This is a genomic window from Mesorhizobium sp. M0496, from assembly GCF_040321205.1.
In the GTDB taxonomy this organism is placed as follows: domain Bacteria; phylum Pseudomonadota; class Alphaproteobacteria; order Rhizobiales; family Rhizobiaceae; genus Mesorhizobium.
Genome location: NZ_JAMYRC010000020.1, coordinates 1 through 56205 on the forward strand (window position 1 = coordinate 1; position 56205 = coordinate 56205).

The 56205-nt window shown below is 62.5% G+C and carries 55 protein-coding genes, 1 tRNA gene and 2 pseudogenes (1 of these 58 only partly in view); 45 read left to right on the forward strand and 13 right to left on the reverse strand.

Annotated elements, in window-relative coordinates; all coding sequences use genetic code 11:
• Both NKI73_RS17755 and NKI73_RS17760 read left to right on the forward strand, forming a co-directional pair.
• On the forward strand, positions 1–327 hold a 327-nt coding region (locus tag NKI73_RS17755; protein WP_352631867.1), incomplete at its 5' end, for a hypothetical protein.
• Positions 328–508: 181 nt separating this feature from the next.
• Positions 509–1036, forward strand: coding sequence for a hypothetical protein (locus NKI73_RS17760; protein ID WP_352631869.1), 528 nt, complete (start codon positions 509–511; stop codon positions 1034–1036).
• Here the strand turns inward: NKI73_RS17760 and NKI73_RS17765 are convergent, their stop codons facing one another.
• Entirely contained in the window at positions 1037–1618 is a 582-nt protein-coding gene (locus tag NKI73_RS17765) for a TetR/AcrR family transcriptional regulator (protein ID WP_352631871.1), read from the reverse strand. It lies immediately after the preceding gene.
• A gap of 212 nt (positions 1619–1830) precedes the next feature.
• On the opposite strand from NKI73_RS17765, the gene NKI73_RS17770 reads away from it, so the two are divergent.
• The 4 genes and pseudogenes from NKI73_RS17770 to NKI73_RS17785 all read left to right on the forward strand — a co-directional run bounded on the left by NKI73_RS17770 (position 1831) and on the right by NKI73_RS17785 (position 5625).
• Positions 1831–2655, forward strand: coding sequence for a class I SAM-dependent methyltransferase (locus tag NKI73_RS17770; protein WP_352631873.1), 825 nt, complete (start codon positions 1831–1833; stop codon positions 2653–2655).
• Positions 2656–2770: 115 nt separating this feature from the next.
• The gene (locus tag NKI73_RS17775) at positions 2771–3415 is read left to right on the forward strand and encodes a DUF1007 family protein (protein ID WP_352631875.1); all 645 of its coding nucleotides are present in this window, start codon (positions 2771–2773) and stop codon (positions 3413–3415) included.
• 21 nt (positions 3416–3436) lie between these two features.
• Positions 3437–4150 (forward strand): HoxN/HupN/NixA family nickel/cobalt transporter, encoded by a 714-nt coding sequence (locus tag NKI73_RS17780; RefSeq protein WP_352632063.1) that lies wholly within the window; start codon positions 3437–3439, stop codon positions 4148–4150.
• Between the two features lie 129 nt (positions 4151–4279).
• A pseudogene (locus tag NKI73_RS17785) lies at positions 4280–5625 on the forward strand (hemolysin family protein).
• A 91-nt stretch (positions 5626–5716) separates the two neighbouring features.
• Here the strand turns inward: NKI73_RS17785 and NKI73_RS17790 are convergent.
• The 3 genes and pseudogenes from NKI73_RS17790 to NKI73_RS17800 all read right to left on the reverse strand — a co-directional run.
• Positions 5717–6073 (reverse strand): annotated as a pseudogene (locus NKI73_RS17790) (amino acid ABC transporter ATP-binding protein); the annotation flags it as partial.
• A gap of 17 nt (positions 6074–6090) precedes the next feature.
• Positions 6091–6441: a type 2 periplasmic-binding domain-containing protein gene (locus NKI73_RS17795; RefSeq protein ID WP_352631877.1), complete on the reverse strand. Its 351-nt coding sequence runs from the start codon at positions 6439–6441 to the stop codon at positions 6091–6093.
• Entirely contained in the window at positions 6416–7624 is a 1209-nt protein-coding gene (locus tag NKI73_RS17800) for a trans-sulfuration enzyme family protein (protein ID WP_352631879.1), read from the reverse strand. The genes NKI73_RS17795 and NKI73_RS17800 overlap by 26 nt, the downstream gene beginning before the upstream one ends.
• 79 nt (positions 7625–7703) lie before the next feature.
• Between NKI73_RS17800 and NKI73_RS17805 the strand changes: the two genes are divergently transcribed.
• The 4 genes from NKI73_RS17805 to NKI73_RS17820 all read left to right on the forward strand — a co-directional run bounded on the left by NKI73_RS17805 (position 7704) and on the right by NKI73_RS17820 (position 11629).
• Positions 7704–8600, forward strand: coding sequence for a LysR family transcriptional regulator (locus NKI73_RS17805; protein ID WP_352631880.1), 897 nt, complete (start codon positions 7704–7706; stop codon positions 8598–8600).
• Positions 8601–9357: 757 nt separating this feature from the next.
• Positions 9358–10395 (forward strand): hypothetical protein, encoded by a 1038-nt coding sequence (locus NKI73_RS17810; protein ID WP_352631882.1) that lies wholly within the window; start codon positions 9358–9360, stop codon positions 10393–10395.
• 163 nt (positions 10396–10558) lie between these two features.
• A complete protein-coding gene (locus NKI73_RS17815) occupies positions 10559–10831 on the forward strand; it encodes a hypothetical protein (protein WP_352631884.1) in 273 nt (90 codons plus the stop codon).
• A gap of 507 nt (positions 10832–11338) precedes the next feature.
• The gene (locus NKI73_RS17820; protein ID WP_352631886.1) at positions 11339–11629 is read left to right on the forward strand and encodes a hypothetical protein; all 291 of its coding nucleotides are present in this window, start codon (positions 11339–11341) and stop codon (positions 11627–11629) included.
• A 292-nt stretch (positions 11630–11921) separates the two neighbouring features.
• On the opposite strand, the gene NKI73_RS17825 is transcribed toward NKI73_RS17820, so the two are convergent.
• Positions 11922–12185 (reverse strand): hypothetical protein, encoded by a 264-nt coding sequence (locus tag NKI73_RS17825; RefSeq protein WP_352631888.1) that lies wholly within the window; start codon positions 12183–12185, stop codon positions 11922–11924.
• Here NKI73_RS17825 and NKI73_RS17830 point away from each other — a divergent pair.
• Both NKI73_RS17830 and NKI73_RS17835 read left to right on the forward strand, forming a co-directional pair.
• Entirely contained in the window at positions 12184–13122 is a 939-nt protein-coding gene (locus NKI73_RS17830; protein WP_352631890.1) for a hypothetical protein, read from the forward strand. The two genes, NKI73_RS17825 and NKI73_RS17830, sit on opposite strands and share 2 nt — an antisense overlap.
• A gap of 467 nt (positions 13123–13589) precedes the next feature.
• Positions 13590–13922, forward strand: coding sequence for a hypothetical protein (locus NKI73_RS17835; protein WP_352631892.1), 333 nt, complete (start codon positions 13590–13592; stop codon positions 13920–13922).
• Here NKI73_RS17835 and NKI73_RS17840 read toward each other — a convergent pair.
• A complete protein-coding gene (locus NKI73_RS17840; protein WP_352631893.1) occupies positions 13916–14716 on the reverse strand; it encodes a hypothetical protein in 801 nt (266 codons plus the stop codon). The genes NKI73_RS17835 and NKI73_RS17840 overlap by 7 nt on opposite strands.
• A gap of 87 nt (positions 14717–14803) precedes the next feature.
• Between NKI73_RS17840 and NKI73_RS17845 the strand changes: the two genes are divergently transcribed.
• From NKI73_RS17845 to NKI73_RS17855, 3 genes are all read left to right on the forward strand, one after another.
• A complete protein-coding gene (locus NKI73_RS17845; RefSeq protein ID WP_352631895.1) occupies positions 14804–15940 on the forward strand; it encodes an AAA family ATPase in 1137 nt (378 codons plus the stop codon).
• Positions 15937–16713, forward strand: a complete 777-nt coding sequence (locus NKI73_RS17850; RefSeq protein ID WP_352631897.1) for an ATP-dependent metallopeptidase FtsH/Yme1/Tma family protein — start codon at positions 15937–15939, stop codon at positions 16711–16713. The genes NKI73_RS17845 and NKI73_RS17850 overlap by 4 nt, the downstream gene beginning before the upstream one ends.
• Positions 16714–17213: 500 nt before the next feature.
• On the forward strand, positions 17214–17546 hold the full coding sequence (locus NKI73_RS17855) for a hypothetical protein (protein ID WP_352631899.1): 333 nt from the start codon (positions 17214–17216) through the stop codon (positions 17544–17546).
• A 100-nt stretch (positions 17547–17646) separates the two neighbouring features.
• Here the strand turns inward: NKI73_RS17855 and NKI73_RS17860 are convergent, their stop codons facing one another.
• The 3 genes from NKI73_RS17860 to NKI73_RS17870 form a co-directional block, all read right to left on the reverse strand.
• Positions 17647–18294 carry a site-specific integrase gene (locus NKI73_RS17860; protein ID WP_352631901.1) on the reverse strand — a complete coding sequence of 216 codons (648 nt, stop codon included), beginning with the start codon at positions 18292–18294 and terminating at the stop codon, positions 17647–17649.
• A gap of 113 nt (positions 18295–18407) precedes the next feature.
• On the reverse strand, positions 18408–19394 hold the full coding sequence (locus tag NKI73_RS17865) for a hypothetical protein (protein WP_352631903.1): 987 nt from the start codon (positions 19392–19394) through the stop codon (positions 18408–18410).
• Between the two features lie 292 nt (positions 19395–19686).
• Positions 19687–19776: transfer RNA gene (locus NKI73_RS17870), tRNA-Ser, on the reverse strand.
• A gap of 402 nt (positions 19777–20178) precedes the next feature.
• Between NKI73_RS17870 and NKI73_RS17875 the strand changes: the two genes are divergently transcribed.
• The 4 genes from NKI73_RS17875 to NKI73_RS17890 all read left to right on the forward strand — a co-directional run bounded on the left by NKI73_RS17875 (position 20179) and on the right by NKI73_RS17890 (position 22488).
• Positions 20179–20862, forward strand: a complete 684-nt coding sequence (locus tag NKI73_RS17875; RefSeq protein ID WP_352631905.1) for a 50S ribosomal protein L21 — start codon at positions 20179–20181, stop codon at positions 20860–20862.
• 98 nt (positions 20863–20960) lie between these two features.
• Positions 20961–21230 carry a 50S ribosomal protein L27 gene (rpmA, locus tag NKI73_RS17880; RefSeq protein ID WP_015315190.1) on the forward strand — a complete coding sequence of 90 codons (270 nt, stop codon included), beginning with the start codon at positions 20961–20963 and terminating at the stop codon, positions 21228–21230.
• 118 nt (positions 21231–21348) lie between these two features.
• The gene (locus NKI73_RS17885) at positions 21349–21936 is read left to right on the forward strand and encodes a GNAT family N-acetyltransferase (protein ID WP_352631907.1); all 588 of its coding nucleotides are present in this window, start codon (positions 21349–21351) and stop codon (positions 21934–21936) included.
• A gap of 21 nt (positions 21937–21957) precedes the next feature.
• On the forward strand, positions 21958–22488 hold the full coding sequence (locus NKI73_RS17890; RefSeq protein ID WP_352631909.1) for a GNAT family N-acetyltransferase: 531 nt from the start codon (positions 21958–21960) through the stop codon (positions 22486–22488).
• A 7-nt stretch (positions 22489–22495) separates the two neighbouring features.
• Here the strand turns inward: NKI73_RS17890 and NKI73_RS17895 are convergent, their stop codons facing one another.
• Positions 22496–23365, reverse strand: a complete 870-nt coding sequence (locus tag NKI73_RS17895) for an endonuclease/exonuclease/phosphatase family protein (protein WP_352631911.1) — start codon at positions 23363–23365, stop codon at positions 22496–22498.
• Positions 23366–23498: 133 nt separating this feature from the next.
• Between NKI73_RS17895 and obgE the strand changes: the two genes are divergently transcribed.
• From obgE to NKI73_RS17920, 5 genes are all read left to right on the forward strand, one after another.
• The gene (gene obgE / locus NKI73_RS17900) at positions 23499–24530 is read left to right on the forward strand and encodes a GTPase ObgE (RefSeq protein WP_352631913.1); all 1032 of its coding nucleotides are present in this window, start codon (positions 23499–23501) and stop codon (positions 24528–24530) included.
• A 3-nt stretch (positions 24531–24533) separates the two neighbouring features.
• Complete coding sequence (gene proB, locus NKI73_RS17905; RefSeq protein ID WP_352631915.1) at positions 24534–25706, forward strand: glutamate 5-kinase; 1173 nt, start codon at positions 24534–24536, stop codon at positions 25704–25706.
• Positions 25707–25709: 3 nt separating this feature from the next.
• A complete protein-coding gene (locus NKI73_RS17910; RefSeq protein ID WP_352631918.1) occupies positions 25710–26996 on the forward strand; it encodes a glutamate-5-semialdehyde dehydrogenase in 1287 nt (428 codons plus the stop codon).
• A gap of 250 nt (positions 26997–27246) precedes the next feature.
• A complete protein-coding gene (locus tag NKI73_RS17915) occupies positions 27247–27834 on the forward strand; it encodes a nicotinate-nucleotide adenylyltransferase (protein ID WP_352632065.1) in 588 nt (195 codons plus the stop codon).
• A 68-nt stretch (positions 27835–27902) separates the two neighbouring features.
• Positions 27903–29192 (forward strand): MFS transporter, encoded by a 1290-nt coding sequence (locus NKI73_RS17920; RefSeq protein WP_352631920.1) that lies wholly within the window; start codon positions 27903–27905, stop codon positions 29190–29192.
• 4 nt (positions 29193–29196) lie between these two features.
• On the opposite strand, the gene NKI73_RS17925 is transcribed toward NKI73_RS17920, so the two are convergent.
• Complete coding sequence (locus NKI73_RS17925) at positions 29197–30048, reverse strand: mechanosensitive ion channel family protein (RefSeq protein ID WP_352631922.1); 852 nt, start codon at positions 30046–30048, stop codon at positions 29197–29199.
• Positions 30049–30289: 241 nt separating this feature from the next.
• Here NKI73_RS17925 and rsfS point away from each other — a divergent pair, with 241 nt between their 5' ends.
• The 8 genes from rsfS (at position 30290) to NKI73_RS17965 (ending at position 38559) form a co-directional block, all read left to right on the forward strand.
• Positions 30290–30667 carry a ribosome silencing factor gene (gene rsfS, locus NKI73_RS17930; RefSeq protein ID WP_352631923.1) on the forward strand — a complete coding sequence of 126 codons (378 nt, stop codon included), beginning with the start codon at positions 30290–30292 and terminating at the stop codon, positions 30665–30667.
• Between the two features lie 56 nt (positions 30668–30723).
• The gene (gene rlmH, locus NKI73_RS17935; RefSeq protein ID WP_352631925.1) at positions 30724–31206 is read left to right on the forward strand and encodes a 23S rRNA (pseudouridine(1915)-N(3))-methyltransferase RlmH; all 483 of its coding nucleotides are present in this window, start codon (positions 30724–30726) and stop codon (positions 31204–31206) included.
• A 180-nt stretch (positions 31207–31386) separates the two neighbouring features.
• On the forward strand, positions 31387–32724 hold the full coding sequence (locus NKI73_RS17940; RefSeq protein WP_352631927.1) for a murein hydrolase activator EnvC family protein: 1338 nt from the start codon (positions 31387–31389) through the stop codon (positions 32722–32724).
• Positions 32725–34056 (forward strand): S41 family peptidase, encoded by a 1332-nt coding sequence (locus tag NKI73_RS17945; RefSeq protein WP_352632067.1) that lies wholly within the window; start codon positions 32725–32727, stop codon positions 34054–34056.
• A gap of 198 nt (positions 34057–34254) precedes the next feature.
• Positions 34255–35436, forward strand: a complete 1182-nt coding sequence (locus NKI73_RS17950) for a divergent polysaccharide deacetylase family protein (RefSeq protein ID WP_352631928.1) — start codon at positions 34255–34257, stop codon at positions 35434–35436.
• Positions 35437–35474: 38 nt separating this feature from the next.
• Positions 35475–35996, forward strand: a complete 522-nt coding sequence (locus tag NKI73_RS17955) for an RNA pyrophosphohydrolase (RefSeq protein WP_352631930.1) — start codon at positions 35475–35477, stop codon at positions 35994–35996.
• Positions 35997–36073: 77 nt separating this feature from the next.
• On the forward strand, positions 36074–37213 hold the full coding sequence (gene alr, locus NKI73_RS17960) for an alanine racemase (protein ID WP_352631932.1): 1140 nt from the start codon (positions 36074–36076) through the stop codon (positions 37211–37213).
• Between the two features lie 89 nt (positions 37214–37302).
• Positions 37303–38559 carry a D-amino acid dehydrogenase gene (locus NKI73_RS17965; protein WP_352631934.1) on the forward strand — a complete coding sequence of 419 codons (1257 nt, stop codon included), beginning with the start codon at positions 37303–37305 and terminating at the stop codon, positions 38557–38559.
• A 130-nt stretch (positions 38560–38689) separates the two neighbouring features.
• Here NKI73_RS17965 and NKI73_RS17970 read toward each other — a convergent pair whose 3' ends face one another.
• Positions 38690–39571, reverse strand: coding sequence for a LysR family transcriptional regulator (locus tag NKI73_RS17970; protein ID WP_352631936.1), 882 nt, complete (start codon positions 39569–39571; stop codon positions 38690–38692).
• Between the two features lie 367 nt (positions 39572–39938).
• Between NKI73_RS17970 and NKI73_RS17975 the strand changes: the two genes are divergently transcribed.
• Together NKI73_RS17975 and NKI73_RS17980 are read left to right on the forward strand one after the other, a co-directional pair.
• On the forward strand, positions 39939–41435 hold the full coding sequence (locus NKI73_RS17975) for a CoA-acylating methylmalonate-semialdehyde dehydrogenase (protein WP_352631938.1): 1497 nt from the start codon (positions 39939–39941) through the stop codon (positions 41433–41435).
• A 312-nt stretch (positions 41436–41747) separates the two neighbouring features.
• Complete coding sequence (locus tag NKI73_RS17980) at positions 41748–41951, forward strand: hypothetical protein (protein ID WP_352631940.1); 204 nt, start codon at positions 41748–41750, stop codon at positions 41949–41951.
• Between the two features lie 52 nt (positions 41952–42003).
• Here the strand turns inward: NKI73_RS17980 and NKI73_RS17985 are convergent, their stop codons facing one another.
• Positions 42004–42654 (reverse strand): GntR family transcriptional regulator, encoded by a 651-nt coding sequence (locus NKI73_RS17985; RefSeq protein ID WP_352632069.1) that lies wholly within the window; start codon positions 42652–42654, stop codon positions 42004–42006.
• A gap of 111 nt (positions 42655–42765) precedes the next feature.
• On the opposite strand from NKI73_RS17985, the gene NKI73_RS17990 reads away from it, so the two are divergent.
• The 11 genes from NKI73_RS17990 to pyc form a co-directional block, all read left to right on the forward strand.
• Positions 42766–43659, forward strand: coding sequence for a dihydrodipicolinate synthase family protein (locus NKI73_RS17990; RefSeq protein ID WP_352631942.1), 894 nt, complete (start codon positions 42766–42768; stop codon positions 43657–43659).
• Between the two features lie 10 nt (positions 43660–43669).
• Positions 43670–44119, forward strand: a complete 450-nt coding sequence (locus tag NKI73_RS17995) for a GNAT family N-acetyltransferase (protein WP_352631944.1) — start codon at positions 43670–43672, stop codon at positions 44117–44119.
• Positions 44116–45369 carry an NAD(P)/FAD-dependent oxidoreductase gene (locus tag NKI73_RS18000; protein WP_352631946.1) on the forward strand — a complete coding sequence of 418 codons (1254 nt, stop codon included), beginning with the start codon at positions 44116–44118 and terminating at the stop codon, positions 45367–45369. Before NKI73_RS17995 ends, NKI73_RS18000 begins: the two co-directional genes overlap by 4 nt.
• Positions 45370–45401: 32 nt before the next feature.
• Positions 45402–46403 (forward strand): 4-hydroxyproline epimerase, encoded by a 1002-nt coding sequence (locus NKI73_RS18005; RefSeq protein ID WP_352631948.1) that lies wholly within the window; start codon positions 45402–45404, stop codon positions 46401–46403.
• Between the two features lie 334 nt (positions 46404–46737).
• On the forward strand, positions 46738–47640 hold the full coding sequence (locus tag NKI73_RS18010; RefSeq protein ID WP_352631950.1) for a branched-chain amino acid ABC transporter permease: 903 nt from the start codon (positions 46738–46740) through the stop codon (positions 47638–47640).
• Between the two features lie 4 nt (positions 47641–47644).
• Positions 47645–49240 (forward strand): high-affinity branched-chain amino acid ABC transporter permease LivM, encoded by a 1596-nt coding sequence (gene livM, locus NKI73_RS18015; protein ID WP_352631952.1) that lies wholly within the window; start codon positions 47645–47647, stop codon positions 49238–49240.
• On the forward strand, positions 49240–50802 hold the full coding sequence (locus tag NKI73_RS18020) for an ATP-binding cassette domain-containing protein (RefSeq protein ID WP_352631954.1): 1563 nt from the start codon (positions 49240–49242) through the stop codon (positions 50800–50802). The genes livM and NKI73_RS18020 overlap by 1 nt, the downstream gene beginning before the upstream one ends.
• Positions 50802–51530, forward strand: a complete 729-nt coding sequence (locus tag NKI73_RS18025) for an ABC transporter ATP-binding protein (protein ID WP_352631956.1) — start codon at positions 50802–50804, stop codon at positions 51528–51530. Before NKI73_RS18020 ends, NKI73_RS18025 begins: the two co-directional genes overlap by 1 nt.
• A gap of 112 nt (positions 51531–51642) precedes the next feature.
• Positions 51643–51990, forward strand: coding sequence for a DUF6867 family protein (locus NKI73_RS18030; protein ID WP_352631958.1), 348 nt, complete (start codon positions 51643–51645; stop codon positions 51988–51990).
• A 137-nt stretch (positions 51991–52127) separates the two neighbouring features.
• Positions 52128–53246 (forward strand): branched-chain amino acid ABC transporter substrate-binding protein, encoded by a 1119-nt coding sequence (locus NKI73_RS18035; protein WP_352631960.1) that lies wholly within the window; start codon positions 52128–52130, stop codon positions 53244–53246.
• 300 nt (positions 53247–53546) lie between these two features.
• On the forward strand, positions 53547–56205 hold the 5' portion of the coding sequence (pyc, locus tag NKI73_RS18040; RefSeq protein ID WP_352631962.1) for a pyruvate carboxylase. The gene runs 800 nt beyond the window's last position; 2659 of the gene's 3459 nt are visible here — the first part of the coding sequence; its start codon is at positions 53547–53549; its stop codon lies off the right edge, out of view.

The following is a 56205-nucleotide window of genomic DNA, read 5'->3' on the forward strand; positions in this document are numbered from 1 at the left end:
TTGGCGCTGCGACGAACCTATCATAAGGGGGAAAACTGTTACCTATGTATCCGGTTCAAAGTGTTACCCATCTATCGGCTGGACAACGGTAGCGACCACGGGCGGGCTTTAAATGGGAGCGGCTACATTCCTGAGAAATCGACCGCTATGGCCATAATGCATGACCAGTGGAACGGTTCCAGACGATTTTTAACCATTGGGCATGCGGTCAAATCGGGACAAATGCCTTTTTCGCACAAGGTTCTCGAACTCTTTCGAAAACGCAAGGTCAGGCGCGTGAAACGACGGTTGCCCGTGCGCATCTTGAGGATTATTCGCTCAGTATGACGTGCTGACGTGCGCTATATCGGGCGCCTTTGATACGGCACTTCTTGACGCCGAGGGCAATCGGCAGGCCTGTAGCGCCCCTTGGCGCGATCCGGCGAGGCGCCGTAAATCTTGACCAGCGTGCCAACGGCTCCATCTTATTCGTACCGGTGCTCGCTCTTCAGCGCGAGGTGTAACGGATATGTCGAGAGTTCTCGTCGCTTTTGCGCTCGCAGGCGTCTGCCTGACATCGACACCGGTGTATGCCGACAATGTCGATCTCGGGCTAGAAACTTTTCACCAAACCTGTCTTGCCCATGGCCCCGACTTCGAGCGAACCGTCGCTGTGGCGAAGACGCGTGGATGGACACCGCTATCCGGTGACGCAGCGCTTGCTCCAGTCGATGACGTGGAGGCCTTTCAGGGGTGGGCCGTGACTGGCAACGATCTACCTGCCGGGACCATAATCGCGGTGACCAAAGCTACCTTGAACGGCAAGGCCATGCAGACCTGTTCCATCAGACTGTTCGACGTCGACCGCGCGACATTCGAGCAGCGCTTCTTCGCCCGTACGGACGCCGAAAAAATCAGCGAGGACCGGAATGGAGATCAGGTCTCCAAACTTTACATATTGATTGCAGGCAATCGAAAACAGCTCGTCCATTTAACATCGCCGGTCGACACGGAGCGAGCGAATTCGATCATTGCAAGCTCGATAGCCGACGACTAATCAGGCGCCGACGCCTTTTTCCGCCATCCTCTGGAACAGCTCGTCTGCCTGTGCCGGTGAAAGGTTCATGTCGGTGGCGACCCACCAGGCGAGGACCGCAAGAAATGCGCCGGCGATGAACTGAATGGCGAATTCGGCAGGCATGCCGCGATCGCCGATCCGTTTCTCGACGAGTTCTTCCCGGACGGCTCGCCGGATACGCTCACGCAATTCGTCGTGGATCGTATCGCCGCTGCTTGCAAGCAATGCGTGGTGAAGCGGTCGGAATACATGGGCGTGCTCGAACATGGGCAGGCTGAACTCAAACAGGCGGCTACCTGTTTCTTGACTTGCCGCCTCGCGCCTGCGGCCGATCGACCGCAGATGCGCCTCGATGGTCGCGCTGCGCAGAGCATCCTTGTCGGCATAGTGGGTATAGAAGGTAGACCTGCCGACATTGGCCCGCTGGCAAATGTCATCGACGGTGATGGCGGCATATCCCTGCTCCGGGATCAGGGCGATGAGCGCGTCCTGCAGCAGGCCGCGCGTCCGCGCAACGCGTCGATCGATCGTGTTTCGCTCGCCCGCACGTTCGATTTTCATGGCCATGGCCCCCTGCAGTGCCCGGTTTCGGACATTCGGCGGTCCGATGTCCGACAACAGCATTTCCAGACATTGTGTCCATTATGATACGCCAAGTCCAGGAGCTCAAATCGGGTTTGGGCACGCCGCAATGAAGCTGAAGGTCGCCAGACATGCACTCATCTGATCATCCCGCCGGTAACGGACCGCATTCGCGCAAGAGGATGATAGCGTTGGCCCTGCTTGCCAAGCTGTCGCTGGTCGCCGGCTTCCTCGTCCTCGCCAAATTGGGCATGGGCTACATTCAGGCCGGCGCCTGGACGGCGGCATTCCACGGCCTCGTCCTTGCGGTGATCGCGGGACTGGCGCTGTGGGGCAGCCTGCGTCACAGGGGGCTCGTTGGCAACGGTGCGCAGATCGCGAGCGACCGGGGCATTGGCATCGTCCTGCACCGGGCGGTGGCCTATGACTTGCTTGCGCGCGTTCTGACCTTCGGGCACGAGGGCCGGTTTCGCGAGTTCATGCTTCGCCCGGCAAAACTCCAGCCCGGCGAAGCGATGCTCGATGTCGCCTGCGGGACGGGAACCCTTGCCATTGCCGCGAAGCGGCTGGTCGGTTCGGACGGACGCGTCACCGGCGTCGATGCGTCGGCCGAAATGATCGAGAGGGCGCGCGCCAAGGCTGAGCGGTCCGGTCTCGATCTGACTTTCGTCAATGGGACGGCGCAGGAGCTTCCCTTCAGGGACGCGCAGTTCGACATCGTCGTCGGCACGCTGATGCTGCATCACTTGTCGAAGCCCGTTCGATCGGCCTTCATCCGCGAGGCGGCACGCGTCTTGAAGCCAGCAGGCCGGCTGTTGATCATCGATTTTGGCAGGCCGGTGCGCAAGTCCAGATTGCCCAGGCTCCACAAGCATGGTCATGTCGACATGCATTCGGTCGCCTCGCTGTTGACCCAGAGCGGATTCCAGGTCGGCGATATCGGCGCCGTCGGAACCAAGAACCTGAATTACATTTGTGCGACGACGAACAAGGACCAATCAGGCTTGGCGTCGTGATCATGCTCAGACGCTAGTTGCATGACGACCTGTTCTGGTATGTCCCATTTCGGCCTGCTTGCAATGGCAGGTGTGCTACCTGATCTGGAATCGACGAGCGAAATGTGAGCGAAAAATGCAGCTGACAGGCATAGTATCAGGCGCGGCGCTGTTGCTCGCTTCCGCCGCGGCGGCGAACGCCCATCCGCATGTGTTTGCCGAAGCGAAGCTGGACCTGACCGTCGGTCCAGACAGAACGGTCAAGTCGCTTCGGCATTCCTGGCGTTTCGACGACCTCTTTTCCAGCACTGTGCTGATGGAATTCGACAAGAATTCCGACCTTGTCCTTGATGCCAAGGAACTCGATGAAGTCGCTCTCACCGTCCATGCGTCGCTGGCCGAGTACAACTATTTTCAGATGGTGACCTTGAACGGCAAGGACGTGACGATGGCGCCACCGCCGAAGTTCAGCGTCAGCTATGAAAACGATCGACTCGTCGTCCAGTTCGAAACGCAGCCGAAGGACCCGTTGGCCCTTGCTGGAAAAGTCAGCATCGGCGTGTATGACCCGACCTTCTACACGGCGATCGATTTTACCGACGACGACAAGATTGCTGTGGCTGGCCTGCCTGAAGGCTGCTCACGCGCGGTCGTGCGTCCAGATCCGGACACGGCCATCGCGCAGAACCAGAAGAGCCTGACAGACGCGTTCTTTAGTGACCCGACGGGGACCGATCTCGGCAAGATTTTCGCGACGCGCCTCGAACTGACCTGCGGCTGAAGCGGAGCCGGTTCGATGGCCATGTTCCAGATGCTGGTCGAGTTCCAGCGCACGATCTACCTGGCGCTTGCCGAGCAGATCAAACTGCTTTCGGCCGGCGGCGATTGGCTGGCCTTCACGGCCTTTCTGCCCATGGGCATTCTGTTCGGTGCGGCGCACGCGCTGACGCCGGGCCATAGCAAAGCCGTGCTGGCGACTTATCTGGCCGGATCGGATGCCAGTGTCCGGCGTGGGCTTCTGGTATCGCTGACACTTTCCTTCACGCATGTGACGATCGCGGTACTGATCGCGGCGCTCTCTTTGCCGTTGGTATCGATTGCCCTGGGCAGTGTCGGCCGTGCGCCGCTACTGGAAGACATCAGCCGCGGGTTGCTTGGCCTGATTGGCATCTGGATGCTCTGGCGCGCATTGAGCCACGGCCATCACCACAAGCATGAGGGCGAGGCGGTTGGGGTGATGGCTGGCTTGATCCCCTGTCCGCTGACGCTTTTCGTGATGACCTTTGCGATATCCAGGGGCGTTCCGGTGGCCGGCATTCTTTTCGCAATCACCATGATGGCCGGCGTGGCGCTGACGCTGTCTTGCGTGGCGGTGCTGTCGATCTTATTTCGGGAACGTCTGGTGCATTTCTTTGACAGCCGGCCACGCCTGTTTGACGCCATTTCGCGGACCATCGAAGGCGCCGCTGGAATTGTTCTAGCTGGCGTAGCGGTTTGGCAAATCACTTCTCCCTAACGCTGTCCAAAGCCAGAGTCCCCCGCGTCTGGACAGCAGCTCCGCGTGATAATTCTGGGCCCAATGCGGTTGCGCAATAGCGCCAAATACGCTTCACAGATCCCCCAGTCAGATCAAGCAGAGGATATCATGCCGGCGGACGATGGTAGTCTACGCGACATTCTTGGGATTCTATTGGTTCTTGTACTCGTTGGCGCAAATGGCTTCTTTGTCGCCGCCGAATTTGCGTTGGTGGCGGTCAGGCGGAGCCGAGTCGACGAACTTGCTACCGCTGGACGCTTGAACGCCGGGCTGCTTCAAAGAGCCTTGGCGAATCTCGATGCCAATCTTGCCGCCACCCAGCTGGGTATCACCATTTCGTCGCTGGCGCTTGGCTGGGTTGGCGAACCTGCACTCGCCCATCTGATCGAGCCGCTGCTGGTTGGAGCGATGGGGTCTCTTGCCACCGCTGGATCCCATACAATCGCCGTCGCAATTGCTTTTATTATCATCACTGCTCTCCACATCGTTCTGGGCGAGTTGGCGCCGAAAAGCCTGGCGCTTCAGCGTAGCGAGGGCACAGCACTATGGGTGGTGCGTCCGCTAGGCCTGTTTCTGTTCCTGCTCAGGCCGGCGATCCTCACTCTGAACGGCCTTGGCAACCTGGTGTTGCGGCTCTGCGGGCTGCGGCCAGGCACGGGCGAGGAGTCCCTGCATTCGCCTGAAGAGCTGAAGCTGCTTGTCGCGGCGAGCCAGGAGGCAGGGCTGCTCCACCAGACCCAGCAGGAGCTCGTCGAGCGCGTCTTCAACATGGCGATCGGCGCATCGCCGACATCATGACGCCGCGGCGCGATATCGACTGGATCGACACTGAGGACAGTCCAGACGAGATTCTGCGTACCATCCGTGAATGTCGCCATGAGCAGCTTCTGGTCGGCCGTGGCGGGATCGATGAACCAATCGGCATGATCCTGAAGAAGGATCTCCTCGACCAAGTGCTCGACGGGAAAACGCTCGATCCAATGGCGGTCATCCGCGACCCCGTGATCGTTCACGAAGGAACGCCGATATTCCGCGTTCTCGATCGGTTCAAGAGGGCACCGGTACGCCTGGCGATCGTCATCGACGAATATGGCGCTCTGGAGGGGATCGTCACCCAGACCGATCTGCTCGAAGCCATCGCAGGCGACCTTCCGGATATGGACGGTGAGGACCCCGACGTCGTCAAGCGTGAAGACGGCTCCCTGCTGATCGACGGTATGATGCTGGCGCACGATGCTTTCGCTCTCCTCGGCTTTCGATCAGGGGCGGCAGAGGGTGATTTTCATACGATCGCCGGGTTCGCCCTGTCCCGGCTTGGGCATCTTCCGGAAGCTGGCGAGCACTTCGACTACGAGGGCTGGCGCTTCGAGATTCTCGATATGGACGGAAGGCGGATAGACAAGCTGCTCGCTCGCCGTGAGCTGCCTTCATTCCACGGGAAGGCGTCCGGATAGTGGTCTTCGACGCCCATGAGAGAGGCGTATATGCGAGCAAAATTGAGACAGAGTAGTTGTGAACTAGTCAAAGCAGACGCGTTCAACTGCTTTAATTCAGAATCTGGCTGAGAAACAGCTTGCTGCGTTCATGAAGCGGGCTTGTGAAGAACTCGACCGGAGTGTTCGTCTCGACAATCTCGCCCTGGTCCATGAACACAACGCGGTCCGCAACCTGGCGGGCGAATCCCATCTCGTGGGTGACGCACAGCATTGTCATGCCATCATCGGCCAACGACGCCATTGTATCTAGCACCTCCTTGACCATTTCGGGATCAAGTGCCGAGGTCGGTTCGTCGAACAGCATAATTTTCGGGTTCATGCAGAGTGAGCGAGCAATGGCTACGCGCTGCTGCTGGCCGCCAGAGAGCTGACCCGGATATTTGTGCGCCTGATCCAGAATCCCTATAGTGGATGGCTGTCTCTTCAGCCTAGCGCAGGAAGTCGCTGAGCAGCATTGAGCGGCACGTATCGGATCTTATCCTTGTCCCCAAGAATGGCGACCGCGAATGTACGACAAATGTCGGAATCGAAGCCGCGATAATACCCCTTTTCGTCGGGGCGAGAGAGGCCGGGCACTCCCTGGCTCGCGCCGCAACTGACGTAGCCGCGTGCCTTTATCTTTTCGACGACGCTTTGCGCGGCCGCATCTCCCGCGCTTGAAGCCAGGCCGACCAGCCCGATCGCTAAGGCGGCAAGCCATTTATGCCCTTCGCATTTCATATCCATTCCCCTTTCGTTGAAGTTGTTGTCATTCTGCAGCCTTGGCGTCGCCAACTGTGGTTCGTCGCGTTTCCGCAAAGTGCTCGAAGGCCTGTGACAGATCGGCGAGAAGGTCGCCGACGGCCTCCAGGCCGATGGAGAGCCGCCAAACTGGGCCAGGCTTCAGCCAGTCGAGGCCACTGCGGCCATTTCGAGGATCACTGACGGAGATCAGCGAGTGCACCCCGCCCCAGCTTGCACCTAGCCTGAACAGTCGCATGCGACGCAGAGCCCCGGATTGGTGGGGCGCTAGTTCCGGCTGCAACACAAACGAGAAGACACCTGCCGATCCGGCGAAGTCACGCTTCCAGGTCAAGTGGCCGGGATGGTCGGGCTCACTCGGATGCAGGATCTGCGCAACCTCGGGGCGCTCCGACAGCCACGATATGATGTTCTGCGCGGTGCTGTCGGCTTGGCGCATTCGCACCGGCATGGTCATCAGGCCGCGCTTGCACAATGCGCAATCCTCCGGCGAAACGCCGTAACCGAGAAAACGCGAGGTATCCTTTAACCGTCGGAACAAGGTCTCGTCGTTCACCGCCACCGAGCCCATCAGCAGGTCGCCGTGGCCGCCGGCATGTTTGGAAAGCGCCTGCATCGAGATGTCGACACCATGCTTGAGTGGTTTGAACAGCAAGTGTGAGGCCCAGGTGTTGTCGACCGCGACAAGCGCGCCAGCCTCGTGGGCCGCAGCCGTGATTGCCGGCACGTCCTGTATCTCGAAGGTCGCGGAACCCGGCGATTCCGCCCAGACCAGCTGCGTCCTGCCATCTATCAACGCCGAAATGCTTCCATCGAGCTTGGGGTCGTAGGTCACCGCATCGATGCCAAGGGGAGCGAGAAGGCGGGCGGCCATTTCGCGTGCCGGCCCATAGAACGTCTCCGGGATCAGAACCCGATCGCCACCATGGCAGACGGTCATGGTCGTCAGCGTTATGGCCGCCATTCCGGAAGGGACGACGAGCGCCCGAGATCCACCTTCCAGCGCAGCGATATGGTCTTCCAACTGGCGGCTGGTCGGAGTCCCGTAAAGTCCGTAACTGAAGCCATCGTACAGTCGCTCGACGCGGCGCTCGAAGGAGTCCAAATCGTCGAAGACGACCGTGGAGGCGCGTTCAACTGGCATCGCCAACGACCTGAATGGCTCCTCCGAGCGCCTGGGAGGATGGATATGTGAAGTGTCGTCGTGTCGGGTCATGGGCGGACTTTAACTGGCTCGCCCATTGCCATCTATGACTGTGGCGATAAAGGTAATCCACTTTTGATATGGAATGCCAATGAACCCGCGCGACATCGATGTGTTCAACGCAATCATGATCACGGGTGGCGCCGGCGCAGCGGCGACGCTGCTGGATACTTCGCAGCCCGCGATAAGTCGCTCTCTGACGAAGCTGGAATCGGAGCTCGGATTCAATCTGTTCGACCGTATCCGCGGCAGGCTGGTGCCGACGCGGGAAGGAGAACTTTTCTACACCGAGGTAAAGGCCAATCTGGTGGGGTTGGATCGGCTCAGGCTGCGCGCGGCCCAGATCAAGGAAGTTGGGACGGGGACGATACGCGTTGCCAGCCTCTCGGCACTCGGCCACGGTCTGGTGCCACGTGCCATCGTGGCTTTCTCGAGCAAACATCCACAGGTTCGCATCAGCTATCAGGTGCGCATGTCCAACGTCGTGCGCGACCTGGTGGCATCTGGTAGTTTCGACATCGGTCTCGCTGCCGACGAGATCGATACGACAGGCGTGCTGTATAGCATCTTCACCACCCCGCGAGCTGTCTGCGTGATGCCGAAGAACCACCGGTTGGCTCGCAAGCCCGTTGTCACGCCTGCGGACCTTGATGATGAGGCGTTCCTGGCACTGTCGCCGGAAGACACGGTGCGGCTCGCCATGGACAAGATCTTTGCCGAACACCGCGTACGGCCACGCATCTTGATTGAAACACCTTACGGTCTGACCATCGCCATCCTTGCCGCTAAAGGCATGGGTATCGGTCTGGTCAATCCTTCCGTCATTGCCGACCGCATGATCGACAGCATCGTCGCCAAGCCATTCGAGCCAGCCGTGCATTTCCGAGCACTGATTTTGCGCCCGCCAGACGGCATCAACTCGACGCTGGCAACCGATTTCATCGCCGAGCTCTATGCAGCGCGCAATGTGCTATCGAGCGAGGACTAGGCGAACGAACTATTCAACTCGCTGCCTGCTTCCGCCCGACCTGGCTCAAACAGATATGAGGCAGATTGATTGAAGGGAGGGGTTCTCCGAAGCTCGGGTTGGTGACACTAGTACCGGCATTGAATATTGGCGGAATAGCATTCGTCGATCTGCCGTCGCTGATCCCCTTACGCGTGTCTGGACTAGCGCGGAACGGCTTGTGTCGGTCTCCGAGGGATAGGCAAACTTTGCCCGCGCCATGGGAGCGGGAGTTTGAAAAAATTGTGATCGCGCCAGCAGGTTTATGGGCGACAGCTTCGCACCGATGGCGGCAACCGAGATATTTGGAACTACGGCCTTACCCGGAAGCCGGCAAAGCGTAGCATCTTTTGTGCGCCCCGGCATTGCACACAGCAGGTGTGTGGTGTCGGTGGACGTTATGCTTGTACCTGCAAGATATTACTCTAGCCGCTTTCGGGTGCGCGCGATCAGAAGCCGATGCGCCCGCGAACTTTCTGATGAGGTCTTTATGAATGTTCCAGTTTGTTGGATATGTGTAAATGTATCACAAGCAAGATAATCTCACAATAAGAAAGATACTTTCTAAGTACATACATTTTAGCGGCGTAAACGCGATTCGCAGAGTATTAAAACATGAATGTCGCCAGTCGTTAAATACGGTAGATTGGACGTAAGAGTTATCTTAGGCTATACTCTTTTTGATGCCTGCAGATGTGTTCTGTGTTGGCAGTGATCTGTTTATTGGAAAGGAATTAGCATGAAAAACTCAAACTTTACGGGCGTCAGCACTATTCCATCTGCCTTTCTGCCCGAGGCTATCGCAGAGACGTCCGTGCAGGAACAGGAACCTGCACGCGGGAAGGGCAAGACTCCCGGGAGCAAAATTAAGAGGGTCGCCAAGGCATCCAGACCGCCGGCAACGTATGAAGAGCTCGGCATCCCCGCCGAGAAAATCCCCGTGCTCTTGGAATGCGAGAATATGTTCCGCGGGTCCGAACGCGTCGATGCCGAGCAGGTCTTCGTTAAAGGTGAGGCAGTAGCCAAGGCCAGACAGGCCTGTCCATCCCAGGAGTCGTTCGCGACGTGGTTGAAAGGTTGGTGCGGGCAGTCACGACGTACCGGTGATAACTTCATTGCGGTTCACGAACGGCTCGGCCAGTACCGGACGCTGTTCGTCGAACACAATGTGCAGCGTGTCGCGCTTTATGCGCTGTGCGCGGCGTCGCCTGAGAAGATCGAGGCGGTGGCGAACCGGTTGCGAGCAGGAGAGCGCCCGTCGGCTGCCGAGATCGGGGCCTTCGCCAGGGATGGCGCCATCAAGGCAGCTCCGCTTGCGCCAGCGAACATCGCCGGTCCCGAAGGCGTCAAGGCGTTGATCCGCGAGAAGACCGCCGCCGGGTTGCCTGCTCTCATCGGTCGCCTCTGCCGCATGCTTGAGGTTGTTCAGGAAGCCGTCCTCTGTCACGCCGGGGGTAAACCCCTGGTCAAGAAGAAGCTCGCCGAGCAGTTGGTCCAACCAGCCCGCCGAGCCCGCGCCGAACTGGAAAGTTTGGCGGCATTCGTCGAGCCCAATCCCAATGGCCCGGACTGGCTTGTGCATACGGCAAGATTCCCGGCCGATACCGGCTGGAGCCTGGTCTGGCACGTACTCTATGGCCGGCGCCGACGACTGGCCGAAGGACGACAGGTTCAGGCCATGGTTCTTGGAGAAGGTTCTGCCAAGTCTGGAATGGGCGGTCGGTCCGAAGCTTGCCTCGGCAACGGCCAAGGCCGTCAAGGCAAAGTTGGAAACTGAGGCAGCCACGCTGTCGGAGCGAAAGGTGGTGAAGCCGTCGAAAACACCACGGAAATTGAAGGGTCTCGCACAGGAGGGGAGGGACGCAGCTGAAGCCTTGTCCCCGATGTCCAAGCCGGCGCCGAAGTCGCCGGCTGCGAGCCGGAAGGTCGTCGAGGGTCCCATGGCACTGCTGAACGGCGAGCCCGCCGGCACGCCGGAAGAGGCGATCGCCCCGAAGCGCGCGGCGAAAGCCGCTGCCAAAGGCACGCCGGCGGAGGCTTACGGCGAAAGGAAGCCGATCGGACCGGAAGAGCGCGTCCGCCGGATAAAGGCGACGCTGCTGGACGTCGCGGTGCCAGGGTTTGCCGCAAGGCCGCCACGGGAAGGCTTCGTCAAGCCTCCCTTCCTCAAGGACATTCGCGAAGATAATGGCGGATCGCCGAAGATGGGCTGACGCCGGTTTCCGAACCTATCGAACCTCGAAGGCCCTCGCCACAAGCGGGGGCCTTAATTTTGGAAACTGTTTCGGGAACCTCTGACAGTCGCTGGGCGCAAGCAGCGACCGCATCGGCCGGGAAAGATGATAATGGCCCAGCGACGCTCGCGCGACCGATTGCGCGGAAGGAAGGTAAGGTAAGGCAAGAGTGGGCACGCCGGCGACCTCGCGAAGCGAGCAAGACCATCCGCACAACCTGCTTGATGACTATCGCAGTAGGCCGGCCCGCCGGCTCAAATCGAATGCCAGAGCCTTCCAGAAGCCCTTTGGGCGGAAGCTATGGATCAATAGGACAGCCTTGTCTCGCGGTGTCTTCGATTGCCTGGGAGTTCGAAGCAAGGGGTCGCCGCGAGAAACGAAAATGTCTCTCGGTGGTTTGTGGCTTGCAAGGATCACCCTCACCCTCGTGGGAGGAGGCCGATCCCCGCGCCTGCCGCCGCAATACCCTGGACAACGGAGCATCAAATGAAACTCGCACTGACCCCACCGCCCTTCCTCGCCAGGTTCGCAAGCCTCCCCGCGCGCTACCGGATCGCGCAGGACCGGCTACTCGAGCTCGACCGGACTGGCCGGCTGCGTGCCATCACCGGGCTAGAGTTCGTCCAGCGGTTGATCGACGCCCGTGCGGAACTCGACAATCCGCAGAACGGTAGAAACGCGCGAACAATACAGCTGGCGCTGCAGCAATTCGAACGTGAGGTCGGAGCCTTCGAAGAGAAGCTTGTGGAACTCGACGCGAGGCTCCAACTGAACTGACGATTGCCCAATCACATTCCGAAGAGCGTCGGCAGTCATGATCTACTCGTGGCGATGAGACGCGCATCGCCGCCCAACAGAACGAGATCCTCCTGGAATTCGGAGCCCGGAATTAACCTTGCGATCGTTTGGAGGCGATCCGCGCGATTGTGGGGATTGAGATCCGTTCCGGATCCGTTCACATAAGGATCGTTCCGGCCATGTCCGGGACAAGTCGGCCCTCGACGGTGCGCTAACACCGACGAAGGCCTGACCCGCAACCTGGATAAGAGGTCTTGGGCTATGAACAGCACTATCGTTTTTGTCTCCTTCGGGAAAGAATCTTCTCGCTTTCGGGTGGCGGTGAGCCGCGCCGATTGCCGCCGGCATTGCGCGTCACACCAATTGCCGCCGCGGCTTGCGTCCCAATAGCGGCGCGCTGAGCGCAGCCTTCCCACCCGAGACGATCGATATCTAACCGGCGAATGCCGTGCGCGGATCGATCGGGCAAACATTGCCCATTGCCGCCATGCTTTCCGGCGCCGATCGTCCCCGTCGTCATTAAGGAGAATTCCATGAGCCACAATCCTGTGCTCTCGACTTCATCGTCGGCCTCAGCATTTGTCTATTCTGCCGTCATTGCCGATCTCGAACCCGATTTCGCGCGCATGGTCGACAGGGCAATGGCCGCGGTGCTTTCCGGCGACACCAAGCCGGACATTGTCTTCGGCAACTGTGCAGGCCTCGTCTCGATGGCGCGCTCGGTCTCGTTCCATGAGGGCAATTTGCTTGAATGGGGCGTCATTCGCATCGCCGCCTGCAACCCCGACCTCCTGGTGATGCCGCAGGACAAGCCGATGCCCGTCGTGCCGGCCGCGCTGGAGTTTCTGGAACGCAACGAATGGTCGAAGCTCGAGGGCATCCGGTTGCGGTCCGAAGTGCATTCGAAAAAAACCTACACACCAGACATCGTCCTGGTGAACCGGAAGCGGCATTCGGCGCTGATCGTCGACATGAAGCGGTCGTTGGCATCCTATGCCGAGCATCGCCTCGAGGCGCTTCGACAGCGCATGATGGCCGTTGCGCTCGTCGCCGCCGATTGGCTGTACGTCGAGCGAAAAGCTCCCTTTGTCTCTGAAGTCGGCATTGCCATCATCGACGGCTCGGATGAAACCAGTGATCACTCCAAGGGGGTCTTCGGCCTCTCCGAGATCGGCGACCTGCTTGAGATTGCCGGCGCCGGCGCGGCGATGATGCATCTGCGGGCGATGTTCGCGGCGCGTGTTCGCGAGGAACTCGAACGCCAATGCCGGGCGGTCATCGTAGAGACCGAACCAACGTCTTGTCTCCGCGGCGAAAGAACCGCAGCGGTGCTTCCGCTCTTTGACGATGAAGCGGAGGGGGAACATGTCTGTCCGGCAGTTGTCCGTCTCGGCGAAGCCCGTGTCCGCCGGACGCCTGAGATCGATGCGCGGGTAAAAGTTGGCTTCGCCCGAACGCGCGCCAGCCCCTGATCGGTCGGGCGGACCGGTACTGCCCGATCCGCGCCCACCATCACCCCAGACAACCATCGATCCAAAAGCCCGCCTCGCCGGCGGCACGGAGAATTTTGTCATGAGCACACGCCTATCCGCCAGCAAGCAAAGCCTCACCAAGACAGCCGCCAGCACCGGGCAAGGCTTGTCTTCCGCCAGTGAAGCCCGGGGGGATTCCTCTTTTCCCGGAGCCGCCCGGACTACCGGCGACACCTCGAGCGTGCATGCCGATCGCATTCGGCCCTCCCGACCGTTCGTCAGCAAGAATGCGGCCTCTCGGCAAGCGTCGGACCAGACGGTGCCGGGCACGACCGCGTCCACGACGGCGCGACCGGAGCGCACCCCGCCCGTGCCATCCGGTTCATCAGGGCACTATTGCCAAGGCCGATGCGGTCGACGGCGCAGGCGCCGCTCTCGCAGCGCTCGACTGGCAGTTGCCACCGGCCATGGCGCGGGCGCGAACAGCAAGGGGATCGAACGCGCTGCTCGGCATTCTTGGCCACGGCGAAGAATGCATTGGCCTTGCAATGAGCGGGCAGATCGCCGTCTGCGACTGCCGGACCAAGCCGATGGAAGATCCGGCTGTCGCCGTGGCGCTGGCGCTGCACTATGCGCGCACCGCGGTCGATCGGGGCATCCCGATCCCCACGGTCGTGCTCGAGCTTCTTGCTCTGCGCGTGCGGGAAGGCGACCCGACCTGTCGCGCGGTCGGCGAATGGCTCGACGAGCGTGGTTTGCTCGACATCAGACTCCCACCCAGCCTGGAGAGGGATCAGTGATGACCGCGCGTCTGGGAAAACATTTTCTCCGGCGGCTCCGCCGCAATGCCGAAGCCACCGCGCTCGACCGTGCCGTCGACACCGGCATTCTCGTCGACGAGGTACGCATCATCGACGGATGCAAGGTTCGGCTCTTCACGCCGCATCTCACCATGCTGGAGAAATCCGAGGCCGAACTCACGCGGTTGCTTTTTCGTCTGGGCGGCATTGTCAGAGGTTCCAAGCGGGAGGAGAGCTTTACGGAATTCGAAGATGAGGACGGGCTTTCGCAATCGGGCGTGGTTCTGTCCTCGGGCAAACGGGGTAGCGCGGCGCGGCCAGCTTCCTCGAAAAAGAGGGGTGCGGCGGCCTTCCGGGCACATCATTTGGATTTGAGGACAAGCCTGCTCCGCCGCATCCGCCGGACAATCGAACCGCCGCAGGCGGCGGAGGTGGCGACACTTCTGATGCTGGCGCAGGCTGTTGCCGACGATCCGGCCGCGCTCGCCGAGATGCTTCGGATCCTGAAACTGCCAAGGCCGATCATCACCATCGTCGGCAAGGTCAGGGGCTTTGAGGGCTGCTTCCTGGATATGCTTCGCAGCGGCATGATTCTCCCGGGAAAGGTCGCCATCGCGAGCGGCCATGAGATTCATCGCGACGGCAGTCTTCGGTTCAGCCGCGACGAAGACGTCAGATCGCGAGCTGTTGCATTCGCCAGCCGATGGTTCGATCCCGACGACGCTGACAAAACCGACTGGCGCGTCGGTCGGGCGGCGATGGACGCTTTCCCGATCCTGGGCGTCGCCGAACACGAGAGCCGCCTGCCCGAGAGGCTGAGACGGGCGGCCCAACTCAACCTCGCATGCGGCCCGTTGAATGGGACCATCATTGGAGACACCATGACTGCCGTGCTCGGTGAGGAGCCCGAGGGTGAACTCGACCAGGTAGACTGCTCTCTGCTGACGCTCTCCGATCTCGCCATTGCTATCCGGCCCGGCGTCTCAGTCGCATCGGCCTGGGCCGTGCTTGCGCATATCGCTGGAGAAAGGCGCAAGTCGGCCGAAGCCGGAGAGGGATCCAACGGCAGTGATGGACCAGCCAGCAGCTCCAGCTCCAAGACCCATGCCAGCAACGCGACCACCAAGACGGGCCGTGGCAAGGACCAGGGTTCGGGCAGCGAGATCATCCAGCCTGCGAAACTGACCGGCGGCGAGCAGGATCGCTTCATCCCGCGCGTCGAGACGCTGACAGGGTACGGCGAAGCCCGGGACTGGTCACTGTCGTTGCAGGCTGACCTGGCGCTGTGGCGCGAGGGTAGGCTCGTGTGGGAAGAGATGACCACAAAACTGCTTCTGGCTGGCCCGCCAGGGACGGGCAAGACGAGTTTCGCAAGAGCCCTTTGCAACACGCTGCAAATCCCGCTCATCGTCACTTCCGTTGCGACCTGGTTGGAACCCGCTTACCTCGGCGACGTGCTCCGGCGCATGAAGGCGGCATTCACGGAAGCCGAAGCCAACAAGCCTGCGATCCTTTTTGTCGACGAGATCGACGGCATCGGCAAGCGGGGAAACGCGTCCCGGTCTCATGACGAATACTGGACCTCTTTCATCAACCAGGCGCTGACGCTGCTCGACGGAGCGTCGAAATCTTCCGGCGTGATCGTCGTCGGGGCGACCAACAATCCCGACGCCATCGACCCGGCGCTGCTGCGCTCGGGCAGGCTGGAAAAACACATCGTCATTCCGCGGCCCGACACCGAGGCGCTGATCGGTATCCTGCGCCATCATCTGCAAGCCGATCTCGATGCGGTGATTGCGAGTGCGCCGACACAGGCCCCCGCCCGGGCGACTGCCGCGTCCGTCTCTGAGCCTGGGGTTGGGTCTGTCCAGGCTTCGATTGCCAGCGAGGGCAGGGCGACAGGATTGAAGACGGGCACCGTCGTGGCCGACCCAGTCGACGCCGAAGCGCCTGCCACATCGCTCCATGTCACAGCGCGACAGGCGCGGGCGAACAAGCAGAGCAGGAGAGACGCATGAGCAGTCCCGTGCAGAACACATCACCCCCTCACGCACTCGTTCACGACGTGCTGCGCCGCCTTGCGCTGAAGGCGAATGGATTAACCGGCGCCGATATCGAGCGCCTCGTGCGCGAGGCCAGGCAGAAGGCGAGGCGAGAACAGAGGACGCTGGAGTGGTGTGATCTCGAAACCATTCTCACCGTGGCCAAGCCGGATAAGCCGGAGAGTTTGCGCTGGCGCATGGCGCTACACGAATCCGGTCATGCCGTCGCGCGACTGGTCCTGAAGCTCGGCAGGGTGACCATGATCACCATCGACGGGCGCGACGGCGGCGGCATGGTCGAGGGCGACCAGCCGGCTGTCGATGAGGAAACGGAGGAACGCGCCGAGGCTCTGCTGCTGATCAGGCTTGCAGGCCGCGCGGCGGAGCAAGAGCTGCTGGGTTCGGTCGCGGCCGGATCTGGCGGGACTTCGTCCAGCGATCTTGCAGGCGCCACAGAGTTGGCCGTTGCGATGGAGACGTCGCTGGGCTTTGCCCGGAATGCGCCGCTGCTCTATCGCGCAACCGACGACAAGGCTTCGCTGCTGATCTACAGTCCGGAAATTGCCAGCCGCGTCAACGCTCGGCTGGAAGCGGCCTACGCCAAGGCGTGCGAACTGATCCGGCGGTATCGAAAGGCGATCGAGACGCTTGCCCGCGCGCTCATGGACCACGACACGCTGGAGGGCGGGGAACTGGGCAGCATCTTTCAGCAACTCGAAGAAACGCTGACTGTTCTCCCGAATCCATAAAGCCCGCGGCGAACGGTGACATTCGGAACGGCAACGTCGAAGCCGCTGATGCAGCGGGCGCGAAGAATGGCGGCGAGGCCATGTCGGAGGCAAGCGGGTCGATCGCATGTGCAGCCAACTCGATCCGACGGGCCCGCAACCCAGGTCAAATCAGGAAAATTTGTGTTAATCCGATTCAGCGTCCCGGCACCGCGATTCAGAGTCCTCTGAGGACGATTCACGAGTGTGAGGAAACGATTCCGGACTCCGGACAAGCGTTGCAACTGCAAACGCCGTGCGCGTTCGGGCCGCCCGTAAACGTACGTGCACGTTGGGTCGAGTTGCAGGCAACGCATCTCACATTGAGAAAATTTGCGGTAATTCGATTCGGGCGGAGGGAATTGCGATTCAGCTCCGCGGACGATCGATTCCCACACCGGAATCGCTGTCCGCCAAACGACGCTTGTCGTATGCATGGACCGGCGCCAGACTCCTAGGGTGGAAACCTGGGAGACAAAAAGATGGTACAGTCGCGGCGCGAGAAACTGGACAAGCAGCGGGAACGCCAGCGGGCCGTTCGCATCGCTCGCAAGACTGAACGAAAGCCTTCGCGGGATGATATCGCTCGCGCGCTTCTGCATTACGCCATCGTGCAGAACCTGAAGCTTGGACGCGGGCGGGAACTTGATCGGCTGCAGGCATCGATCGTGGAGGAACTGGCTGTCCAGGGCTTTGACCGAAAAGCTGCAGACGCTGCCTTTGACGACCTCGTCGACAAATACGGCTCCGGTTGGACCTTTCAGCGCAAGCGTCATCTGCGCGGTGACAGTAAAATCGACGAGGCTGGCGGCTGACCGTGCCGTTGTCTCCCCAGGTCTTGGCGGCTTTTGCCGATCGACATGCTTTCACATCAAACGCCGTTTTCAACCGCTGTCCCGTGCTCTCCCCATTACTTCACCAAACGCCGTTTGCGAGTGAATCGCCCGCAAGATGACTATTTAGGTCGTCGCCCGAACGTGCGCCTCGCTTGGGCGAGCTTGTCGAAGTCAAGGCCATAGAGGCGGAAAAATCCACGCCATCGACGAGATCCGCGCGGGCGATGCCGCGCGCGCGGATCTCGCTGATCGCCCTGAAGCCATAGAGGTCGTGCTCGTCATCAAGCCGATGGCCAGCCTGCAGCTTGCGGTCCCGTGAGTCCACCTTGTTGTCGCGCATCTGGTCGATGTTGCCGCCCCGCAGCGAGTGGAAGACTTCCTTCCGTGTCGTGGTGACGCCGGCCTTCTCGAAAAGGCGGTTCATGTAAGAACTGGCGCTCTTGCTCGGGTCCGCGAGCCGGATGAGTTGCGGGAACAGGAACGAGTCACCCTGGTTTTGAGCCCATTCGATGAAGCCGATCTTGCGGAGAAAATCATGCAGGACGAAGAATGTAGCACTGGCGTCGGTCTTGATGGGAACGCGCTGCCAATGCCCCTCCCTGTTGAGCTGAATGCCTGACGTCTGGGCAACCCAGACGTCAGGATATTTCTCGCGGATGTCATTGCCCGTGAGGTGGACCAGCAATCCGAGACGGCGCCCGGTCAGGTGTCCGAGCAGCGGCAACATAGTCTCGTCCAGCAAGCCTCTCTCAACGCCCTTGCGGAAAATGCGGCTGATCTGGTCGGAGCTAAGCGGCTCCGCCGACTCGCGCGGGGCTGCGGTATCCGGGTAAAAAAGTATTACGCCCGAAAGCGGGTCCGGGTAGTCCAGCTCGGTGATCTTGCAACGATGATCGTCTTGACGATGGTGACATAGCCATCCTCCAGCGCCGATCGTTTCAAGGGTTTGGCCGTAAGATCGGCATTGGCGGCCAGGATCTCGCGCGCCGTCTTGTCCTTCGGCCTGTCCTTCTCTTTCGCCGGCCAATGCGTCAGGAGATGGACATAGGCCTGAAGGTCGGCCCCCGTATAGGTGTCGACGGGATGGTCGCCGATCAGTTCGATGAAAACGCCCACTCGCATCCGCGCGGTGGCGATGTCCCTGTTCTTCTCGCCCGATCTCACGGCATGGCGTTCGAAATAGTCCTCGGCGACTTCGCTCAGTAGCGGCTTCGTCGATGGCTTGCGCTCGACATAACGGCGGTCAAGCTTGAAGGCCACGGTCTTCCTGACCGAGCTGTTCTCAACCCGCCGGGCCGGCTCCGGATGGACGACGGGAGCTGAGGAGCTTGACTGGGCATGCGCGGCGGGGTCGGTCGTCACGCGAACAGCAGGCAAGGCGTCGAGAGGCCCGGCACCTCTTTGCTTTGCCATTTGTGGGAAGGTGGAAGCCGAACCTGTCTGGACCTCGCCCGCGATCTTGGCGAGCGACTGCGCCCTTAGCATGTCAGCATTCTCGATGATGAGCGCATTGCCCTCGGCGCCTTTCGCCAGTTCCCTGCCGATGCTGACCAATCCCCGGAAGCCAGCGAACACGGCCTCCTGGTGCGGGGGCGTCGGAGGGGCGGGTTGCGAGACCACCGAAAGCATGGCCTTGAGGTAGCCCTTCACCTCTGCCGCGGTCAGTTCGGGACTGTCATTGGCGAAGTCCGAAGCGTCCTCGCCGTCCCTTTCGTCCGCGTTCTTGGTGCCCTCGTTTTCCAATCTGGCCGTCCTGATCTGGTCGAAGCGGTTTCTGGCGAGCGCCGCCAGTAGTTCAGCCTTGACGCGCGCCTGGCGTGCAGTCATCGCGCCCAGCCCGAGCCGGACGAAGTGCGCGTCCCCTCCACTGAGGTCGCCGGGCAGTCTAATCTGGAAAGGATAAACGGAACCTGACCGGACGAGGTAGCGGCCGGGCGAAGCGCTGCCGCTCGATCGCGGCGCATTTTCAGGATCTTCGAACGATGCATCCAATGATACGTCGCGCGATACATTCAACGATACACGCACCTGAGAAACTCCCATTCTCGGGAGCCGCCGGGAGACTTTTCAGAACGGGATCAGGCGCTTGCGCAGAATGTGGGTTCGAGTCCGAGACCCCTGGCGGAGAGGGAGGGATTCGAACCCCCGATGGGCTTGCACCCATGCCGCATTTCGAGTGCGGTGCATTCGACCACTCTGCCACCTCTCCGCGGTCATGGTCGGCCGTTGCCGGCGCGGCGCACTAGATAACGGCTGAACGGGCAGGTTACAAGGCCAAATCCGTGAGTTATTTGGCTTGCGGGACAAGCGGCGGATTCACGGCGGGTCCGGTGCAGGGAGACGCAGGCAAATTGTCGACCTGCCATGCATCCTTGTCTCCACGACGGCAGCGCGGTGCGGTGCTGCCGTCGTGGCCAGTGCTGCCCGCCAATAACAGTCCCGGCGCGGCTGTTTGCCTTGACTCGCACCCAACCTTCGGTTAGGGACAGCGCGCAATCGGCGTGGAGGGTTCTTCCGCGCCGCTTGTTTTTTGAACCCGCAGACTGACAAAAAGACGGCTGAACCGCCAGAGGCGGCTCATCAAGGCCGACCGAACAGCGAAAGGCAAAAAATGTTCGCAGTCATTAAAACGGGTGGCAAGCAGTATCGCGTTGCCGCCAACGATCTCCTGAAGATCGAAAAAGTCGAAGCCAATGTCGGCGATATGGTCGAGATCGGTCATGTTCTCGCGCATGGCGAGGGCGAAAATGTCACGTTCGGCGCGCCGTTCGTCGACGGCGCGGTGGTCACCGCCGAAGTCGTCGCGCAGGGCAAGAACCGCACCGTCATCGCCTTCAAGAAGCGCCGCCGGCAGAACTCGCGCCGCAAGATCGGCCATCGCCAGCTTCTGACCACCGTGCGGATCTCCGAGATCCTGCTGGGTGGCGCCAAGCCGACGAAGACGGCAGCGGTCAAGGCGCCGAAGAAGGAAGCCAAGGCAGAGGCCGCCACCGAAGCGAAGGCGGAAGCCGCGCCGAAGAAGGAGCCCAAGGCCAAGGCAGCCGAGACAAAGGCAGCCGAGACCGCGGCAGCACCGCTGTTCAAGGCGCCGAAGGGCGAGCCGGACGATCTGACCGTGATCAAGGGCATCGGCCCGGTCGCAGCCAAGGATCTCAACGAGCAGGGCATCATCACCTTTGCCCAGCTCGCCAAGCTGACCGACAAGGATGTCGCCAAGATCGACGAGCACATGCCCTTCAGCGCCGACCAGATCAAGGACTGGCGCGAGCAGGCCAAGGAATTGGCGGCGAAGTAATTTTTCTGGCGATTAGCTCGCCGGATCGGACTTGAAACGGAACGCGAACGCGTTCATAACGCCTTTTAGGCGCCTTGCGGCGCAACGGAGTTAGTTAGATGGCACACAAGAAAGCTGGCGGCTCGTCGCGCAACGGTCGCGACTCGCATTCCAAGCGTCTGGGCGTGAAGAAGTTCGGCGGCGAAGCCGTCATCCCGGGCAACATCATCATTCGTCAACGCGGCACCACGTGGCATCCCGGCGTCAATGTCGGCATGGGCACGGACCATACGCTTTTTGCGCTCGAGACCGGCGCCGTGACGTTCAACAAAAAAGCCAACGGCCGAACCTACGTATCGGTCAACCCGATTACCAAAGCCGCGGAGTAGCCGGTTCCGCACTAGAACACCGGCGCCCATCTCGGGACCGGTGTCTGGCAAAGCCAGGAAAAGGATCAGGGGAGATGGGTTTCCATCTCCCCTTTTTCTTGTGCCTGGAGGACTTTCAATGGTTGCCGAAGCGGAAGACTCAGAAGACGAAAGTTACGCGATAGACTGCCCGGTGCTGGTCACCGAGCAACTGGTGATGCGGGCGCCGCACGAAGGCGATATCGCGCAACTGGTCGAGCTTGCCGACAACCGTCATGTCGCCGAAATGCTGGCCCGCATGCCGCACCCCTATGGCGAGGCCGAGGCCCGCTCTTTCCTCGCCATGACCAAGTCGCGCCGTGCCGGCATCGCCTTTGCCCTGACGCTGGCCGGCACCGAGACGTTCGTGGGCTGTGCCGGCCTCAACACCACCGATCGCGGCCTGGAACTCGGCTACTGGATCGGCGAGCCTTACTGGAAGAAGGGCTATGCGACCGAAGCAGCGCATGCGCTGGTCGATCTCGCCTTCCAAAGGACGTCGATCCAGGTGCTGCATGCCTCGACGCGGGTCATCAATCCGGCCTCGCGCCGCGTCATCCACAAGTGCGGCTTCCAATATGCCGGCCAGGGCATGCTGAACTCGATCGTCGCCGGCCAGGTGCCGGTCGAGCGCTACAGGCTCGACAGGAAGACCTGGACCAGCCTGCGGAACTGGGTCCACTTTTGATGGATGAAGCCGGTCAAGCCAATGGTCGACAGCAGCGATATTGAAGCGGTCGCGATCGCGCCGATGACGTCCGGGGATGTTGAAAGCTTTCACCGGGCGCTCGATGTCGTAGCGCGTGAGCGAAAGTACCTGTCCTTCCTCGAGGCGCCACCGCTGGATCAAACCCGAAGTTTCGCGATGGATCGTATCGGCAGAGGCGATCCAGGGTTCGTGGCCGTTGTCCGCGGTGAGGTCGTCGGCTGGTGCGACATCTCACGCCATGACCGGCTTATCCATGCTCATCGCGGCACCCTCGGAATGGGGATTGTTCCCTCTTATCGGGGGCATGGCCTGGGATTGCGGCTGATCAATGCGACCTTGGCGCAGGCGCGCAAGGTCGGCTTTGTCCGCATCGAGCTTTCCGTGCATTCCGACAATGCGCGCGCCATCTCTCTTTACGACAAGGTCGGGTTTGTCAGGGAGGGCGTACAGCGCGACGCCGTCCATATCGACGGGAAATACCGCGATACGATCATGATGGCGATCGTCGAACGCGAAAACGCTGCCAGATGAATGGCCATCAGCCCAGTTCGACCCAGACCGGCAGGTGGTCCGAACCGACGGCCTTTCGGTCGACCCACAGGCGCTTCAGGGATTTGGCGAGCGAAGCGCTGGTGAAGATGTAGTCGATGCGCTTGTGGCGGTTGGGATTGGTGGGTTGCTTGGGATCGACCCAGCTGACGAGATCGTCGCCGGTGGCGTTCAGGCGCAACGCGGCATCGACGGCAAAGTCGGCGGTCAGCGGCATGCCGAATTCATGGTCCGGCCGGCCGGCGAGTTCGACATATTCGGGCGATCCGGCCAGCATGTTGAAATCGCCCATGCCGACAAAGGCTTCGGGATGCGGCAATTCCGGCAGGCCGATCTCGGCGACGCCGGACAATGCGCCGCCTTCGAGCGCGTAGTTCAACAGGCGCCGGCGCAGGAACTGGATCTGGCTGGCGCGTTCGACCGGGCTGCGGTGATCGAGATGGATGGAATAGAAGCGGATGAAACCAAGCGGCGTCTCGATCAGTGCTTCCAGCGCTCCACGCTGGAAGTTCATCATCTCGAAGCTGCGGCTGCGCGGCAAAAGCAGGTTGCGCGACAGATGAATAGGCGTCTTCGACAGCACCATATTGCCAAGCTGGAAGGTCGTGGTGATGGCGCGGCCGTTCTCGAGGCGCGAGCCGATATTGGCCTCGAAATTGCTGCCATAGACGGCGAAATAGTCAGGCAGCGCCTCGCCGATCTCGGCGACCATATCACGGCCGCCGTTCCTGGGGTTGTTGCGGGTCACTTCCTGCAACGCGATCACATCGGCGCCGCGCACGGCATCAGCGATGCGCCCGACATTGTACTGCGCGTCGAGGCCGATGCCGTACTGGATGTTATAGGTTACAAGCTTCATTCCGACATCTCTCCGGCCAATCCCGCGCGACCATTGTCATAAAACGTCCTCGCCCTTCGCCGCGCCTTGGTTTAGAGCAAGGCCGAAGGTTTAGAGCAATGCCGCAAAGCCACTAGTAGAAACTGCGAATCCCATGAAATTTCTCGATCAAGCCAAAGTCTACATACGCTCCGGTGACGGCGGCGCCGGTTCGGTGTCGTTCCGGCGCGAAAAATTCATCGAGTTCGGCGGGCCGGACGGCGGCGATGGCGGCCGTGGCGGCGATGTCTGGCTGGAAGCGGTCAACGGGCTGAACACGCTCATCGACTACCGCTACCAGCAGCATTTCAAGGCCAAGACCGGCGTCCATGGCATGGGCCGCAACATGACCGGTGCCAAGGGCGCCGACGTCACGCTGAAAGTGCCGGCGGGAACGCAGGTGTTCGAAGAAGACAATGAGACGCTGATCTGCGACCTGACCGTGGTCGGCCAGCGCTTTCTGCTGGCCAAGGGTGGCAATGGCGGTTTCGGCAACCAGCATTTCAAGACTTCGACCAACCAGGCGCCGCGCCGCGCCAATCCCGGCCTGCCGGGCGAAGAGCTCAACATCTGGCTGCGGCTGAAGCTGATCGCCGATGCCGGGCTGGTCGGGCTGCCGAATGCCGGCAAGTCGACATTCCTCGCCGCCGTCACCGCGGCCAAACCTAAGATCGCCGATTATCCGTTCACGACGCTGCATCCCGGCCTTGGCGTTGCCCGCATCGACGCGCGCGAATTCGTCATTGCGGACATTCCGGGTCTCATCGAAGGCGCGCATGAGGGCGTCGGCATCGGTGACCGCTTCCTTGGCCATGTCGAGCGCACGCGCGTGCTGCTGCATCTGGTTTCGGCGCAGGAGGAAAATCCGGGCAAGGCCTACAAGACCGTGCGCGCCGAGCTCGAGGCCTATGGCAACGGCCTGACCGACAAGGTCGAGATCGTGGCGCTTTCCCAGGTCGACACGCTCGATGCCGAGGCGCGCAAGAAGAAGGTCGCGTCGCTAAAGCGCGCCGCCGGGCGTGCGCCGATGCTGTTGTCGGCGGTCACCGGCGAGGGTGTCGAGGCGGTGCTGCGGGCGCTGATGGCGGTGGTGGGCGAGGCGCGTGCGCGGACCGCTGCCCCGGTCGAGACGCGCTGGGACAAGTAGGCCATGCAGTCGCTGAAAAAATATCGGCGCATCACCGTCAAGATCGGCTCGGCGCTGCTCGTCGACCGCGCGACGGGCCTCAAGCGCGACTGGCTGGCCTCGCTTGCCGACGATATTGCGGTGCTTGCGCAGGGCGGCGCTGAAATCCTCGTCGTCTCCTCCGGCGCCATCGCGCTTGGCCGCACCATTCTTGGCCTCGGCAAGCGGGCCTTGAAGCTCGAGGAGAGCCAGGCGGCGGCAGCCGTGGGGCAGATTGCGCTGGCCGGCGCCTGGTCGGATGCGCTTGGCAAAGGCAGCCTGAAATCGGGCCAGATCCTGCTGACGCTCGGCGACACCGAGGAGCGCCGCCGTTATCTCAACGCGCGGGCGACGATCTCGACGCTTTTGAAGATGAAGGCGGTGCCGGTCATCAACGAGAACGACACGGTCGCGACTTCCGAAATCCGCTATGGCGACAATGACCGGCTGGCGGCCCGCGTCGCCACCATGATGGGCGCGGACCTTCTGGTGCTGCTTTCCGACATTGACGGGCTCTATACGGCGCCGCCGGCGCGGGACCCCAAAGCAAAGTTCATTCCGGTGGTCGACCGGATCACGCCTGATATCGAGGCGATGGCGGGTGCCGCTGCTTCCGAATTGTCGCGCGGCGGCATGCGGACGAAGCTCGATGCCGGCAAGATCGCGACCGCCGCCGGCACCGCGATGATCATCACGTCCGGCACACGGCTGTCGCCGCTGATGGCGATCGAGCGAGGCGAGCGCGCCACCTTCTTTCGGCCGCGCAGCAATCCGGTCAAGGGCTACAAGACCTGGATCGCCGGCCAGCTCGAACCGGCCGGCAGGCTGACGGTCGATGCCGGTGCCATCGGTGCGCTTCTGTCGGGTAAGTCGCTGCTGCCGGCCGGCGTCAAACTCGTCAGCGGCAATTTCTCGCGCGGCGACACGGTGGCGATCCTGTCGCCCGAGGGCCGCGAGATCGCGCGGGGGCTGGTTGCCTATGATGCCGCCGATGCCGTAAGGATCGCTGGCCTGAAGACGGCCGAGATCGAAACCGTGCTCGGCTACGAGGCGCGGTCTGCAATGATCCACCGCGATGACCTTGTGGTGAGCCATTCCGGTGACCAAGTAGGGGCAAGCGACCAAGTACTGGCCGGTGGCGCCGTAAGCGGAGGATGAGCCATGCTGAAACTGCATGAAAAATCCGGGGACGACACCGTCGCGCTGATGGCCGATATCGGCCGCCGGGCCCGGGCTGCCGCCCGACCGTTGGCCATCGCCACGACCGCCGCCAAGAATGCTGCACTCCTCGCCATGGCGGAAGCGATCATTGCTCGTGAGCAGGACATCCTCGACGCCAACGCCATCGATGTCTCGAATGGCGAGGAATCAGGGCTTTCCGCCTCCTTCATGGATCGGTTGAAGCTCAATCCGGCGCGCATTCTAGCCATGGCCGAAGGCATCAGGGAAATCGCCGCGCTCCGCGATCCGGTCGGCGACGTCATCGCGCAATGGGACCGGCCGAACGGCTTGCATATCCAGCGCGTGCGCACGCCGCTCGGCGTCGTCGGCGTCATCTATGAGAGCCGCCCGAACGTGACGGCGGATGCCGGCGCGTTGTGCCTCAAGGCCGGCAATCCGGTGATCCTGCGCGGCGGCTCGGATTCGCTCAATTCTTCGGCCGCCATCCATGCCTGCATGGTCGAAGGGCTGAAGGAAGCCGGCCTGCCGGAAGACGCCATCCAGCTGGTGCCGACCACCGATCGCGCCGCCGTAGGCGAGATGCTGAAGGGCCTTGACGGCACGCTCGACGTCATCATTCCGCGCGGTGGAAAAAACCTTGTCGGGCGGGTGCAGACCGAGGCCCGGGTGCCGGTTTTCGCCCATCTCGAAGGCATCTGTCATCTTTACATCGACCGCTCCGCCAAGCTCGACATGGCGGTGAGGATCGCGGTCAACGCCAAGATGCGGCGCACCGGTGTCTGCGGCGCCGCCGAGACACTGCTGGTCGACCGTGCGGTTGCCTCCACGCATCTGGTGCCGATCCTCGACGCACTTCGCGCTGCCGGTTGCGAGATCCACGCCGATGCCGAAGTGCTGAAAGTGTTTTCCGACGCCAAGCCTGCCACCGATCTCGACTGGGTGACCGAATATCTCGACGCCATCATCGCGGTGAAGCTGGTCGACGGTATCGGTGGTGCGATCGAACACATCGAAACCTTTTCCTCGCATCACACCGAGGCGATCGTCGCCGAGGATGCGCAGGTCGTCGAGCGCTTCTTCAACGAGATCGATTCGGCGATCCTGCTGCACAACGCCTCGACGCAGTTCGCCGACGGCAGCGAGTTCGGCATGGGCGCCGAGATCGGCATCGCCACCGGCAAGATGCATGCGCGCGGACCAGTCGGCGTCGAGCAGTTGACTTCGTTCAAATACCGCGTGCGTGGGTCTGGGCAGGTGAGGCCTTGAAGCTTTTCGACGTCAGAGCCTGAGGCGTTGCGCCCAGCCACCCCCCTCTGTCCTGCCGGACATCTCCCCCTCAAGGGGGGAGATCGGCTGTTGTTTCTGATTTCACCAATTGCTGCCGCCGCAGAATTTCTGCCGTCAGTGACGCTGCCAATCTCCCCCCTTGAGGGGGAGATGTCCGGCAGGACAGAGGGGGGCGCCTAGCACCATGCTGTCGTCCCTTCAGCCCGCAATCCCCTCCCACTATCTCAAAATGCCACATGCCGAGAAAGGGCTGGCCGTCGGCCTGTTCGGCGGTTCGTTCAATCCGCCGCATGCAGGCCATGCGCTGGTCGCCGAAATCGCGCTGCGACGCCTGGCACTTGACCAGTTGTGGTGGATGGTGACGCCGGGCAACCCGCTGAAGAACACAGGCGAACTGGCGCCGTTGAGCGAGCGATTGCAACTCTCAGAGCAGACCGCCAAGAACCCGAAGATCAAGGTCACCGCTTTCGAAGCCGCCCATCACGTCCGCTACACCGCCGACACGCTGGCGCTGGTCAAGGCGCGCAACCCCGGCGTCGATTTCGTCTGGATCATGGGTGCGGATAGTTTGCGCGATTTCCATCGCTGGCAACGCTGGCGCGAGATCGTCATGACCTTCCCGATCGCCGTCATCGACCGGCCGGGAGCGACGCTGTCGTTCCTGTCCTCGGTCGTTGCCAAGACGTTCGACTATGCGCGCGTCGACGAAGGCGATGCGCCGAGGCTTGCCCGCATGAAGGCGCCGGCCTGGACCTTCATCCACGGCCCACGCTCGTCGCTGTCATCGAGCGCGATCCGCAAGCTGGCGAAGGGGTAAGACCGCTCGCCCGGTCATGTCGCTTTTATCGCTCCCTTTGCCTGTTTCGTGGGCGATCCTGAGCAGGCATGTCGATTCCCAGGAAAAACCGCAGCGAAGTCGAGCAGGGCACCGAGCCCACGCCGTTGATCGCGATTGCCAGCGTCATAGTGTCGATGGCACTGATCGCCGTCGGCAACGGGCTGATGTTCGCCTATATTCCGGTCCGGCTTGGCGCCGAGGGCTTCGATCCGACCTGGGCCGGGCTGATCATCACCGGGCTTTCGGCCGGCGGCCTCGCCGGCTGTATCCTCACCGGACCGCTGGTGCGAAGGGTTGGCCATGCCCGCGCCTTCATGGTGCTGTCGGCGCTGATCGCGCTGGCCAATGCTGCTGTCGGCGCCGGCCCGCATCCGCTGTTGTGGATCGCGGCCCGCGCGCTCTACGGCTTTGCCATATGCGGCCTGTTCATCGTTGCGCAGAGCTGGCTCAACGATGCCATTGCCAATGCCATCCGCGGCCGGGTGATGGCTTTCTTCTACGTTGCCTATGTCGCTGGGCTCGGTGTCGGCTACGCGACGCTGGCGCTGGTCGACATCAGGACGGCGGATGCACCGTTGATCGGCATCGTCTTCACCGCTTTGTCGATCCTTCCCGTCGGGATGACCCGGCTGGCCCAACCGCCCGCACCGCAGGCGGCCTCGGTGGCGCTCGGACGGGCCTGGCGGATTTCGCCCGTCGGCGTTGCCGGCATGCTGGCGGTCGGCGGCCTGTCTATGTCCATCGCGGGCTTCGCGCCGATCCACGCCACGGCCAAGGGCTACAGCCAGGCCGATGTGGCGTTGCTGCTTTCGGCGATGCCCGTCGGCACGCTGATCCTGCAGATCCCGCTTGGCTGGATTTCCGACCGCACCGACCGCCGCTATGTGCTGATCGCCGCATCCGCGCTCGCCATGCTCGCCGGCCTGTTCGCGCTTGGGTTCGATGGGGGCGCGCTGGCGGCGCTGGTGGTGATTTACATTATCTGGGATGGCGCCTCGGAATCGATCTATTCGCTTTCCAGCGCGCATGCCTCCGACCGTGCCGGCAAGGAGGACATGGTGGCGCTGTCCAGCTCGCTTTTGTTTGCGTGGTCGCTTTCGGGCTTTATCGTGCCCGGCATCGTAACGGCGCTCTCGGCTGCCTTCGGGACGCAGACCTTCATCTATGTGGCGATCCTCATTGCCGCTGCCTTCTGCCTGTTCGTGCTCTTGCGCGTGTTCACGACGCGTCCAGTTCCCGCCGGTGAAACCGGCAGTTTCGCGCCGATGACGGCCCAGGCGCCACTGCCGGTCGAACTGGCCTTCGCGCCGGACGAGCAGGATCGGCGCAACGGCTAACCGATCATTGCCGGCGAGCTTCCGGCGTCGGTGCTTCCGGCGGCGGCAGCGGGATCGATATGCCTTCCGAGTCGAATTGCTGCTTGGCGCGCTTGGTGAGGTCGGTCTGGGTGGCGAAGAAATCCGCCGAGGATGTCCAGTAGCGCAAGGCAATCGACACGGTGCTGTCGCCCAATGTCGCGACGAAAGCGATCGGCGCCGGCTCACGTTTCACCCGCCGGTCGGCGGTGGCAATGGCGAGCAAAGTCTTCTGGGCGCGGTCGATGTCGTTCCAGGAGCCGATGGAGAGCGTGATGTCGGCACGGCGTACACCGTTGCGGGTGAAGTTGCGCACCGGCTGATTCCACAGCGTCGAATTGGGCGCCAGGATATAGACGCCTTCGGCGGTCCTGAGCTTGGTCGCGAACAGGCCGATCTCCTCGATCGTGCCGGCAATCGAACCGACCTCGACCGATTCGCCGATGCGGAATGGCCGCAGCGCCAGAAGCATGATGCCGGCGGCAATGTTCTGCAGCGTGCCTTGCAAAGCCAGGCCGATGGCCAGGCCGATGGCGCCGATGGCGGCAATGATCGACGCCGTCTGCACGCCGAATTGGCCTAGCACCATGATGGTGACGAGGATCAGGATAGCGTAGCGGACGATCTTGGAAAAGAAATGCCGCAACGTTGCGTCGAAACCATGGATATGGCCGAGGCCGACGAAGATCGAACGTTCGGCAAGCCCGGCGATGATGTAGCCGACAACCAAAAGGATGACGGCGCCGATGGCCGAGAAAGAGTATGAAACGATCAGCGTGCTCAGTTGCGCGAGGCCAGCCTGGACGGTGGCAAGGGTGTTTTGCGGGTCGATCGGCATGGTGAAAATCCGGTTGGTCGGTGAGCCGATAACCCGTACGGGGAGCGAGGGTTCCGATCTTTTCCGACGTGCGGCGGAACCACAGGATCGAGAATACGTTCGTGCCAGGCAGGTGCCGTCTTGAAACTGTAAGGGAACTCTGCCTATCTAAGTGGCGTCACCTGCTTTTAAGGGTGATTTGGTTGTTCTTGCTGCGAAAGGAAATACACTGAGAACAGCACTGCGGAAGAAGGCCGATATCATGCCTTCGCCGGCCAGGATCAGCGTAGACGACGCCGTGTCCCGCGCCATCAAGACAGTCCTTGCCAGTCTGGAAGACTCCAAGGCCGAAAACATTGTCTCCATCGACATCCAGGGAAAATCGAGCCTCGGCGACTACATGGTCGTCGCTTCGGGTCGATCGCACCGTCATGTTGCGGCTGTCGCCGATCATCTTCTCAAAGCGCTCAAGGATGCCGGGCTCGGCACGGCGCGCGTTGAGGGGTTGGCAGGCGCCGACTGGGTCCTGATCGATTCGGGCGACATTATCGTCCATGTCTTCCGCCCCGAAGTCCGCGAATTCTACAATCTTGAAAAGATGTGGCAGGCGCCGGATCTCGAGGAAGAAACCCTCCACTAAGCCGCCTTTGTTTTGATGCATGTCATCGCATGCATTAGCGGCTTATAGGGGCGAGGATGAAGATATCAGTTCATGCCGTGGGCCGGATGAAAGCCGGCCCCGAGAAGTTGCTCGCCGACCGCTATTTCGAGCGTTTCGCCAAGAGCGGCCCTGCGGTGGGGCTCGAATTCGCCGGCATTGCCGAGATCGCCGAAGGTCGCGGCCAGACCGCCAACGAGCGGCGGCGTGAGGAAGGCCAGAAGCTGCAGATGCAATTGCAGCCTGGCACCGCGCTGATTCTGCTCGACGAACGCGGCAAAAGCTTTTCCTCGGAAGATTTCGCCGGGCGCCTCGGCGTGTTGCGTGACGGTGGCCGCAAGGCGCTGGTCATCGCCATCGGCGGCGCCGACGGCCACGACCAGTCGCTGCGCGATCAGGCCGAATTGGTGATGTCGTTCGGATTGCTGACCTGGCCGCATCAATTGGTGCGGGTGATGCTGGGAGAGCAGCTCTATCGGGTGGCAACCATCCTTTCGGGACATCCCTATCATCGCTCGTAAACCGGTGAATTGGCGCGACTCACGCGGATTTCCGCCCCAATGCCATGCAAGACTGGCTTTTGGTATTATGCATGTCGCATTGCGGAACCTGACCACTTTTGGGCGACATGCGTTCGGAAACGGGCCTTTCAAACATGGTTGATGGTTCGTTAACGAAGCCGCAGATAGAGTCGACACCGAATGTCTGAAGGCTGGAAATCGAGAACGGGCTCATGGCGCGCGCGCTGCGGCATCGCGGCGGCGGTGCTTGTCCTGTCGCTGCATGCGGGGCAGGCCGAAAATACGCTCGACATGGCTCCTGATCCGGACCAGAGCAGGGCGGAATACGAGCGGGTCTCGAAGGAGATCACGCTGTCGTCGGAACGGTTGGCCAAGCTCTCCGCCGACATCGCGACCATCAAGAAGGATCACGCCTCGATCACCGCCGCCCTGATCCAGTCGGCGATGACCGAGCAGAAGCTCGGCCAGGACATCGAGGACATCGGCGCCAGGCTGGAAGGGCTGAAGGGCCAGGAACAGACGATTCGCGCTTCGCTCGCGGCGCGACGCGACGTGCTGGCCGAAGTGCTGGGCGCGCTGCAGCGCATGGGGCTGAACCCGCCGCCGGCGATCCTGGTCAAGCCCGAGGACGCGCTGTCGTCGGTGCGCAGTGCCATCCTGCTCGGCGCGGTGGTGCCGGAATTGCGTCAGCAGACCGATATCCTGCTCGCCGATCTCAAGGAGCAGACCAAGGTCACGGCCTCGATCGAGGCCGAACGAGCGCGGCTGACGGCGGCGGTCGGCGACCAGGCCGCGGAAAAAAAACGGCTCGGCATGCTGCTGGAAGCCAAGCAGAAGCTCGAAGCCGACACGCAAACGCAAATGGCCGCTGAAAAGCAGCGATCCGAGGCGCTGGCGGCCAAGGCCGGCAGCCTGAAGGAATTGATCGCGTCGCTCGAAGCGCAAGCCGACAAGACCCGCAAGGCTGCCGATGCGGCCAAGGCCGCCGAGCAGAAGACGGCGGACAGCGACAAGACGTCAACGCCGGCGGAACTGGCGTCGCTGCCGGTGCCGGAAGGCAACCAGCTTGCCGCCGTAGCGCCTTTTTCAGCGCTGCAGGGACAGATCGCGCTACCGGTGACCGGCCGCATCAAACGGCGATTCGGCGCCGATGACGGTAACGGCGCGGTGATGCTTGGCGACATGGTTGCGACACAATCGGGAGCCATCGTTACCGCGCCGGCGGATGGGAATGTGCTTTATGCGGGGCCGTTTCGCTCTTATGGTCAACTCTTGATCCTGAACGCAGGCGACGGCTATCATGTCGTTTTGGCGGGGATGAGCAGAATCAGCGTCGCAACCGGTCAATCAGTGCTCGCAGGAGAGCCGGTCGGCGCGATGGGAGAGGCCAGGGTGGCGAGCACCTCGGTTTCGAAGAATGGAAATGCCACGCCGGAACTCTATGTCGAGTTTCGCAAGGATGGAAAACCCGTCGATCCGACCCCATGGTGGGCGGACCGTTTTTCTGGAAGGACGTGAATAATGCGGAAACTGTCGCTTCTGTTTGCCGGTGCGCTGATGGGCGCCTCCGCCATGAGCCTTGTTTATGGCACGCCCGGCTCGGCGGCGAACGCTGCAGGGTCGGAGACCTACAAGCAATTGGCGATCTTCGGCGATATCTTCGAGCGGGTGCGGGCACAGTATGTCACACCGCCCGACGACAAGTCGCTGGTCGAGAACGCCATCAACGGCATGCTTGCCTCGCTTGACCCGCACTCCTCCTACATGAATGCCGAGCAGGCGCAGGATATGCGCGTCCAGACCAAGGGCGAGTTCGGCGGCCTCGGCATCGAGGTCACGATGGAGAACGATCTGGTCAAGGTGATCACACCGATCGACGACACACCGGCTGCCAAGGCTGGCGTGCTGGCCGGGGACTATATCGCCAAGATCGACGGTGAAGAGGTTCGCGGCCTGACCCTCAACGACGCGGTCGACAAGATGCGCGGCCTGGTCAACACGCCGATCAAGCTGACCATCCTGCGCCAGGGCGCCGACAAGCCGATAGAACTGACGGTCGTGCGCGACATCATCAAGGTCAAGGCGGTCAAGTTCCGGGTCGAAAACGACATCGGCTACATGAAGATCACCTCCTTCACCGAAAAGACCTATGACGACCTCGAGAACGCCATCGACACCATCAAGAAGCAGGTGCCGGACGACAAGCTCAAGGGCTACGTGCTCGATCTGCGCCTCAATCCGGGTGGTCTGCTCGACCAGGCGGTGAGCGTGTCCGATGCCTTCCTCAACCGCGGCGAGATCGTCTCGACGCGCGGCCGCGATCCCAAGGACGTCACTCGCTTCGACGCCAAGCCAAAGCAGGTCGACGACATCAACGGCAAGCCGATGATCGTTCTGGTCAATGGCGGTTCGGCCAGCGCGTCGGAGATCGTCGCCGGCGCGCTGCAGGATCTGCGCCGCGTCACGGTGGTCGGCACGCAGTCCTTCGGCAAAGGTTCGGTGCAGACCATCATTCCGCTCGGCGAGAATGGCGCGCTCAGGCTGACGACGGCGCTCTATTACACGCCGTCCGGCAAGTCGATCCAGGGCAAGGGCATCACGCCCGACATCAAGGTCGACCAGCCATTGCCGCCGGAACTGCAGGGCAGGGACCTGACGCGCGGCGAATCCGATCTCAAGGGCCATATCAAGGGCGCCGACGAGGGCACGACCGGTTCGGGCTCGGCGGCCTATGTGCCGCCGGATCCGAAGGACGATCTGCAGCTCATTTATGCCGAGCAGCTGCTGCGCGGCCAGAAGACCGATCCGTCCTTCCCGCCCAATCCGCAGAAGGCCGTTCTCAACCAGTAGCGGCGGGCCGGACAAGTAGGTCTGGCCGCCCGATGGAAGCAATGCGAAGCTGCCGGGACCGAAAGGTTCCGGCAGTTTGATTCGGGGGCAAGGCAAAACCCCAGACACGGCGCCAGGGGTGCGTCAGGATTGATGAATTCGCGCATGTCTTTTCGAAGCGGTTTCGTCTTCGAAGCTGATGCGCCCGGGGATTAGGGCTTGGCTGATATAGGCAAGGACATCGAACGCCCGCTCGGACAGGCTGTCCGGTCGCCGCGCGCCGCCGGCAAGGTCAGCGGCGGCACGGTCTTGGCGGCCTTGGCCGCGCTGGCTGTGGTCGGCGTCTCCGGCGCGATCGCGCTCAGGGAAAAGCCGTTTCGAAAGCCGCAAGAAGTTGCCGTTTCGACACCGAAAGTAGCTGCGGCGGCCGAACCCGCTGCCATGCCGGCCGCATTGGCCCCGGTGGCGACGCCAAAACCGGAGACGCCGGCAAAGACAGGCGGGCCGCAGATCATCCACGTACAGACGGAAGAGGGCGATGGCCCGCCCAAGGCGGGGATCGTCATTCGCGACCCATCGACCATCGGCCAGAACCTGAAGATCGCGCATATTCCCGACAAGGCGCTGATCGAAGGCAGCGAAACCGGGCCTTTGCCTGTGCGCGGGGCTGACGGTCGGCGGCCGTTCGACGTCTATGCGCGGCCCTGGTCGGGCGGGCGTGGGGCGCGGGTGGCGATCGTCATCGGCGGGCTTTCGGTTTCGCAGACAGGCACCCAGGCGGCCATCGCCAAGCTCCCGGCGGAAGTGACGCTGGCCTTCGCGCCGCAAGGCAACAGCATCGGCCGCTGGATGCAGGCGGCCCGGCAGAGCGGCCACGAGATCGTCATGCAGGTGCCGCTCGAACCATTCGACTATCCAAACATCAATCCCGGTCGCAACACGCTGACGGTGGCGGCGAGCGCGGACGAGAATTTGAAGAACCTGCACTGGGCGCTGTCGCGGACGACCAACTACACCGGCGTCATGAACTACATGGGCGCGCGCTTTTCCGCCGATGCGGCGGCGATGGAGCCGTTCATGGCCGAACTCGGCAAACGCGGCCTCGCCTATATCGACGACGGCTCATCGGTGCGCAGCCTGGCGCCCAACCTGGCGCTCAGGGATGGTGTGCCCTTCGTCTCCGGCGACATGGCGATCGATGCGGTGCAGGACCGCGGCGAAATCCTGAAGAAACTCGACAGTCTCGAAGCGACCGCGCGGGCCAAAGGCACTGCCGTCGGCATCGGCTCGGCCTTCGATCTGACGGTTGACACCGTGTCGTCCTGGGTGGTTGAGGCCAAGAAGCGCGGCATCGAGATCGTGCCGGTTTCAGCGGTGGCCGTTGACCCGCAAAAAGGCTAGCCACGTCCTGATTGGACGACGACCGGAAAGACTGACCGATGCCGAAGACAAAACAAATCGACCGCGAAACGCTGCCTTATCGGCCCTGTGTCGGATTGATGATCCTCAATGCCGAAGGCCTGGTCTGGGTCGGGCATCGCATTGCCGAGCCGGACAGCGAATTTGCCGGCACGACGCAGCTTTGGCAGATGCCACAGGGCGGCATCGACAAGGGCGAGGAGCCGTTGCAGGCGGCAGAGCGCGAACTCTATGAAGAGACCGGCATGCGAGGCGTCTCGCTGCTGGCCGAAGCGCCCAACTGGATCAACTATGATTTGCCGGACCATCTCGTCGGCATCGCCTTCAAGGGCCGATATCGCGGCCAGACGCAGAAATGGTTCGCCTTTCGCTTCCACGGCGATACCAGCGAGATCCAGATCAACCCGCCGCCGGGCGGCCATACCGCGGAATTCGACAAATGGGCATGGCGGCCGATGCGGGACCTGCCCGACCTGATCGTGCCGTTCAAGCGCCATGTCTATGAGGACGTGGTGGCGGCGTTCCGCCATCTGGTGCAATAGCCCTGGCAGGAAACGACCCGGTTGCCGCGCCGACCCGGCGGTCCTATTGATGTCTATCCGCTAGAAGAAGGGTCGCCATGAACGACGCCCCCAAAAGGTCGCTGCCCGAAGAGGTCACCGCCACAAGCGAAGCGGTGGCGGGAGCCATCCTCACCATCGATCTCGGTGCTATCCGTGACAACTACCGGCGGCTGAAAGCGCGGTTGGGCGATGTTGGCTGTGCCGGGGTGGTCAAGGCCGACGGCTACGGCGTCGGCGCCAGCCAGGTCGCGGCGGCGCTGCTGCGCGAAGGCTGCGACACCTTCTTCGTCGCGCTCCTGGCCGAAGGCGTCGCCTTGCGCCGCTCGCTTGGGCCGGGCCCGACCATTTTCGTGTTGAACGGCATTCCGCCGGGTGCCGAGCCGGACGCTGTGGCGGCAGACCTTTGCGCAGTCATCAACAGCCCGGAACAATTGGTGGCCTGGCGTGCGGCGGCTCGACGCGCCGGCCGAAAACTGCCGGCCGCGATCCAGGTCGACAGCGGCATGTCGCGGCTTGGCATGGCGCCCCGGGATGTGGAGCGCGTTGCCGCCGATCCGCATGCGTTCGACGGCATCGACATCCGCTTCGTGATGAGCCATCTGGCCTGCGCCGACGAGTCGGAGCACCCGGCCAATGAGCGGCAGCGACTGGCGTTCGAGCGGCTGCGCGCACTGTTGCCGAAGGCGCCGGCCTCGCTGACCAATTCGTCCGGCATCTTTCTGGGACAGCGCTTCCACTACGATCTCGCGCGCCCCGGTGCCGCGCTCTACGGCATCAATCCGACACCGGCCAGGCCGAACCCGATGCTGCCGGTGGTGCGGCTGGAGGCCAAGGTCGTGCAGACACGCATGCTGGAGGCCGGCGTCGGTGTCGGCTACGGCCACATGTTCCAAACGACGGCTCCGCTCGCTGCCGCGACGATCTCGCTAGGCTATGCCGATGGCTGGCACCGACGCGCGGCGTCCGCGGCCTGGTTCGAGGGCGCGCGCCTGCCCTTCCTCGGGCGGGTGTCGATGGATTCGATCACTCTCGACATCTCCGCCCTGCCGTCCGGCAAGCTCCGCGAGGGGGATCTCGTCGAATTGCTCGGTCCCTCGCAAAGCGTCGATGAGGCTGCCGGCCATGCCGGCACCATCGGCTACGAGATCCTGACCAGCCTCGGCCCGCGCTTCCATCGGCGCTATCTCAATAGCTAACGCTTGGCGTGTAGCCCCTTGGCGGGCGCCACAGAATCCGGCAGACAGAAGATGGCACCGGTTTGGGCGTCGCCGTGGAGTGTTGTACGATGAAGATCATGGTGCTGGGCGGTGGCGTCATCGGGGTGACCACGGCGTATTTTCTCGCCGAAGCCGGCCACGAGGTGACGGTTCTCGACCGCCAGAAAGGCCCGGCGCTGGAAACCAGCTTCGCCAATGCCGGCGAGATATCGCCCGGCTACGCCTCGCCCTGGGCCGGGCCCGGCATTCCGCTGAAGGCGATCAAATGGCTGCTGATGAAGCATGGCCCGCTGGTCGTGCGGCCGGCCTTCGATCCGCATATGTGGACATGGCTGGTCAAGATGCTGCGCAACTGCACGGCCGAGCGCTATGCAATCAACAAGGCGCGCATGGTGCCGCTGGCCGAATACAGCCGCGACACGCTGAAGGCGCTGCGCGAATCGACCGGCATCGCCTATGACGAGCGGACCCAAGGCACGTTGCAGTTGTTTCGCACGCAAAAGCAGCTCGACGGCACCGGCGGCGATGTCGAGGTGCTGAAGAAGTATGGCGTCCCCTATGAGATCCTCGATCAGGACGGCTGCATTGCGGCGGAGCCGGGCCTGGCCGGGGTGCGCGAAAAGTTCGTCGGCGGCCTCAGGCTGCCGCGTGACGAGACCGGCGACTGCAAGATGTTCACCGATAGGCTGGCCGAGCTCTGTGTGGCGCGCGGCGTCAAGTTCGAATACGACGTGACGATCTGGCGTATCATCCGCAGCCGCAACCGCATCGCCAATCTCAGCACCAGCAAGGGCTGGAAAGCCGCCGACGCCTATGTGATGGCGATGGGCAGCTATTCGGCAGGTTTCATGCGCCGGGTGAAGCGGCCGATCCCGGTCTATCCGGTCAAGGGCTATTCGATCACCGTGCCGATCAAGGATGCCGCCGCGGCACCGGTGTCGACGGTGATGGACGAGACCTACAAGGTGGCGATCACCAGGCTCGGCGACCGCATCCGGGTCGGCGGTACGGCCGAGATTTCCGGCTTCGACCTCAGGCTGCACGAATCGCGCCGCCGCACGCTGGAGCACTCGGTCGGCGATCTCTTTCCGGGCGCCGGCGCCATGCGGGACGCGACCTTCTGGTGCGGGCTACGGCCGATGACGCCGGATGGTCCGCCGCTGATCGGCCGCACCGAGCTTTCCAATCTCTATCTCAACACCGGCCACGGCACGCTCGGCTGGACCATGGCCTGCGGCTCGGGCAAGGTTCTGGCTGACATCATCTCCAGCCGGGTGCCGGACATCGATGTCCGCGACCTCGCCCAGGAGCGCTATTTGCGATAGAAGATCAGAACGACTGCCGGACCCGGTCTTCGTCGAATGGGCGCATTGGCAGACAAGGTTGGGCGTGTGGTGAATTCGTTTTTGCTCGACCCGCCTTGGATGGCGGATTTGCTTTATCGGTTTTGCGAAATCAGGTGAACAGGCTTCTCGCCCGCTCCACCGCCTTGGTGATGAAGCTGGCAACGATCTGGACGCGGCGCAGCGGCCTGACCGATTCGTGATAGACCAGCCAGTAGGCGCGGCGAATGGGTGCGACCACATCGACCGGCACCAATTCCGGCATCGAGCGAGCGACGAAGGTGTGCAGGATGCCGATGCCGGCGCCCGAGCGCACCGCTTCGGCCTGGCCGAGCGCCGAAGAGATGGCGAAGCTGGTGCGCCAGTCCGCGCTGAACTCGGCCGCGTAGTCGAGCGAGGGGCTGACGATGAGGTCCGGCACATAGCCGATGAGGGTGTGCTGGCCCAATTCGGCGGCGGTCTGGGGCAAACCATGCACTTGCGCATAGTCGCGTGAGGCAAACAGGCCGAGCGAGTAGTCGACCAGCTTTCCCGCCACCAGCCGGCCCTCCGTCGGCCGTTCCACGGTGATGGCGATATCGGCCTCGCGGCGCGACAGGGAGAAGGAGCGCGGCACCGGCACGAGCTGGATCGTGAGTTCGCGGTGCAGCGCGGTCAGTTCGCCGAGGCGCTTGGCCAGGAAGGCGACGCCAAAACCGTCCGGTGCGCCGATGCGCACTGTGCCAGAGACATCGTCGCCTTCGCCGGCAATGGTCGAGCGCGCGGCGATCATGTCGCCTTCCATGCGCTCGGCAATGTCGAGAAAGCGCTCGCCGGCCGGCGTCAGCTCGCTGCCGGTGGTCAGCCGGCGAAACAGTTTTGAGCGCAGCGCATCCTCGAGCGCGGCGATGCGGCGCGAGACTGTGGCGTGGTTGAGTTCCAGGCGCTTGGCGGCGCCAAGGATCTGGCCGGCGCGGGCCACGGCAAGGAAGATGCGGACGTCATCCCAGTTCATGGGAATGGTCCAGATGAAAATCGCCGACGCTGCGTTCTGTGGCGCCCCCTTCTGTTCTGCCGGACATCTCCCCCTCAAGGGGGGAGATTGGCAGCTTCGCCGACAGCTCTTCGTTAACAGCCTCAATAATTGGCGAAGCCGAAGATGACAGCGCAATCTCCCCCCTAGAGGGGGAGATGTCCGGCAGGACAGAGGGGGGCGCGAAAGAACTCAATCTCAGCAGCAATTGCATCCCACCATTTGCGGGAATTGATGCTCGCCCGTCAATCGTTATCTATTTCCCGCACAACGGTTGCGTTCTCCCTCGCGTTGCCATCGCCGCTGCAAAGGCGGACAATGGGCCATCACAAACAAAGGGAGAGAGATCATGATCGACTACGGTCATTTCATCGGCGGTAAGCATGTCGCCGGGACCAGCGGCCGCAAGCAGGATGTCATGCAGCCGATGGACGGCTCCGTGCGCGGCACGGTGGCACTGGCTTCGCAGGCGGAACTGCGCGCGGCGGTCCAGAATGCCAAGGCAGCGCAGCCCAAATGGGCGGCGACCAACCCGCAGCGCCGCGTGCGCGTGCTGATGAAGTTCCTCGAACTCGTCGCCCGCGACTATGACGAACTGGCCGACATCCTGGCGCGCGAGCATGGCAAGACGATCGGCGACGCCAAGGGCGACATCCAGCGCGGCCTCGAAGTGGTCGAGGTCTGCATCGGCGCGCCGCACATGATGAAGGGCGAATTCACCGACGGCGCCGGCCCCGGCATCGACGTCTATTCGATGCGCCAGCCGCTCGGCGTCGTTGCCGGCATCACGCCGTTCAACTTCCCGGCGATGATCCCCCTGTGGAAGATCGCGCCGGCCATCGCCTGCGGCAACGCCTTCATCCTGAAGCCGTCGGAGCGCGACCCGGGCGTGCCGATGCGCATTGCCGAACTGTTCCTCGAGGCCGGCCTGCCGGCGGGCATCCTCAACGTCGTCAATGGCGACAAGGACGTCGTCGACGCCATCCTCGACGACCCCGACATCAAGGCCATCGGCTTTGTCGGCTCGACGCCGATCGCCCATTACATCTATTCGCGCGGCACCGCCGCCGGCAAGCGCGTGCAGTGCTTCGGCGGCGCCAAGAACCACATGATCATCATGCCCGACGCCGACATGGACCAGACCGTCGACGCGCTGATCGGCGCCGGCTACGGCTCGGCCGGCGAGCGCTGCATGGCGATCTCAGTGGCCGTCCCGGTCGGCAATGACACGGCCAACCGGCTGATGGAAAAGCTGATCCCGCGCGTCGAAAGCCTGAAGGTCGGTCCCTCGACGGACTCTTCTGCTGATTTCGGCCCGCTGGTGACGGCGCAGGCCCTGGAGCGTGTCAAGGGCTATGTCGACACCGGCGTCAAGGAAGGCGCCAAGCTGGTCGTCGACGGCCGCGGCTTCTCCATGCAGGGCTATGAAGACGGCTACTATATGGGCGGCTGCCTGTTCGACAACGTGACCGCCGATATGCGCATCTACAAGGAAGAGATTTTTGGGCCGGTGCTCTCGGTGGTGCGCGCGCCGACCTATGAAAGCGCGATCAAGCTCGCCAACGACCACGAGATGGGCAATGGCGTCGCCATCTTCACTCGTGACGGCGATGCCGCGCGCGACTTCGCCTCGCGTGTCCAGGTCGGTATGGTCGGCATCAACGTGCCGATCCCGGTGCCGATCGCCTACTACACGTTCGGCGGCTGGAAGGCATCTTCGTTCGGCGACCTCAACCAGCACGGCCCGGACGCGTTCCGCTTCTACACCAAGACCAAGACGGTGACTTCGCGCTGGCCTTCCGGCATCAAGGATGGTGCGGAATTCGTCATCCCGACGATGAACTGACCGGATAACAACCGATTTTGACTTCAAGGCCCGGGCGCCAATGTGCCCGGGCCTTTTGCAATCCGGTCGCGGACCGTATCGGCCTAAACGTTAATGTGATGGAACCGGAGGGGCGTTTGTAGTCTTAGGTTTCAATCCTGCCGCGAAGGAGGTGCGGCAGATCAACCAACGGCGCTAGCGACAGCTTCGGGGGCACCGCGTGGCGCAAGGAGATGTCGGATGACACGTCTCATGGCAATGCTACTTTGTGCTGCGTCTTCGTGTTTTGCAGTCCCGGCCTTGGCGGCCGGACAATGCGCAGCCCGAGCGGATATGATCAAGGCGCTCGGCGAGAAGTTTCACGAAAGCGAGGCAGCGCGCGGCCTGGTCAACCCGAGCGTGATTCTCGAAGTCTTCGTTTCCGACCAGGGCACCTGGACTATCCTCGCCACCGATACGCAAGGTCAGAGCTGCGTCATCACCGCAGGCGAAGGTTGGGACGGTGCGTTGGTGACGGCTGCCTTGCCAGGTGCCTGAACCGAAGCGCGGAAAAGACCCGAGGACAGATGCCGGGCCAATTTGAGGGCTCTCAGCGCGTGGCAGCCAGTTCCGCGTGGCCGCGCAGCAGCGCCATCAGCCGCTTGGCGTCCTTGGCCGCGGCTTCCTCGTCGCCGTCGAGGATCGAGCGGATCAGCGCGACATGGTGCTCGGCGGATTCGGCAAGGCCGGTGTCGGCCTTGTAGCGGAACCAGAAGCGGCGGCTGTGGGTCTGCAAGGGGGCCGCCAGCCGAGCGGCGAATGGGTTGTCGGCGGCCAGGGCTAGCGCTTCGTCGAGCGCCTTGTCGGCCTGGATGAAGGCAAGTACGTTGCCCGCGATGACCGCCTTCTGCATGGCAAGCGCTGCTTCGTGAAACAGGTCGGCTGCCTCGCGGGTGACGAAGCGGGCGGCTGAACGGGCCAGCACTACCTCGACGCCGCGGCGCGCGTCGAGCACGCGCAGCCAGTCGCCGGGATGCAGCGGAGCGATCGCGATGCCGGCGCGCGGTCGCACGTCGAGCAACCCTTCCCACGCCAACCGCTGGATCGCCTCGCGTACCGGCGTGCGACCAAGCCCGAGCCTGTCGATCAGGGCGCCCTCGGTGACGAAGCTCGCAGGAGCCAGCTCGAGCGTGACGATCATGTGCTCGAGCACATGATAGGCCTTGGTCGCGGCTGGCTCGGTCACGGTGCTGGCTTCCATGGATATCAAAGGCGCTCTCCTGATATATCTTGCATATATCACAACGGAATCCGCATTGACAGGTAGTTTCTTAATAGATATACGGCTGATATATCAGATGGAGAGATGATCATGTGGACCGGAGTTTTTCCAGCCGTCACGACCAAATTCACTGCGGATGATCGTCTCGATCATGGCGAGATGGAGCGTTGCTTCAACCTGCAGATGGAGGCCGGCTGCGACGGCATCATCGTCTGCGGATCGCTCGGCGAAGGGCCGATGCTGTCGCCCGACGAGAAGATCGAAGTGCTGAAGACCGCGCAGAAAGTTGCCAGCAAGAAGCCGGTGCTGCTGACCGTCAACGAGGCCGGCACCCGTGAGGCCGCCAGTATCGCCAGGCGCGCCGCGAAAGAAGGCGCCAACGGCCTGATGGTCGTGCCGAGCCCGATCTATCACACCAATGCGGAAGAGACGGTCGCGGCGCTCCGCGCTGTCGCCGAGGCCGGCGACCTGCCGGTCATGATCTACTCCAACCGGCTTGCCTACCGCGTCGACGTCACCGTGGACCAGATGGAAGAGCTGGCATCGGACAAGCGCTTCGTCGCCATCAAGGAATCCTCCGACGACATCCGCCGCTCGACCGAGATCATCAATCGCCTCGGTAACCGCTACGACCTGTTCACCGGCGTCGACAATCTCGCCTTCGAGGCGCTGTCGGTCGGCGCCATCGGCTGGGTGGCCGGACTGGTCACCGCGTTCCCCCGCGAGACAGTCGCCATCTACCAGCTGATGAAGCAGGGCCGCCGCGAAGAGGCGCTCGCTATCTACCGCTGGTTCCGTCCGCTGCTCGATCTCGACGTCTCGACCTATCTGGTCCAGAACATCAAGCTTGCCGAAGTGTTCGCGATCAACACCAACGACCGCGTCCGCATGCCGCGCCAGCCGCTGTCGGGCGAGCGCCGCAAGGCAGTCGAGAAGATCGTCAAGGACGCGCTGGCGGTTCGGCCAACACTGCCGTCGTTCTGAGGAAAGTTATATGCCGAATCGGATCCATCTCAAGCGCGTCGAAAGCGATGGGGATTGGGCGGCATATCATCGTATTCGCAAGCGCGTTCTTTGGGAGGACCGGGGCTTGGATGGCTATGACGAACGGCATCCCGACGACCGCCTTGCGAGCAATCATCCACTACTCCTCATTCGCGACGGCGTGCCGGTAGGGACCGCGAGGCTGGACGTTGCCGGTCCGCGTCTTGGTGTTGCCCGGCTCGTTGCCATCGAGCCGGGCATGCAGCGGCGTGGCTTCGGCCGAATCCTTATGCAGGAAGTCGAGGCCTATGCATGCCGCCTTGGTTTGGAGCAGCTTGAAGTCAATGCGGCCAAGGAGGCAGAAGGGTTTTATCAGGCCCTCGGTTGGACGGTCGCCCAGTCCGACCGGGAAAACCCGCTGATGACAAAAGCCCTCAACCCTGGAGATATCCGGTCGTGACGGCGCCAACCGAGATCTCGGACATCGCCATCGTCGGTGGCGGCATCATTGGCATCTGTGCCGCCGCTTCTCTGGCCGAGGCGGGACGCAATGTCACGATCTTCGATAGGACGGGCATTTGCGAGGAGACGAGTTCCGGCAATGCCGCCGCCTTTGCCTTTTCCGACGTGCTGCCGATGGCGCATAAGGGCATGGTGCGGCAGCTGCCGAAATGGCTGGCCGATCCGCTCGGCCCGCTCAGCATTCCACCGGCCTATCTGCCGAAGCTTCTGCCCTGGCTAATCCGCTTCTGGCGCGCCGGGGCGCCGGAAAAATACGAGGCGAGCCTCGCCGCCCAGGCTGGCATGATGAAGCTCGCCGAAGCGGAGTGGATGGGGCTGCTCGATCGCTCCGGAACGCGGTCGATGCTGCGCGAGGACGGTTCACTCGAACTGTACGAAAGCGAAGCCGAGTTTCAGGCCGGGCTGCCCGGCTGGGCGGTGCGCGAGCGTTTCGGCATCGGCTTTCGCCATGTCGAGGGCGAAGAGCTGGCTGCCTTGCAGCCGGGGCTTTCGCCACGCTTCGTCAAGGGCACGTTCGTGCCGGGATGGAAGACCGTCGCCGACCCGAAACTGCTCGGCAAGGCGGTGTGGGCCTATGCGCAGACCAAGGGCGCCCGCTTTGAAAAGGCACGGATCGATCGCGTCACAGCCAACCAGGAAGGTGCTGCGCTGGCATTGGCTGACGGCACGACCAGGCAAGCCCGGCATCTTGTCATCGCCGCCGGCGCCTGGTCGCATCAGCTGGCGAGGCAGCTCGGCGATCGCATTCCGCTGGAGACCGAGCGCGGCTACAATACCACGCTGCCGACGAGCGCCTTCGACGTGAAGCGGATGCTGATCTTCTCGGGGCACGGCTTCGTCATCACGCCGCTCGAAACGGGCCTGCGCGTCGGCGGCGCGGTCGAACTTGGCGGCATCGAGCGGCCGCCCAATTATGCCAGGTCGAAGGCGCTGTTGCGGAAGGCGCAGAAGTTCCTGCCGGGCCTCGATCCCTCGGGCGGGCGCGAATGGATGGGGTTCCGTCCCTCGCTGCCGGATTCGGTGCCTGTCATCGGCGGCGCGCCGGGAAGGAGGTCGGTGGTTTATGCCTTCGGCCATGGCCATCTCGGCCTGACCCAGGCGGCGGCCACCGGACGGTTGATCAGAGACCTCGTCCTGGGGCAGACTTCGCCGATCGATCTGGCCCCCTTCAGTCCACAACGATTTTGACTTTCGTGGGTTTTGATTTTTCAAGGAGCGTCATGGCCAAGAAATCCTTCTTCTGCATAGACGGCCACACCTGCGGCAATCCGGTGCGCCTGGTCGCCGGCGGTGGCCCGCTGCTGCAGGGCTCGACGATGATGGAACGGCGGGCGCATTTCCTCGCAGAGTATGACTGGATCCGCACCGGGCTGATGTTCGAGCCGCGCGGCCACGACGTGATGTCCGGCTCCATCCTCTATCCGCCGACGCGCGAGGATTGCGACATCGCCATCCTGTTCATCGAAACCTCCGGCTGCCTTCCGATGTGCGGCCATGGCACCATCGGCACGGTGACTTTTGCCATCGAGCATGGGCTGATCAAGCCGAAGACGCCGGGCGTGCTTCGGCTCGACACGCCGGCCGGCCTGGTCATCGCCGAGTACAGCCAAGTCGGCGACTATGTCGAGGAGGTGCGCATCACCAATGTGCCGTCTTTCCTCTACGCAGAGGGGCTGACGGTCGAGTGTCCGCAGCTCGGCGAAATCACCGTCGACGTCGCCTATGGCGGCAACTTCTACGCCATCGTCGAGCCGCAGAAGAACTATCGTGACATGGCCGATCATTCGGCGGGCGACTTCATTGCCTGGAGCCCGGTGGTGCGGCAGCGGCTCAACGAGAAATATTCCTTCGTGCATCCGGAGAACCCGGGCATCAACCGGCTGTCGCACATGCTGTGGACCGGCGCGCCGACGGTGGATGGTGCGGACGCACGCAACGCCGTGTTCTACGGCGACAAGGCGATCGACCGCTCGCCCTGCGGCACCGGCACCTCGGCGCGCATGGCGCAGCTTCATGCCAAGGGCAAACTCAAGGCCGGCGACAGCTTCGTCCATGAATCGATCATCGGTTCGCTGTTCAAGGGCAAGGTCGAAAAGGACGTCACCATCGCCGGCAAACCGGCCATTATTCCGTCGATCGGCGGCTGGGCGCGGATGACCGGATTGAACACCATTTTCATCGACGACCGCGATCCGTTCGCGCATGGTTTTGTGGTCAAGTGAAGGGGAACCTGACCCCGGGGAAAGGAACGGAACGAAAAACGGGCCGTGTCAGCAACGCAACGATTCTTCTCATCACCTAATTTTGACGGCGATTTCTTCGAAACGGGGCGCATGATGCGGTCGAATCGTCAAAGACATTGCGTTATGCCAATGGTAGGGTCCGCGATAGTCCAGGGGTCGGATGAGAGAAAACGGGCAATCGGACGGCGTGCCGCGAAAACACGCATGACGATTGAAAAATGACGTTGCAATCCGGGCTCGAAACTTTACGACTAGGGGAAATACGAAAAGGAATGCGTCTGCATGGGCGACATTCCAGGGGAGCCATGTACACATGCAGTATTTTGTCCAGCAGCTTATCAACGGGCTGACGCTGGGATCGATCTATGGGCTGATCGCGATCGGCTACACGATGGTCTACGGCATCATCGGCATGATCAACTTCGCCCATGGCGATATCTTTATGGTGGGTGCCTTCACGGCACTGATCGTCTTCCTCGCACTTGGCGCGCTGTTCTATTCGGTGCCGGTGGTGCTGGCGCTGCTGCTCATGATGATCGTGGCGATGCTGCTCACCAGCCTCTACAACTGGACGATCGAGAAGGTTGCCTACCGGCCACTACGCGGCTCATTCCGGCTGGCGCCGCTGATCACCGCGATCGGCATGTCGATCGCGCTGTCGAATTTCGTCCAGGTGACGCAGGGGCCGCGCAACAAGCCGATCCCGCCGATGGTTTCGCAGGTTTACAACATCAACGGCATCAGTGTGTCGCTGAAGCAGATCATCATCGTCATCGTCACGGCGCTGCTGCTGGCGCTGTTCTGGTATCTGGTCAACAGGACTTCGCTTGGGCGGGCGCAGCGGGCCTGTGAGCAGGACCGCAAGATGGCGGCGCTGCTCGGCATCGATGTCGACCGCACCATCTCGATTACCTTCATCATGGGTGCGGCCCTTGCCGCCGTCGCCGGTACGCTCTTCCTGATGTATTACGGCGTCATTGCCTTCTCGGACGGTTTCACGCCCGGCGTGAAAGCCTTCACGGCGGCGGTGCTGGGCGGCATCGGTTCGCTGCCGGGTGCGGTGCTCGGCGGGCTGATGATCGGCTTCATCGAGAGCATGTGGTCGGCCTATTTCTCGATCGACTACAAGGACGTCGCGGCGTTCTCGATCCTGGCGATCGTGCTGATCTTCCTGCCTTCCGGCATATTGGGCCGGCCAGAAGTCGAAAAGGTCTGAGACCATGGCCGTCACCGTATCTCCGGAGCGCGACGCCGTCGCCACCCCCATGCAGCGCGCCACGCGCGAGGCGCTTTATGCCGGCGCCATAGCGTTTGGCCTGTTCGTGCTGTTCATCGGCCTGAAGACGGGTCAGAACATTTCCAATGAGCTGGTCCTGACGACGCGCTGGGGCCTGCTTGCCGCCGTGGTGATCGCCACGGCTGTCGGGCGGTTTCTTTATGTCGCTTATGGCCAGCCCTTCCTGGCCAACCAGAAGATCACCGACGTCGCCACCGGTCTGCTGCCGGCCAGCGTGGCGTCGCGCTTCTTCCAGTTGCCGGCCTTTATCGTGGCAATCATCGCCGCGGTGCTGCTGTTCGTGTTCAACAACTCTTTCGTCGGATGGGTGGGAGCTGAGCCGGCAGGCTATCTGCAATTCCTGCGCGCCCTGGCGGTCGTCTATGTGCTGGCTTGCGTGATCTACTATTTCAGAGCCTTCATCCATGCCAACTTCACCAAACTCGGCATTGCCGCGCTTGTGCTGTACCCGATCCTCGTGGTCGCGGTGCTGTCGCTGAGTGCCTGGTCGATTGTCGGAGGGCTGCAGGGTTCGCTGAAATGGGTCGATAATTTCGGCATCCAGATCCTGATCTATGTGATGCTGGCCTGGGGCCTGAACATCGTCGTCGGCCTCGCCGGCCTGCTCGATCTCGGCTACGTCGCCTTTTATGCAATTGGCGCCTATGCCTATGCGTTGCTCGGCACCCAATACGGCCTGTCGTTCTGGATCCTGCTGCCGGCAGCGGGTGCCATGGCCGCCTTCTGGGGCGTGCTGCTCGGCTTCCCGGTGCTGCGCCTGCGCGGCGACTATCTGGCAATCGTCACGCTGGCGTTCGGCGAGATCATCCGGTTGGTGCTGATCAACTGGCGCGAGGTCACCAACGGGTCGGCCGGTATCTCCGGCATTCCCAAGGTCAGCTTCTTCGGCCTGATGTCGTTCAACGTGTCAGACCCGAACTACATCGCCAAGGTGTTGGGCATCGCCCAGTCGGGCGCGTATTACAAGATTTTCCTCTATTATCTCATCCTGGGCCTGTGCCTGCTCACCGCCTTCGTCACCATCCGGCTGCGGCGCCTGCCGGTCGGCCGCGCATGGGAAGCGCTGCGCGAAGACGAGATCGCCTGCCGGTCTCTGGGCATCAACACGACGACAACTAAGCTCACGGCTTTTGCCACAGGCGCCATGTTCGGTGGCTTCGCCGGCTCGTTCTTCGCCGCGCGGCAAGGCTTCGTCAGCCCGGAATCCTTCGTCTTCCTGGAATCGGCCATCATCCTGGCCATCGTCGTTCTCGGCGGCATGGGTTCGCTGGTCGGCATTGCGGTTGCCGCGATGGTGATGATCGGCGGCACCGAGGCGCTGCGCGAGCTCGACTTCCTCAAGCAGATATTTGGGCCGGACTTCACGCCGGAACTCTACCGCATGCTTCTGTTCGGCATGGCCATGGTCATCGTCATGCTGTGGAAGCCGCGCGGGTTTGTCGGCAGTCGCGAGCCGACCGCCTTCCTCAAGGTGCGAAGAGCGGTCTCCGGCTCCTTCACCAAGGAGGGCCACGGCTGATGAATGCGAGCACGATTCAGGGGACCAATCCGGGCATGAACGACGCCATCCTGCAGGTCGAGCATCTGTCGATGAAGTTCGGCGGCCTGGTAGCCATCGGCGACCTGTCCTTCGCCGCTAGGCGCGGCGAGATCACCGCGCTGATCGGCCCCAACGGCGCCGGCAAGACCACCGTGTTCAACTGCATCACCGGCTTCTACAAGCCGTCGGAAGGCATGATCACGCTCAACCGGAACGACGGCACGAGCTATTTGCTCGAGCGACTGCCCAACCATGAGATCCCGGCGCGCGCCAAGGTGGCGCGCACCTTCCAGAACATCCGCCTGTTCTCGGGCATGACGCTGCTGGAGAACCTGCTGGTTGCCCAGCACAACAAGCTGATGAAAGCCTCGGGCTATACGATCCTGGGCCTGTTCGGCTTCAGCGGCTACCGCAAGGCCTCGGCCGAATCGGTGGAGCTTGCCAAGCACTGGCTGGAGAAGGCCGATCTTGTCGACCGCGCCGACGATCCGGCCGGCGACCTGCCCTATGGCGCGCAGCGGCGTCTCGAGATCGCGCGCGCCATGTGCACGGGGCCGGAGCTTCTATGCCTCGACGAGCCGGCAGCCGGCCTCAATCCGAAGGAATCGGCGGCGCTCAATGAGCTGCTGATCGATATCAAGAACACATCAGGCGCCTCGATCCTGTTGATCGAGCATGACATGTCGGTGGTCATGCAAATCTCCGACCATGTCGTGGTGCTGGAATATGGCCGCAAGATCTCCGACGGCAGTCCGCAGTCGGTGCGCACCGACCCGCGCGTCATCGCCGCCTATCTCGGCGTCGATGACGAGGAAGTCGAGTCGGTGCTGACCGAAGTCGGCGATGAAGACGTCATCGAACAGCTCGATACGGGGCCGGATGCAGCACACGGCCCGGGGACATCGTCTTCCTATCTCGCCGGGCCGGTGACCGACACGGTCGGCCATAGTTCGGGCGAGCGGGTTACGGTAGCCAAGGGCGCCTCGAAGGCCGGTCAGGTCGATGCACGATCGCTCGCCGCTGCAAACAAGGCGGCCCCGGCGGCGGCGGTGCCGGCTGAGAAGCCTGCTCCGGCGTCAAAGGCCAAGCCGGCTCCGAAGGCGGCATCAAAGACGACCACCGGGACGACTGCAAAGTCGACCGCGGCGTCCGGACCGGCCAAACCGGCAACCAAGGCTCCGGCGGCGAAGGCCGGGGGGATCTCCAACCGGTTGGCGGCGCCTCGCGGCGGCAAGGCCGACAATTTGACCCGCATCAGGGGGATCGGTTCGGTCAACGAGAAGAAGCTCAACGATCACGGCATCTTCCATTTCGACCAGATCGGCGCCTGGAAAAAGGCCGACGTCGAAGCCGCCGAAGCCTATCTTGCCTTCGACGGGCGCATCGCGCGCGAGGAATGGGTCAAGCAGGCCAAGCTGCTCAGCCAGGGCAAGGACACGGAATTCTCGCGCCGCGTCGATGCGGGCAAGGTGGCGACCAGCCATGCTTCCGGAAAAACTGCTGCCAAGCCTGTGGCGGGCAAGCGCGGAGGGGGCAAGTGATGGCCAGGACAACGCTGCTCGATATCAAGGGCGTGCAGACCTACTACGGCAACATCCGGGCGCTTAACGGCGTCGATGTCACCGTGAAGGAAGGTGAGATCGTGGCGCTGATCGGCGCCAACGGCGCCGGCAAGTCGACGCTGATGATGACCATTTTCGGCGCGCCGCGGGCTCGCGCCGGCACCATCACCTTCGCCGGCACCGACATCACGCAATTGCCGACGCACGAGATCGCGCGCATGCGCATCGCCCAATCGCCCGAAGGCCGGCGCATCTTTCCGCGCATGACGGTGATGGAAAACCTGCAGATGGGCGCCAGCCTCGACAACCTCCAACACTATGACGAGGACGTCGAGAAGGTGTTCAAGCTGTTCCCGCGGCTCAAGGAGCGCATCGCCCAGCGCGGCGGCACACTGTCGGGCGGCGAGCAGCAGATGCTGTCGATCGGACGCGCGCTGATGGCGCGGCCGAAGCTGCTTTTGCTCGACGAGCCGTCGCTGGGTCTGGCGCCGCTGATCGTCAAGCAGATCTTCGACGCCATCCGCGAGTTGAACCGCACGCAGGGGCTGACCGTATTCCTGGTCGAGCAGAACGCCTTCGGCGCTCTCAAGCTCGCCACGCGCGGCTATGTCATGGTCAACGGCAATGTGACGATGAGCGGCACCGGTAAGGAACTGCTCGCCAATCCGGAAGTGCGCGCCGCCTATCTCGAAGGCGGACACCACTGAGTTTGGAGCGGAATGTGTGCGTTCGGTATTCCGCTCCCAATTGTTTGTTTGTCGCATGATCTTTGTCCGAAAAGTCTGCAACTTTTCGGGATCATGATAAGGAGACTTCATCATGCAGGGCATTCTCTATGAGGAACCCTCGATCTGGCAGTTCTTCTTCGTCACCTGTCTGCTCGGCGGCTGGGCGGCCTGGATGACCGGCAAGGCCAGCGCCCAGACATGGCGCAGCTTTATTCAGCTGTTCGCCTATATGCTGGGCCTCGGGATCGGCATCCGCTTCATCCATCACGCGCTGTTCGGCGGCACGATGTTCTCGCTGCATTACTACATCGTCGACACCATCGTGCTGATGATCCTCGGCTTTGTCGGCTTTCAATACACGCGCACAAACCAGATGGTTACACAGTATAATTGGCTCTACGAAAGAGCTTCAATCTTGAGCTGGAAACCGAAAGGTTGACGTTCATCATTAACGCCGCATCGGAATTGAATCGGCGTGACAAGTGCCTGAAAATCGGCAAACTATGCTTTCTGCGATAAGGGTGGGCATCGCATGAAAGCTTCATCCACGCCCACTCCGTTAATGGGAGCGTTTAAATGAAAAAGTCACTTTTGTCCGCCGTCGCCCTGACCGCGCTTGTCGCGTTCGGTGGTGCCGCGTGGGCTGACGTAATGGTCGGCGTCGCCGGCCCAATCACCGGTCCAAACGCAGCCTTCGGCGCACAGCTGCAGAAGGGTGCCGAAGCGGCTGTCGCCGACATCAACGCGGCAGGCGGCATCAACGGCGAGCAGATCAAGCTCGAGGTTGGCGACGACGTCTCCGATCCGAAGCAGGGCATCTCGGTTGCCAACAAATTCGTCGGCGACGGCGTCAAGTTCGTGGTCGGGCACTTCAACTCGGGCGTCTCGATCCCGGCATCGGAAGTCTATGCGGAAAACGGCATCGTCGAGATCACCCCGGCTGCGACCAACCCGAAGTTCACCGAGCGCGGCCTGTGGAACGTGTTCCGCACCTGCGGACGCGATGACCAGCAGGGCAGCATTGCCGGCGCTTATCTCGCGACCAACTTCAAGGACGCCAAGATCGCCGTCGTCCACGACAAGACCACCTACGGCCAGGGCCTTGCCGACGAAACCAAGAAGGCAATGAACGCCGCCGGCGTGACGGAAGTCATGTACGAAGGCATCAATGTCGGCGACAAGGACTTCTCGGCGCTGATCGCCAAGATGAAGGAAGCCGGCGTCACCATCATCTATTGGGGCGGTCTGCACACCGAAGCCGGCCTGATCATCCGCCAGGCGGCCGACCAGGGCCTGAAGGCGACACTGGTCTCCGGTGACGGCATCGTGTCGAACGAGCTGGCTTCGATCGCGGGTGACGCGGTTGCGGGCACGCTCAACACGTTCGGCCCGGATCCGCGCCTGATCCCCGCCAACAAGGAACTCGTCGAGAAGTTCCGCGCGCAGGGCTTCGAGCCGGAAGCCTACACGCTCTACTCGTACGCAGCCGTGCAGGCGATCGCGGAAGCAGCGACCGCTGCCAAGTCGAACGACCCGCAGGCAGTTGCCAAGGCGCTGCATGAAAACGGCCCGTTCAAGACCGTGCTGGGCGACCTGTCCTATGACGCCAAGGGCGACCCGACGCTGCCCGGCTACGTCATGTACGAATGGAAGAAGGGCGACGACGGCAAGTACACCTACATCCAGAAGATGTAAGCTCGTCAGTCTCGATTTCTACGGAATGCCCGGCGCCTCGCGCCGGGCATTTTTCGTTTGAGCCGGGTCTGCTCCGGAGGGGCCGGCAAGTCGATACGGCCGGGGCCTTTAGCCGGAAAATGATCGCGCGTTGCCGGCAGCGCCGGCGCTTTCCTTGCGTGTTCGACTGAATGCGACCGCCCCTGCCGCAAAGATTCCATTTCAATCGGTTTAAATGCGCGTCAATTTTGTTTGCGCTGCAGCATTTTCACGCTAATCATTGCGCCGATTTCTCTTCCTTCCGTTGCTGGAGCCCAGTCCTTGGCCATCACGAAGATCCTCGTCGCCAACCGGTCCGAAATCGCCATTCGCGTCTTTCGCGCGGCCAACGAACTCGGTCTCAAAACCGTGGCGATCTGGGCAGAGGAGGACAAGTATTCGCTGCACCGCTTCAAGGCCGACGAGAGCTACCAGGTCGGACGCGGGCCGCATCTGACCCGGGACATGGGACCGATCGAAAGCTATCTGTCGATCGAGGAGGTGATCCGCGTCGCCAGGCTTTCGGGTGCCGATGCCATTCATCCCGGCTACGGGCTGTTGTCGGAAAGCCCCGAATTCGCCGACGCCTGTGCCGAGGCCGGCATCACCTTCATCGGGCCGAAGCCGGACACGATGCGGCGGCTCGGCAACAAGGTCGCAGCGCGCAATCTCGCCATCGAGGTCGGCGTGCCGGTGATCCCCGCCACCGATCCGTTGCCGGACGACATGGATGCGGTCAAGAAACTGGCCAAGCAGATCGGCTATCCGGTGATGCTGAAGGCGTCATGGGGCGGCGGCGGCCGCGGCATGCGTGCCATCCGCGCCGAAGCCGACCTTGCCCGTGAAGTCACGGAAGGCAAGCGCGAGGCGAAGGCCGCCTTCGGCAAGGACGAGGTCTATCTCGAAAAGCTGATCGAGCGCGCGCGCCATGTCGAGGTGCAGGTGCTGGGCGACACGCATGGCAATGCCGTGCATCTGTTCGAGCGCGACTGCTCGATCCAGCGCCGCAACCAGAAGGTCGTCGAGCGGGCGCCGGCGCCCTATCTCGAAATGCCGCAGCGCGAGGAGCTTTGCGGCCATGCGCTGAAGATCGCGCGCGAGACCAGCTATATCGGCGCCGGCACGGTAGAGTTCCTGCAGGACGCCGACACCGGCAAATTCTACTTCATCGAGGTCAACCCGCGCATCCAGGTCGAGCACACCGTCACCGAGCAGGTGACCGGCATCGACATCGTCAAGGCGCAGATTCATATCCTCGACGGCTTTGCGATAGGCACGCCGGGATCGGGCGTGCCGGCGCAAAACGACATCAGGCTGAACGGCCACGCCTTGCAGTGCCGCATCACCACGGAAGATCCCGAGCACAATTTCATCCCGGATTACGGCCGCATCACCGCCTATCGCGGCGCGACGGGTTTCGGCATCCGCCTCGATGGCGGCACCGCCTATTCGGGCGCGGTCATCACCCGCTTCTACGATCCGCTGCTGGAGAAGGTGACGGCGTGGGCGCCGACGCCTGCCGAGACCATCGCCCGCATGAACCGGGCGCTGCGCGAATTCCGTATCCGCGGCGTCGCCACCAATCTGACTTTCCTCGAAGCGATCATCAACCACCCGAGCTTCGCCGACAATTCCTACACGACCAAGTTCATCGACACGACGCCGGAGCTGTTCCAGCAGGTCAAGCGCCAGGACCGCGCGACCAAGCTGCTCAACTACCTCGCCGATGTCAGCGTCAACGGCCATCCCGAGACGCGCGGCCGGCCACAGCCGAAGGCCGATGCGGCGGCACCTGTGGTGCCCTACCTCAACGGAAATGTGCCCGTCGGCAGCAAGCAGAAGCTGGATGTGCTGGGCCCGCAGAAATTCGCCGCCTGGATGCGCGACCAGAAAGAGGTGCTGGTCACCGACACGACGATGCGCGACGGCCATCAGTCGCTGCTGGCGACACGCATGCGCACGCATGACATTGCCGGCATCGCCGGTACCTATGCGCGTGCCCTGCCGCAGCTTCTGTCGCTCGAATGCTGGGGCGGCGCCACCTTCGACGTCGCCATGCGCTTCCTCACCGAGGATCCGTGGGAGCGGCTGTCGCTGGTGCGCGAGGCGGCGCCCAATCTGCTGCTGCAGATGCTGCTGCGCGGCGCCAACGGTGTCGGCTACACCAACTATCCCGACAATGTCGTGCAGCATTTCGTCAAACAGGCGGCTGCCGGCGGCATCGACCTGTTCCGGGTGTTCGACTGCCTGAACTGGGTCGAGAACATGCGCGTCGCCATGGATGCGGTCGGTGCCGAGGGCAAGCTGATCGAAGCAGCGATCTGCTATACCGGCGACATCCTCGATCCGGCGCGGGCGAAATACGACCTCAAATACTATGTCGGCCTGGCTAGGGAATTGCAGGCGGCCGGCGCCCACATCATCGCCGTCAAGGACATGGCCGGACTGCTGAAGCCTTCCGCCGCACGCGTGCTGTTCAAGGCGCTGCGCGAGGCGACCGACCTGCCGATCCATTTCCACACCCACGACACGTCGGGCCTGTCGGCGGCGACGGTTTTGGCGGCGGTCGACAGCGGCGTCGATGCCATCGACGCGGCGATGGATTCGCTGTCGGGCAACACCTCGCAGCCATGCCTGGGTTCGATCGTCGAGGCGCTGAAGGGCACCGAACGCGACCCGGGCCTCGATCCGCATTGGATCAGGAAAATCTCGTTCTACTGGGAAGCGGTACGCAACCAGTATGCCGCCTTCGAAAGCGACCTCAAGGGACCGGCCTCGGAAGTCTATCTGCACGAGATGCCGGGCGGACAATTCACCAATCTCAAGGAGCAGGCGCGCTCGCTCGGGCTGGAGACACGCTGGCACGAAGTGGCGCAGACTTATCACGACGTCAATCTGATGTTCGGCGACATCGTCAAGGTGACGCCGTCATCCAAGGTCG

Excerpts from the sequence above, each read along its gene's own strand:
- NKI73_RS17760 (WP_352631869.1), top strand. The coding sequence starts at position 509 with ATGTCGAGAGTTCTCGTCGCTTTTGCGCTCGCAGGCGTCTGCCTGACA.
- NKI73_RS17765 (WP_352631871.1), bottom strand. The coding sequence starts at position 1,618 with ATGAAAATCGAACGTGCGGGCGAGCGAAACACGATCGATCGACGCGTT.
- NKI73_RS17775 (WP_352631875.1), top strand. The coding sequence starts at position 2,771 with ATGCAGCTGACAGGCATAGTATCAGGCGCGGCGCTGTTGCTCGCTTCC.
- NKI73_RS17780 (WP_352632063.1), top strand. The coding sequence starts at position 3,437 with ATGTTCCAGATGCTGGTCGAGTTCCAGCGCACGATCTACCTGGCGCTT.
- NKI73_RS17800 (WP_352631879.1), bottom strand. The coding sequence starts at position 7,624 with ATGACCCGACACGACGACACTTCACATATCCATCCTCCCAGGCGCTCG.
- NKI73_RS17805 (WP_352631880.1), top strand. The coding sequence starts at position 7,704 with ATGAACCCGCGCGACATCGATGTGTTCAACGCAATCATGATCACGGGT.
- NKI73_RS17810 (WP_352631882.1), top strand. The coding sequence starts at position 9,358 with ATGAAAAACTCAAACTTTACGGGCGTCAGCACTATTCCATCTGCCTTT.
- NKI73_RS17815 (WP_352631884.1), top strand. The coding sequence starts at position 10,559 with ATGGCACTGCTGAACGGCGAGCCCGCCGGCACGCCGGAAGAGGCGATC.
- NKI73_RS17820 (WP_352631886.1), top strand. The coding sequence starts at position 11,339 with ATGAAACTCGCACTGACCCCACCGCCCTTCCTCGCCAGGTTCGCAAGC.
- NKI73_RS17830 (WP_352631890.1), top strand. The coding sequence starts at position 12,184 with ATGAGCCACAATCCTGTGCTCTCGACTTCATCGTCGGCCTCAGCATTT.
- NKI73_RS17825 (WP_352631888.1), bottom strand. The coding sequence starts at position 12,185 with ATGGAATTCTCCTTAATGACGACGGGGACGATCGGCGCCGGAAAGCAT.
- NKI73_RS17835 (WP_352631892.1), top strand. The coding sequence starts at position 13,590 with ATGGCGCGGGCGCGAACAGCAAGGGGATCGAACGCGCTGCTCGGCATT.
- NKI73_RS17845 (WP_352631895.1), top strand. The coding sequence starts at position 14,804 with ATGACTGCCGTGCTCGGTGAGGAGCCCGAGGGTGAACTCGACCAGGTA.
- NKI73_RS17850 (WP_352631897.1), top strand. The coding sequence starts at position 15,937 with ATGAGCAGTCCCGTGCAGAACACATCACCCCCTCACGCACTCGTTCAC.
- NKI73_RS17855 (WP_352631899.1), top strand. The coding sequence starts at position 17,214 with ATGGTACAGTCGCGGCGCGAGAAACTGGACAAGCAGCGGGAACGCCAG.
- NKI73_RS17860 (WP_352631901.1), bottom strand. The coding sequence starts at position 18,294 with ATGTTGCCGCTGCTCGGACACCTGACCGGGCGCCGTCTCGGATTGCTG.
- NKI73_RS17865 (WP_352631903.1), bottom strand. The coding sequence starts at position 19,394 with ATGACTGCACGCCAGGCGCGCGTCAAGGCTGAACTACTGGCGGCGCTC.
- NKI73_RS17875 (WP_352631905.1), top strand. The coding sequence starts at position 20,179 with ATGTTCGCAGTCATTAAAACGGGTGGCAAGCAGTATCGCGTTGCCGCC.
- rpmA (WP_015315190.1), top strand. The coding sequence starts at position 20,961 with ATGGCACACAAGAAAGCTGGCGGCTCGTCGCGCAACGGTCGCGACTCG.
- NKI73_RS17885 (WP_352631907.1), top strand. The coding sequence starts at position 21,349 with ATGGTTGCCGAAGCGGAAGACTCAGAAGACGAAAGTTACGCGATAGAC.
- NKI73_RS17890 (WP_352631909.1), top strand. The coding sequence starts at position 21,958 with ATGGTCGACAGCAGCGATATTGAAGCGGTCGCGATCGCGCCGATGACG.
- NKI73_RS17895 (WP_352631911.1), bottom strand. The coding sequence starts at position 23,365 with ATGAAGCTTGTAACCTATAACATCCAGTACGGCATCGGCCTCGACGCG.
- obgE (WP_352631913.1), top strand. The coding sequence starts at position 23,499 with ATGAAATTTCTCGATCAAGCCAAAGTCTACATACGCTCCGGTGACGGC.
- proB (WP_352631915.1), top strand. The coding sequence starts at position 24,534 with ATGCAGTCGCTGAAAAAATATCGGCGCATCACCGTCAAGATCGGCTCG.
- NKI73_RS17910 (WP_352631918.1), top strand. The coding sequence starts at position 25,710 with ATGCTGAAACTGCATGAAAAATCCGGGGACGACACCGTCGCGCTGATG.
- NKI73_RS17915 (WP_352632065.1), top strand. The coding sequence starts at position 27,247 with ATGCCACATGCCGAGAAAGGGCTGGCCGTCGGCCTGTTCGGCGGTTCG.
- NKI73_RS17920 (WP_352631920.1), top strand. The coding sequence starts at position 27,903 with ATGTCGATTCCCAGGAAAAACCGCAGCGAAGTCGAGCAGGGCACCGAG.
- NKI73_RS17925 (WP_352631922.1), bottom strand. The coding sequence starts at position 30,048 with ATGCCGATCGACCCGCAAAACACCCTTGCCACCGTCCAGGCTGGCCTC.
- rsfS (WP_352631923.1), top strand. The coding sequence starts at position 30,290 with ATGCCTTCGCCGGCCAGGATCAGCGTAGACGACGCCGTGTCCCGCGCC.
- rlmH (WP_352631925.1), top strand. The coding sequence starts at position 30,724 with ATGAAGATATCAGTTCATGCCGTGGGCCGGATGAAAGCCGGCCCCGAG.
- NKI73_RS17940 (WP_352631927.1), top strand. The coding sequence starts at position 31,387 with ATGTCTGAAGGCTGGAAATCGAGAACGGGCTCATGGCGCGCGCGCTGC.
- NKI73_RS17955 (WP_352631930.1), top strand. The coding sequence starts at position 35,475 with ATGCCGAAGACAAAACAAATCGACCGCGAAACGCTGCCTTATCGGCCC.
- alr (WP_352631932.1), top strand. The coding sequence starts at position 36,074 with ATGAACGACGCCCCCAAAAGGTCGCTGCCCGAAGAGGTCACCGCCACA.
- NKI73_RS17965 (WP_352631934.1), top strand. The coding sequence starts at position 37,303 with ATGAAGATCATGGTGCTGGGCGGTGGCGTCATCGGGGTGACCACGGCG.
- NKI73_RS17970 (WP_352631936.1), bottom strand. The coding sequence starts at position 39,571 with ATGAACTGGGATGACGTCCGCATCTTCCTTGCCGTGGCCCGCGCCGGC.
- NKI73_RS17975 (WP_352631938.1), top strand. The coding sequence starts at position 39,939 with ATGATCGACTACGGTCATTTCATCGGCGGTAAGCATGTCGCCGGGACC.
- NKI73_RS17980 (WP_352631940.1), top strand. The coding sequence starts at position 41,748 with ATGATCAAGGCGCTCGGCGAGAAGTTTCACGAAAGCGAGGCAGCGCGC.
- NKI73_RS17985 (WP_352632069.1), bottom strand. The coding sequence starts at position 42,654 with ATGGAAGCCAGCACCGTGACCGAGCCAGCCGCGACCAAGGCCTATCAT.
- NKI73_RS17990 (WP_352631942.1), top strand. The coding sequence starts at position 42,766 with ATGTGGACCGGAGTTTTTCCAGCCGTCACGACCAAATTCACTGCGGAT.
- NKI73_RS17995 (WP_352631944.1), top strand. The coding sequence starts at position 43,670 with ATGCCGAATCGGATCCATCTCAAGCGCGTCGAAAGCGATGGGGATTGG.
- NKI73_RS18005 (WP_352631948.1), top strand. The coding sequence starts at position 45,402 with ATGGCCAAGAAATCCTTCTTCTGCATAGACGGCCACACCTGCGGCAAT.
- NKI73_RS18010 (WP_352631950.1), top strand. The coding sequence starts at position 46,738 with ATGCAGTATTTTGTCCAGCAGCTTATCAACGGGCTGACGCTGGGATCG.
- livM (WP_352631952.1), top strand. The coding sequence starts at position 47,645 with ATGGCCGTCACCGTATCTCCGGAGCGCGACGCCGTCGCCACCCCCATG.
- NKI73_RS18020 (WP_352631954.1), top strand. The coding sequence starts at position 49,240 with ATGAATGCGAGCACGATTCAGGGGACCAATCCGGGCATGAACGACGCC.
- NKI73_RS18025 (WP_352631956.1), top strand. The coding sequence starts at position 50,802 with ATGGCCAGGACAACGCTGCTCGATATCAAGGGCGTGCAGACCTACTAC.
- NKI73_RS18030 (WP_352631958.1), top strand. The coding sequence starts at position 51,643 with ATGCAGGGCATTCTCTATGAGGAACCCTCGATCTGGCAGTTCTTCTTC.
- NKI73_RS18035 (WP_352631960.1), top strand. The coding sequence starts at position 52,128 with ATGAAAAAGTCACTTTTGTCCGCCGTCGCCCTGACCGCGCTTGTCGCG.